The organism is Microbacterium elymi (assembly GCF_021582895.2).
In the GTDB taxonomy this organism is placed as follows: domain Bacteria; phylum Actinomycetota; class Actinomycetes; order Actinomycetales; family Microbacteriaceae; genus Microbacterium; species Microbacterium humicola.
The window spans coordinates 1,032,822-1,090,492 of the sequence record NZ_CP091139.2 but is presented as its reverse complement, the minus strand read 5'-3'; the positions used below and the strand labels follow the sequence as shown (position 1 = coordinate 1,090,492).

The window sequence follows — 57,671 nt, the reverse complement described above, 5'->3', positions numbered from 1 at the left end:
CGGGTCGCCGGCATCGCCGTACGAGCCGACGATCGCATCCTGCCAGGCGGTGATCCCGTAGGAATGCAGATAGCGCTGCCCTGGACCAGCGCCTCCACCAGGCGCGACGGCGGCTCGGCCGGCAGGCGTGTTGACCAGCGTCATCGCCCCCTCGTGCAGCATGCCGGTCGGGACGCCGTCGGCATCCCGCTCGATCCGCCCGTCGGCCGGGTCGGGGGTGTCGCGGTCGATGCCCGCGCGCCGCAGGGCGACCGAGTTCACCCAGGCGCCATGACCGTCGCGGTTCGGCAGGAACGCCGGCCGGTCGGGCACGACGGTGTCGAGGGCGGATGCGGTGGGAGTGCCGCCGGGGAAGGCCGACATCGCCCATCCACCGCCGAGCACCCACCCCTCGTCGGGGTGGGATGCCGCGTACCGGCCGATGGCGTCGAGGTAGTCCGGCGCCGACTCGTACGGCGACAGATCGCACCGCAGCATGTCCAGTCCGCCCCACACCGGATGCACATGGGCGTCCTGAAAGCCGGGCACCAGCATCCGCCCCCGCAGGTCGACCACCTCGGTGCGCGGGCCGACCAGTTCGCCCAGGTCGTGACCGACGGCGACGATCTGCCCGGCGGTGACGGCCACGGCGCTCGCGCGGGAGCGCACCGTGTTCGCGGTGAAGACCGGTCCGCCGGAGAAGACGAGGTCGGCGTAGGGCATGGGGGACTCCTTCGGGGATCTGGTCAGCCGCCGGCCATCGTGCGGGCGATGTCGGCGGCGGAGTCGCCGGCCCGCTTCAGCACGATCGCGACGACGGACAGGGCCAGCAGGGTCACCAGCAGCATGATGGTGGACACGCCGGCGATCTCGGGGCGCAGTCCGCTTGCGCAGCGAGCTGAGCACGTAGACCGGCCACGGCGTGGACCCCGACACCTGCACGAACGCCGAGACGATCGTGTTGTCCAGGCTGAACGTGAACGAGAGCAGGAGCCCGGCCAGCACCGCCGGCATCGCCAGCGGCAGCGTCACCCGGAAGAACGTGCGCAGCGGCGGGGCGAACAGGTCCGCCGAGGCCTCTTCGAGGTTGGCCGGCATGCCCACCAGCCGGGCGCGCACGATGTAGGTGACCACCGCGACCGAGAACAGCGAGTGCCCCACGACCAGCCGCATGGTGCCGTCGTTGAAGATCGACATGCCCAGGTCCTGGCCCAGGAAGACGAGCCACGGAAGCAGCGAGACCGCGTCCACGATCTCGGGCGTGACGGCGACCAGCAAGCATCCCGACGAACCAGTACGTCCACTTGCCGGGCTTGCGCGCCAGCGCGATCCCGGCGAGAGTCCCGAGGACCGAGGCCAGGATCGAGGCGATCGCACCGGTGCGCAGCGACACCATGACGGCATCCGCGATCACCGGCTTGCGGAACAGGGCCAGATAGCCGTCGAAGCCGAAGCTGTCGAATGCGACCAGCAGCCGGCCGTTGTTGAACGAGTAGATGACGATCACGAGGATCGGGGTGAACAGGAAGATGTAGACCAGCACGCTCCACACCGTCAGCAGCCGATCGGTGATCGCGCGGCGCTGCCGGTGCTGGGGCACGTCCTCGTGTCGGTCGGCGCCGGCGCGGAAGACGGGCGTGCCCTCATCGATGTCGACGGCGGCGGCCGGGATGCTGCCCAGACCGGGCTCGACCGATGTCATGCGGCGACCTCCTGGATCGTGACCCGATTGCGCATGCGCATGGGCAGGGCGAGCAGCCAGATGATCCCGGCCATCAGGGCGACCGAGCCCAGGATGATGAGGATCAGCATCACCGCCATCGCCGAGCCGAGCGCCCAGTTCTGCGCCGTCTGGAACTGGGATGCCACGAGCTGGCCGACCATGTTGCCCTTCGCGCCGCCCAGCACGGTCGCCGTGATGTAGTCGCCCATCAGCGGGATGTACACGAGCAGGGCACCCACGATGATGCCGGGCCGTGCCAGCGGGAACGTCACCCGCGCGAACGTGCGCCAGCGGTTGGCGCCGAGGTCCTTGGACGCCTCGCGCACCGACAGCTCGACCCGGTCGAACGCGACGAACAGCGGCAGGATCATCAGCGGCAGATAGTTGTACACGACCCCGAAGAGCACCGCCGGTCTCGTGTAGAGGATGTCCAGCGGCGCCAGCCCGACGGCCTGCAGCGCGTGCGAGATCCACCCCTCGGGCGACAGGATCACCATCCAGCCGATGGTGCGCACGAGGAAGTTCGTCCAGAACGGCACCAGCACCAGGGCGATCAGCAGCCCCTTCATGCGCGCCGGGGCCTTCAGCGCCATCCAATACGCGACCGGCGCCCCGATCAGGAAGCACAGCAGCGTGCCGGCGATCCCGATCCACAGGGTGTTCCAGAACGTGTCGAAGAACGTCGGGGTGAGCACCTCGGCGTACCGGTCCAGCGACAGCTTGTCATTGGCGTGCGTGGCGAACAGCCCGGGCTTGTATCCGAGGCTGTACCAGAACACCACCAGGACGGGCGCGACGAAGAAGGCCAGCAGCCAGAGCCACGCCGGGACGGCGAGGATGAAGCCGGGAAGGCGGACTCTACGCACCGGCAGCGGCCTTCGCCTTGTTGTAGATGTCGACCGTGCGGGTCTGCGCCGAGTTGACCTCGCCGTCCTTCATCGTCGCCAGCTGGTCGGGTGTGAAGAAGACCAGGTCGAGCATCTCGAGGCCGTCCTTGCGGGCGGTCGCCTCGATGTCCTTCGCGCCGGTGTGGTAGCCGATGTAGTCGACGTTCTTGATCTGGTTCTCGGGCGTGAGCACGAAGTTGATGAACGCGTGCGCGGCCTCGGGATGCGGGGCGGACGCGACGATCGCCCAGTTGTCCATCCACAGCTCGGTGGTCGGCGAGCCGAGCACCCACTGCCACTTGTCCGGGTCGTCCGAAGCGAGGATGCCCTGGCGGGCGTCGCCGTTCCACACCTCGATCAGGGTGTGCGCGCTCTGCGGGATGGCCCCGCTGCCCGGGTACGAGTCGAACGCCGCGATGTGCGGGGCGAGCGTTTCCACGATGAACTTCTCGCACTTGTCGATCTCGGCGTCATCGGTCGTGTTCCAGTCGACGCCGTTGGCCCAGTAGTACATGCCCGTGATCTCGGCGGGGTCATCCAGCACGCTCGTCTTGCCGCTGGCCTCCTTCTGCGCGCAGTCCAGGAAGTCGTTCCAGGTCTTCAGCTCACGGGTGATCTTGGACTTGTCGTAGACGAAGCCGGTGGTGCCCCATGCCTTGCAGATGGAGTAGTCGTTGTTCTTGTCCCACCCGCGGCTGAGGTAGGCGGGGTCCATGTACTTCAGGTTGGGGATGAGGTCCTTGTTCAGCTTCATCAGCAGGTTGTTCTGCACCATCTGCGGGATGTACACGCCGGTCGGCACGATGATGTCGTACCCGCCGGTGCCCTTGGCCGCCACGAGCTTCGCGATCAGCTCCTCGTTCGAGCCGAACGAGTCGACGGTCAGCTTCGGCCCGAGCTCCTTCGTGAACGCGGCCAGCACCTCGGGTGCGTCGTAGTCGCCCCACGAGTACATCGACAGCGAGCTCTCCAGCTTGCCGCCGGTGGCCTGCGGGCCGGGCTTGGCGCCGCCGCCCGTCCCGCCTCCGCTGGAGCAGGCGGCCAGCAGGACGGTGCCGCCGACCATGCCGGCGATCGAGAAGAACCCTCGCCGGGTCATGTCGCCCACGAGGCGGTTCGCCGCGGGCTGGTTGGCGAGGATGCGGACGGTGTTGTTCTCGGGCATGGTGTTCCTCTCGGCCGGTCGGGTATCAGCGCGTGCGGACGGTGCCGGTGGTGGGCGGCTGGACGAAGCCGCCGTGGATGGCGGATTCGTCGGTCGGGAAGACCTGGACCGACTCCGGCCGCCAGGTGCACCACACCGTGTCGTTGATGGCCACCCGCGGTGCGTCCGGGGTGGGGCGCCGCGCGATGATCGACATCTCGCGACCGAACTGGATCAGGAACTGCATGGTCTCGCCCAGGTGCGAGACGCCGATGATGCGCCCCTCGGCGATGTTGGCGTCGCCGTCCGGTCGCTCGACCGAGATCTCGACGAACTCGGGCCGGACGGCGGCCAGCGCCGGGATGCCGGGGGAGATGTCGGTGATCCGCGCCGCCGGGCGCAAGCCGGGCGTGCGCGCTGTCGACGCTCGATCCGTCGGCGGCGACGGTGCCGTCGAAGAAGTTCTGCTGGCCGACGAAGGCGGCGACGTACGCCGATGCGGGCGCGCCGTAGATGGTGTCCGAGTCGGCGAGCTGCTCGATCCGTCCGGCGCGCATCACCGCGATCCTGTCGCTCATCGACAGGGCCTCGCCCTGGTCGTGCGTGACGAAGATGAACGTGATGCCCAGCTGTGCCTGGATCAGCTTGAGCTCGAGCTGCATCTCCTCGCGCAGCTTCCGATCCAGCGCCCCGAGCGGCTCGTCCAGCAGGAGCACGGACGGACGATTGACCAGCGCCCGGGCCAGCGCCACGCGCTGCTGCTGACCGCCGGACAGCTGAGCCGGCCGCCGGTCGGCGAACGAGACCATCTGCACCATGCCGAGGGCGGACGCCACGCGCTCGCGCACCTCGGATTTCGGCACCCGCTTCTGCTCGAGCCCGTAGGCGACGTTCTGAGCCACGCTCATGTGCGGGAACAGCGCGTACGCCTGGAACACGGTGTTCACGTTGCGCTTGTACGGCGGCAGGCTCAGGACGGATCGTCCGGAGATCCGGATGTCCCCGGCATCCGGTCGTTCGAACCCCGCGATCATCCGCAGCGTCGTGGTCTTGCCGCAGCCGGATGGCCCGAGCAGGGAGAGGAACTCGCCGGCGCGGATGTCCAGCGACAGGTCGTCCACGGCGGTCTGGTCGCCGTAGCGCTTCGTCACCCGCTCGATCGCAACCGCGCCCGTCGTCTCGTCCGTTTCGGGTTCCGGACGGGCCGGGGTGGTGGTGGTCACGGAGCCTCCCTCTCGGGCGACGTCGCCCCTTGGAACGCGATTCAATCCCGGGACCCGCGCGGGCGCAATACGCGCGGGTCCGAAACGGACGAATCCGCCTGCCGATCGACGTCGGCCAGACACTCTGTCCGGACGATGCACGCGGGTCTGCGGGGGCGGGATGCCGGGGTCAGCGCTGGCAGGAAGGGCACCAGTAGACGAGCCGCTCCCGCGTCGGGTCGGCGCCCAGCGCGCTGCGCCGGATCGGCTGCCGCAGCGCCGGCACGGCTGCCGGTCGCGGCCGTACACCCAGCGTGCGGCGCCGCGTCGGCTGTCGCCGGTGAACGTGCGGATCGTCCGATCGCGGTTGGACTGCAGCATCCGTGCCGCCGTGGCCACCAGCGCGACGCCGTCCACCTGCGATGCGGGGGTGGCGGGCAGGATGCCGCGGACGAACAGCACCTCGTTGACGTACTCGTTGCCGAGCCCGGCGAGGTTGCGCTGATCCTGCAGAGCCACGTGCACGGGACGCGCGTCGCCGGCCAGACGCCGGGCGGCCTCGGCGGGATCCCAGTCCGGCTCGAGCGGGTCGGGGCCGAGGTGTCCGACGAGCGTGGACTCGTCGCGGGTGGGCACGACGGCGACCTCGGCGAGGTCGAACCCGATCGCGTCGCATGCGGCGGTGGACAGGATCGCGCGGGCGGTGTGTGCCGGTCGCGGCCAGCGGGCGCCCGGACCGAGGACCACCCACACGCCCTCCATCTTCAGGTGCGAGTGCAGCGTCCACTCGCCGATCCGGTGCAGGAGGTGCTTGCCGCGCGGCACCACCTCTCGGACGATCTGCCCGGTGAGCTCGACGGTCGCCGCCTGGGGACGCGCAGCTCGAACCGGGTCAGCGTCCGCCCCGCCAGCGCCTCGTGCAACCGGCGCGCGGTCTGCCAGACGGTGTCGCCCTCAGGCACGGGAGGTGACCTTGCGCAAGCGTCAGCCCGCGCGTCGACTCGACGAAGCCGGCTGCGCGCAGGGCGCGACCGACCGGGGTGCCGAACACGAACGCGCCGTTCACCTGCTCGATGGTCAGGGTCTCCAGGCGCCGGGCCCGCGCGGTCTCGGCGAGGCTCCGGCATCCGGCACCCAGCGCGCCGTCATGCTCGCTGAACGCCAGCGCGGTCTTGCCGCCGCGCTCCAGGTACAGCACGAGCTCGCCGTCCACGAGCACGACGAGCGCCCCGGCCTTGCGGCCGGGCCGGTGCGCGCTGCCCTCCAGCGCCGGCCAGCCCAGCGCCGCCCCATACGGATTGGCCGGGTCGGCCGCCGCGAGGGTGCGGGCGGTCAGCGGGGGCGGGTCGGTGAGGCCGGCGAACTCGCGCAGGCGGTCGATGGTGGCGGATGCCGCGAACTGCGCCGCCCCGAGCCGCTCGATCACGTACCCGCGCCGGCAGTGCCCGGCCTCTTCGAATCCGGCGAGGATCCGATACATCTGCGCGAAGCCGCCCGGCACCTGCTCGGCGACCACCGAGCCGCGGGTGACCACGCCGTAGCGGTCCAGCAGCAGGCTGGCCGTCGCGGTGGCCCGCAGCGCGGGGTCGGCCTCGGGCGCGGGCAGCACCGACCACCGGCCGCCGATCGCCGGCGGACGCGGCGGGGCGGATGCCCGGGACGGCGACGCGCCGCGGTACATCCGTGCGCGCGGCGTGCGGCGCGACACCTTGTGCGCCTGCGACCCGCCCGAAAGCAGCGTGCGCAGCGGCGCGAAGGTGTCGTTGGTCACCCGCCCCGCCCAGGTCAGCGACCAGAGCGCCTCGATCACAGACTGCTCGTTCTCGGCATCCGCCAGCGTCCGCAAGCTGACCCGCGAAGTACGCGCCGCCCGCGCCGAGGACATTCAGCAGCCGCTCCTCGAGCGATCCGGGCACGATCTCGCCCACCGGCTCGGCCAGCGTCACCGGCGCCGCATCGGCGGGGTGCAGGGCGACCCAGCCGTCCCGGCCGGGCAGCGCGCCGTGCCCGGACCACACCACTTCGCCGCTCGCGGTGAGCTCGTCGAGCATGCCGGGCGAGTAGTCCCGCACCCGCGAGGCGAGGACGAGCGACTCCCACGCGCTGGCGGGGATCGGCACGCCGGCGAGCTGCTCGACCACGGCCGCGACGCCGTCGATGCCCTCCAGCGGCCGGTCGAGGTGCTGCCGACACCGGCAGGAAGCGCGCGTACGCCTGGGGTGCGACCGGCTCGACGCTGCCGCGGATGGCGGCCAGGCTCCGCATCCGCAGCCGGCGCAGGGCCTCGGCGTCGCACCACTCGGCGTCGTCCGGGCCGGACCCGGCAGAGGCCTCCGGCAGGAAGAATCCGCTGGTGACCCGGCCGGCGGCCTCCAGCCGCTGGAGGGTGAGGCGGGCGACCGCGACGCCGACGCCCAGGCGTTCGGCCGCGGCATCCGCCCGGAACGGCCCGTGCGTGCGGGCGAACCGGGCCACCAGGTCGCCGAGGGGATCGGCGACCGGTTCGAGGAACGCGGTGGGGATGCCGACCGGCAGCGCGGTGCCGAGGGCATCGCGCAGCCGCCCGGCATCCTCGATCGCGGCGACCCGCGGCATCCCGCCGATCGTGACCGGGATCGCGCGATGCGCGGCGACGAGGGCGTCGAGGTGGGTGGATGCCGCGGCCGGCGTCGGTGCCGCGGAAGCGGGCTCGGCTTCCAGCCGTGCGGCGACCTCGGCGGCATCCAGCGGCCCCAGCATCCGCAGCAGATCGGCCACGCCCTCCACGCCGCGCACGTGCCGCTCGGCGTCGAGCCGCTGCACCTCGCGCTCGAACTGGGCGATGATCTCCGGGTCGAGCAGCTCGCGCATCTCGACCTTGCCCAGCAGTTCGCTCAGCAGCGCCGGATCGACCGACAGCGCCGCCGCGCGTCGCTCGGCCAGTGGCGAGTCGCCCTCGTACATGAACGCGCCGACATATCCGAACAGCAGGTCGCGGGCGTACGGCGACGGCTGGGATGTCGAGACCTCGACGAGCCGGATGCGGCGCTCGCCGATGCCGCGGCACAGCTTGGCGAGCGCCGGCAGGTCGTACACGTCCTGCAGCACCTCGCGCAGCGTCTCGAGGATGATCGGGAACGTCGGATGCCGGCGGGCCACCTCCAGCAGCTGCGCGGCCCGCTGCCGCTGCCGCCACAGCGGGCTGCGGCGGCCCGGGTTCAGCCGGGGCATGAGCAGCGCGCGTGCCGCGCATTCGCGGAACCGCGAGGCGAACAGCGCGGACCCGCCGACCTCGTCGGTGACGAGCTGGTCGATCTCATCCGGCTCGAACACGAACAGCTCGGCCCCCGGGGGCTCGGCTTCGGCATCCGGGATCCGGGCGATGATCCCGTCGTCGCTGGCGACCGCCGATCCCTCGACCCCGAGCCGCTCGCGGATGCGGGCGTTCACCGCCAGCGCCCACGGCGCGTGCACTTGCATGCCGTACGGGGAATGAAGGATGACGCGCCAGTCCCCGACCTCGTCGCGCGAGCGCTCGACGGTCAGCGTCCGGTCGGTGGGAAGCGTCCCGGTGGCCTCGCGCTGCTCGGCCAGATAGCCGAGCAGGTTGTCGACGGCGTTCTCGTCGAGCCCGGACTCGACGAGCCGGGCCTGCGCCTTCTCGGGCGCGGAGGCCGCCACCTCGCGCGAGAACCGGCCGAGCGCCTCGCCCAGTTCGGCCGGACGGCCGATGCCGTCCCCGTGCCAGAACGGCACCTTGCCGGGCTGTCCGAACGCCGGCACGACGTTGACCCGGTCGTGCGTGATCTCCACGATCCGCCAGCTGGTGGTGCCGAGGGTGAACACGTCGTTGACGCGCGACTCGTAGACCATCTCCTCGTCCAGCTCGCCGACCCGGGCGCCGACCTTCTCGCCGGCGGCGTACACGCCGAACATGCCGCGGTCGGGGATCGTCCCGCCGCTGGTGACCGCGATCCGCTGCGCGCCGGGGCGGCCGGTGAGCGTGCCCTGGTCGCGGTCCCAGACCACGCGGGGCGCAGCTCGGCGAACTCGTCGGACGGGAACCGGCCGGCGAGCAGATCGAGCGTCGCCTCGTACGCCGAGCGCGGAAGCGTGCGGAACGGGGCGCTGCGCCGCACCGTCACGTACCAGCCCTCGACGTCGACCGGGCCGACGGCGCAGGCGGCCACGGTCTGCTGGGCGAGGATGTCGAGCGGATTCTGCGGCACCGAGAGCGCCTCGATCTGGCCCGACAGCATCCGCTCGGTCACCACCGCCGTGTGCAGCACGTCGCTGCGGTGCTTCGGGAACAGCGCCGCGCGGCTGATCTCGCCGACCTGGTGGCCGGCCCGGCCCACGCGCTGCAGGCCGGATGCCGCGGACGGCGGCGCCTCGACCTGGATGACCAGATCGACCGCGCCCATGTCGATGCCCAGCTCGAGGCTCGAGGTGGCCACCACGCAGCGCAGGATGCCGCGCTTGAGCTCGTCCTCGACCTCGGCCCGCTGCTCCTTGGACACCGAGCCGTGGTGCGCCTTGGCGAGCACGGGCGGCTCGTCGGCGTCCGCATCGGCCGAGAGGCGCTCCGCGTAGATCTCGTTGAGCCGGCCGGTCAGCCGCTCGGCGAGCCGCCGCGAGTTCGCGAACACGATGGTCGACTTGTTCTGCAGCACCCGGTCGACGATGGCCTCTTCCACGTGCGGCCAGATCGAGCCGGTCATCTCGGTGCTCTCCGGGGCGGGGGCATACCACTGGCCGTCAGCCGCATCGCCGTTCGCGGCATCCGCTGCCGCGGCGGAGCCGTCGGAAGCAGGGGATGCGGGAGCCGGGGACTCGGGCGCCGAGGACTCGGGCGCCGGCGGCGGATTGCGCATGTCGTCGACCGGGACCACGACGTTCAGCTCGAACGTCTTCGTCGCCCGCGGGGCGACGATCTCGACCGGCGCCGCGCCGCCGAGGAACCGGGCGACCTCGTCGATCGGCCGCACCGTGGCCGACAGGCCGATGCGCTGGGCGGGCCGGTCCAGCAGCTCGTCCAGCCGCTCCAGGCTCACCGCCAGGTGCGCCCCGCGCTTGGTGGCGGCCACCGCGTGCACCTCGTCGACGATCACGGTGTCCACGCCGCGCAGGGTCTCGGCGGCCTGGCTGGTGAGCATGAGATACAGCGACTCGGGGGTCGTGATGAGGATGTCGGGGGGAGCGGTCACGAGCCTGCGGCGATCGGACGCCGACGTGTCGCCGGAGCGCACGCCGACCGTGACATCCGGGATCGGAACGCCGAGGCGTCGCGCCTGCTGCGCGATCCCGACCAGGGGCGAGCGCAGGTTGCGCTCCACGTCCACGCCCAGCGCCTTCAGCGGAGAGACGTAGAGGACGCGGGTGCGTCGGGCCGCGGTGCTCGGCCCGGGGACGGTGGGGCGGCGCGGATCGGCGGCCGGGCCACCGGCATCCCGCGCGTGGAAGACCCGGTCGATCGCCCAGAGGAACGCCGACAGCGTCTTGCCCGATCCGGTGGGCGCCACCACGAGGGCGTGCTTGCCGGCGGCGATGGCCTCCCACGCGCCGCGCTGCGCGTCGGTCGGGTGCGCGAAAGCGCCGCGGAACCACTCCCGCGTCGCCGCGCCGAAGAGGTCCATCACGTCGCCCACCTCCCCATCTTTGCCGGTATCACCGACATCCGGGCTAAGCTGGAAGTTCTTTGCCACCCCTGAGAACAGTGAGAAGGGAGCCGATCGTGTCGAACGTGACCGGAACGGACACCGTCTGGATGACCCCGGCCGCCCTCGCGGCCCTGCAGAGCGAACTCGACGAGCTCACGGCCATGCCCAGCGACGAGGCCCCGCAGGCGCGGGTGCTCGAGCTGCGCGAGCTGATCCGCCGTGCGGAGGTCGGGACGAAGCCCGACGACGGCGTCGTCGAGCCGGGCATGCGCATCACCGTGAAGTTCCAGGCGGACGGCTCGGTGGAGACCTTCCTGCTCGGCAGCCGCGACCTGGTGCGCACCGACGGCGACATCGAGGTGTATTCGCCCACGTCCCCGCTGGGCTCCGCCATCAACGGACACCGGGTGGGCGAGGCGGTCAGCTTCGCCGCGCCGAACGGCGCGACCCTCGAGGTGTCGATCGTCGCGGTCACCCCGTACGCGTAGCGATCACGTCGCAGTGGTCACTCCCGTACGCGCAGCCGTCACTCCGACGGGATCAGCACCCACAGGAACAGGTACGGCCACAGGCCGACGCCGAAGAACATGAGGCCGGCCGCGGCGAGCACGCGGACGACCAGGACGCGGCAGCCGAAGCGGTGCGCGACGGCGGCGCAGACGCCCGCGAACACGCGGTCCTCGCGCGGACGGATGAGTGTGGCCATGCCGACATCCTCCCACCGCCGCCCCCGCGTTCACAGGGCCCGGAGAATCCGGCCTTCTTCGGACGACCTGGGCGAATTCATCCGAGGTCGGCGCGATCCTCCGAACCCGGTGAGTCGCTCAGCGCCGCTCGGCCAGGCCGTCGGGGGTCAGCTCGAGGGTCGTGTCCACGCCGAGCCGCTGCAGGAACGCGTCGTCGTGACTGACGACCAGCACCGCGCCGCGGTAGGCCGACAGGGCGTCCACGAGCTGATCCACGGTGTCCAGGTCGAGGTTGTTCGTCGGCTCGTCCAGCACCACCAGCTGGGGCGGGGGATCGGCCAGCAGCAGGCGCGCCAGCGCCACCCGGAACCGCTCGCCGCCCGAGAGCGCCGCGACCGGCCGGTCCACGGCATCCCCCCGGATCAGGAATCGCGCGAGGCGATTGCGGATCTCGGCCGGCGGCGTCCCGGGCGCGGCGGCCCGCACGTTCTGCAGCACCGAGGCGGCATCATCCAGCCCGTCCACGCGCTGCGGCAGGTATCCGACGCGGTCGGTGTGGGCCTGGGCGCGTGCAGAACTCCGGAGATGCAGCCCGAATGGGCCGGAATCGGCCCGGGCTGAGGCGGGCGCGTCCGAAACTCCGGAGTTCTGCACGGCCGATGCCACCAGCTCCTCGAGCAGCGTGGTCTTCCCGGCGCCGTTCGGCCCGATCAGGGCCACCCGCTCGGGCCCCGCGACGACCCACTCGCGCGCGTCGTCGGCGAGGGTCGCGATCCGGCGCCCGGCGGGCACGCCCGGGTCGGGCAGGTCGATCAGCACCGCGTCGTCGTCGCGCACACGACGCTCGGCGGCGTCCAGGGCGGCGCGGGCGGCGGACTCCTTCTCGCCCATCTCGGTGCGCAGCCGTCCGGCCGAGACCTGCGCCGCGCGCTTGCGCCCGCCCGCGATGATGCCGGGCACGCGCTTGGAGACCTGGGCCTTGCGCCCCACCGCTGCGCGCCGCGAGAGCTTGGTCTCGGCCTCGATCCGCTGGCGCTTCTCGCGCTTGAGCACCTGCTCGGCGGCGCGCTCGGCCTGTGCGGCCGCGGACTGCTCGGCCTCCCGCCAGTCCCGCCACTGCGAGTACGGTCCGCCGAACACCGACAGCTCGCTGTCGTACAACTCGGCGGTGGCGTCCATCAGCTCGAGCAGGGCGATGTCGTGGCTGACCACGATCAGCGTCCCGCGCCACGCGCGCACCATGTCGTACAGGCGGTGCCGGGCGTCGCGGTCGAGGTTGTTCGTCGGCTCGTCCAGCAGGGTGATCGGCGCCTGTCGCAGCCGGATGCCGGCGACCGCCGCCAGCACCGCCTCGCCGCCGGAGATCTCGCCCACCGTCCGGTCCAGGGCCCCGTCCGGCAGCCCCGCCTCGGCCAGCGCGGCGATCGACCGGGCCTCGATGTCCCAGTCGTCGCCGATCGCGTCGAAGTGCCGCGGGTCGGCGTCGCCGGCCGCGACGGCGCGCACCGCGGCCAGCGTCTCGGCGACGCCGAGCAGCTCGGCCACCGGTCGCTCGGTGCCGAGCGTCAGCTTGCCGGAAGGTACGCGATGTCGGATGCCGCCGTCACATGGCCTCCGGACGGTTCGAGCGCGCCGGCGATCAGGCGGAGCAGCGTCGACTTGCCGGATCCGTTGCGGCCGACCAGCCCGGTGCGACCGGCGCCGAACGCGCCGGACACGTCGCGCAGGGCGATCGAGCCGTCCGGCCAGGCGAACGAGAGCCGATCCAGGACGACGGGAGCGGAGAGAGTGTGTGCAGGCATGGGGCCTCCTCGATGTCGGGGTGCGCCGACATCGATGCCCGAGGCGCTCCCGCAGCGGGAGGGGTGAGATCGACGGTCGGCGCGCGAACGTGCTGCGAGGCAGCGGATTGTCCGGTGACGGCACGACACGTCGAGAAACGACGGATCGGGCAGCGTCAGCGCGCGGCGGCGATCTCGGTCATTCCATTCCTCACGTCGGGGACAGGGCCGAGCCACTTTAGCAGATCGGCCTGCCGGTGTCGGCGGCATCCGGCAGACTGGCGCACATGACGACGCGGTCGGTGAGTGCCCTGGGCGTCCTGGCGACGTGGCTGCTCATCGACCTGTGGCGGGTGTGGACGCCGTCGCTGATCACACTGTTCGGGCGCGCCGCCCAGACGCCGGCCGAGGTGATGGGGGCGTACGCGCTGCTCGTGATGGCGGTTCCGCTCGTGATCGTCGCGTTCCTCCGCCGCCGGCTCGCCCGGTGGGCGGGGTGGATGCTGCTGGCGGCATTCGTGGTGCGGATCGCGCTGGCGATCAACCCCGAGGGCGGCGACATCCAGCTGTACGGCAGTTCGGTCGGGGTCGTGCTGGCCTTCGGCGCGCTGTGCCTGTGCGCGGGGTCGCTCGGTCGCGCGCTGGTGCCGAGCGTGCTCCTGGGCGTCGCGGTGAGCGCGTCCACACATGCGCTGCTGGGCACGTTCGGCGCCGTCTGGCGCCGCGACGGATGGGATGTCGCGCTGCTGATCGTGCAGGCGGTGCTGGTCGTCGTCGCGATGCGGGGCGCGGCACGGGCGCGCGATGCGCCGGTCGCCGCGCGCACCGCGCTGCGCTGCCGCCGGTGCTGCTGATCGTGCTGCTCGGGCTGTCCGACGTCGGGCGGGGCTCGGTGCTGAGCCCGATCTGGGGCACCTTGGCGGTCGTGGTCGGCGTCTGGGCGGCGGTGATCGTCGCGCTCCTGCCGGCTCCGCGTCGACGGCCGTGGTTCTCTGCCGTGCTGTTCCCCGCCGCGGTGCTGGTCGCCGTGCCGCTCGAGGTCACGCGCGGCGGCTTCGAGGGCGTGCTGAGCGTGTGGGCGGCGGCGGGGTTCGTCGTCGGACCGGCAGCTGCCGCCCGGCTGCTGCTGTTCGCCGGGGCGGGTCGCTCGCCGCGGACGGCGTCCGTGGCGGCGGGTGTGGGTGGGGTGATCTGGACGCTGCTGTTCTTCGCGTTCTACGCCGGCTACGACCTGGGGTATCGCGCGGACTGGGTGATCTTCGCCGCGGCGGTGGCACTGGCGGCCTGGGCCGTGTCGTATCGGGCCGGGATTCGGGGTCGCATCGGTCGCGATTCCGGGGCTGCGCCCGGGTCCGGCTCCGCGCGTGGGTCCGGCTCTGCGCGCGGGTCCGGCTCTATGCCCGGGGCCGACTCCGACGCCGCCTTCGATCCCGCCGAGGCGCAGCGCATCGAGGCCGGGGGCGCACGGGCGGTCGCCGCGTCGGCCGTCGCCGCCGTGATCGCGGTGATCGCCGCGCTGGTCGGGCCGGCGCTGACGATCCCGACCCGGCCGGTCGCGGCATCCGCCACCGATCGGCCTCTCACCGTGGCGGCCTACAACCTGCGCATGGGGTACGCACTGGACGGCCGCTTCGTGCCGGGGGCGGTGGCCGAGCAGATCCGCCATGCCGGGGCGCACGTGGTGCTGCTCAGCGAGGTCGACCGCGGCTGGCTGCTCAACGGCGGTCAGGATCAGCTGGCGATCATGGCGCGGATGCTGGGCATGCGATTCGTCTTCGGGCCAGCCGGCGATCAGGTGTGGGGCGACGCGATCCTCACCGACCTGCCGGTGCACGATGCCGACTCACAGCGCTACCCGGCGTTCGACTCGCTCACCGGCGCCGGGATGACCTCGGCCACCATGAAGTGGGGTGACACGGCCGTGCAGGTCATCGCCACCCACCTGCAGCCCGACGGCGACGACCTGAACGCCACGCAGGGCCAGGCGGCGTTCTTCTCGCAGGCGCTGGCCGCAGCCGCCGCCCGCGGACCCGTGATCGGGGGCGGCGACCTGAACACGACACCCGACACGGCGTCCTGGCGGCTGCGCTCGCCTCGGGCGCCCGCGACGCGCTCGCTCCCATCCGGCCCGCCTACACCTCGCCGGCGGAGGCCCCCGACCAGGAGATCGACCACCTGTTCGTCGCCGGGATGACGGTGCACGACGCCGCCGTCGCCGACTCGACGCTGTCCGACCACAGGATGATCACCGTGCAGGTGCAGGTGGACTGACGCCGCGCGGGCCGGGGCTGGGGCACCCGCGCGCCCGCATTCGCGCCCGCGCTCCGGCATCCGCGCCCCGCCGACCGCGCTCCGGCATCCGCGCCGCGCCGACCGCGCGGCGGCACCCGCGCCCCGGCGACCGCGCCCCGGCACCCGCGCCCGCTATCCGTCGGCGTCGAGGGTGGCCAGCCGCTTGTCAAGGAACACCCGGATGTCGGCGACCTCTTCCTCGGACACGCCATGCCCGAGCGTCGGGTAGACCCGTCCGGACAGCTCGCTGTGCGCCGGAAGCCACTGCGTGGTGCGGTCGATCAGCGGCGCCGGGATCACGTCGTCGAGCGCCCCTCGCCCCCAGAACACCGGCGGACGCCGGCGCTGCAGCTCGGCATCGCCCGGCAGCTCGCCGGGGGCGGTGTACCCGGACAGATTCAGCACGAACGCGAACCGCTCGGGGGCCAGCCGCATCGCCTGCAGCGCCACCGAGGCGCCCTGCGAGAAGCCGAGCAGTCCCACGGTGCTCGCGGGGCCGGCCGCCGCATCCAGCCATTCCAAGAACGCGGATGCCGCTGCCGTCACCCGCTCCGGGTCGCGTGCGCGCGGCCCCGACAGGTCGGCGTCGGTGACATCTTCGATCGGATACCAGGAGTGCCCGGGGGAGGGCCACGGCGGGGTCAGCGGCGCGCGCACGGACGCCGTGACGAACGCCTCGGGCAGCGCCGGAGACAGTCCGAACAGGTCGTGCTCATCGGCGCCGTAGCCGTGCAGCAGGACGAGCAGCGGCCGGCCGGCGCGCACGTCGGCCGGGGCCGACCACAGTGCGGCGTCGGGATCGATGCGGGGCGCGTCGAAAGAGCTCATGCGCCCATCCTGCCAGCGTGCACCGACGTCCCGTCCGTCAGTCGGCGGCTGCGCCCAGCCGCCGTGCAGAGTCGATCACGAACTCGACCCCGAGCAGGAACAGCTCGTCGTCCTGCAGATCGACGAGCTCGTTCGCCAGGGCCGCAAAGCGCGGAAACAGCTGGGGGTCAGGGCGAAGCGGCGCATCGAACCAGGGATTGGCGCCGTTCACGCGCGCGGTGCCGGGCTCGCCCTCCCGCTTGCGCGCGTGCGATGCCCGCAGCCCCGGACAGCGAGTGCTGGGCAAGCAGCGCGTAGTGGCGCACGACATCCTGATCGTTCAAGCCGGCGCGGGTGAATGCGTCCAGCATCAGCTCGATCGCCGACAGTTCGCCCGGGCCATGTGTGGTCAGCGTCGTGGCCTCGGCGCCGATCGCCGGGTAGCGGATGAAGGTGCGCAGCGTGTGCGTCGCCAATTCTCGCAACCGCTGCTCCCAGTCCGCGGGCTCTGCCTGCACCGCCGCCACCGACTCGGCGATGACCGCGTCCAGCAGGGCACGCATCACCTCCTCCTTGCTGGAGAAGTGTCGGTAGATCGCCGTCGGATCGGCTCCCAGCCGAGCGCCCAGCTCGCGCACTGACACGGTCGCGCGGCCGCTCGAGGCCGCGAGCTCGAGGCCCGCTGCGACGATCGCCTCGCGGTCGAGTCGGGTCTGCGCTCTTCCCCGGTGATTCGCGGTCGTGTGATTCGCCATTCCCACCCTCGTTCGCCGCCGTTGAGATGGCGGGTGCACCGATGCGCCGCGTGCATCCCCGACGCCCCTGTCAGCCTAACTTGTTCCACGTCCATTGAGTCAACAGTGTTGACAACGACGTTGACTGCATCTAGCCTCGCTCGAAGCAGAACTTCGACGCGGAAGGACGGCCATGACGGCTGATGTGATCTTCACCGGCGGTGCGATCTTCACCGGATCAGGGGCACCGGTGTCCGGACAGTTCGTGGCCGTGACGGATGGTCGCATCGTCGCCGTGGCGCCGGATCCCGAGCTGGTCGCCCATGTCGGTCCCCACACGCGAGTCGTCGATCTGGCGGGCGCCCTGCTGTCGCCAGGTTTCCAGGACGCGCACATCCACCCGATCGGGGGCGGGACCGAACTGCTGCAGTGCGACCTGTCGGGTGCTGAGGATGCCGACGCCGCCATCGCGATCGTTGCGGAATACGCCGCCCGGCAGCCGCCCGGCGCCTGGATCCTCGGTGGCGGCTGGTCGATGGACCACTTCCCCCGCGGCAATCCGACACGTCGTCTGCTGGACGCGGTTGTCGCCGACCGTCCGGTGATGCCTGCTCAGCCGCGACCACCACTCCACCTGGGCCAACACCGCCGCCATCCAGACCGCGGGCCTGGACGCGTCCACGCCCGACCCCGCAGACGGCGTCCTCATCCGCGAGGCGGACGGGTTTCCGGCCGGAACGTTCCACGAAGGCGCCGGGAACCTGTTCGCGCACGTCACGCCCGCCGCCGACCCGGAGCTCGCCTACCGCGGACTGCTGCGCGCGCAGGAGCGTCTGATCGCACTGGGCATCACCGGCTGGCAGGATGCCATGATCGGCGACCTCGCCGGGACGGCCGAGGGCCTGGAGGCCTACCGACGAGCGCTCGCCGAGGGCACACTGCGTGTGCACGTCGACGGTGCACAGTGGTGGGAGCGCGACGGCGGCGCGGAGCAGGTCGCGCAGATGGTCGCGCGGCGCGACGAGATCGCCGCGCTCGGCAGCGACCGGTTGCGCCTGGGCACCACCAAGATCATGGTCGACGGCGTCGCCGAGAATCACACCGCCGCGATGCTCACCCCCTACCGCGACGAGCACGGCCACGACTCCGGCGCCTCTGGACTGACGTTCGTGCCTGCCGGACGACCTGCGCGAATATGTCACCGCCCTCGATGCCGCGGGCATGCAGGTGCACTTCCATGCACTCGGCGACCGCGCCGTGCGGGTGGCCCTGGACGCGCTGGAAGCGGCGCGCGAGGCGAACGGCGCGACCGACGGCCGACATCACCTCGCGCACCTGCAGATGGTCGACGAGGTCGATGTCCCCGCTTCGCGGGATTGGATGCCACGGCCAACATCCAGGCGCTGTGGGCCACGCATGAGGACCAGTTGGACGAGCTGACCCTCCCGTTCCTGCGCGATGGCGCGGAGGCGCGGCACTATCCGTTCGGCGACCTTGCGCGCGCCGGCGCGCGGCTGGCCGGGGGCAGTGACTGGCCGGTCTCGAGTGCGGCGCCGATCGATGCGATCCACGTCGCGGTGAACCGTGCGTATCCCGGGTCGGGACTGCCCTCGCTGGGTGGAGCCGGCCAGTGCCTGGACCTCGCCACCGCGATGGCCGCCTATACGTCGGGCACCGCGTGGATCAACCATCGCGAGCACGAGACCGGGCGGATAGCGCCGGGGTTCGCCGCCGACCTGATCGTGCTCGACCCCGACCCGTTCACGCTGCCCAGCGCAGACATCCACCTCTGTGAGGTCGCCGCGACGTGGATCGGCGGCACGCAGGTCTACACCCGTACCCCCGTCACCACAGGAGAGCACTCATGACAGCTCAGCACCGTCACCGCATCCTGACCGCCGCTGCCGGCATCGTCGCCGCCGCGCTCGTGGTCACCGGATGCGCCGGCTCGACAGCAGCCCGAGACGCCGAAGACGTCCAACAGCCTCACCGCCGACACGCCGGCGCCCTCCGGCGACATCGACAGCATCACCTGGGCCGTCTATGCCGAGCCGTATTCGCTCGACTACGCCTACGCGTTCGACTACCCCGACAACCAGATCCTGGCCAACGTGTGCGAGTCGCTCGCGGCTGAACCCGGACTGGACGCTGTCGCCGAGCCTGGCCGAGTCGTTCAGCAACCCGACCCCGACCACGTGGGTCTACGAACTGCGCAAGGACGTCACATTCCACGACGGAACCAGGATGACCGCCGCAGATGCGGTGGCCTCGATGAAACGCCACATGGACCCGGCTGTCGGGTCGTCGTGGGCCGATGTCTACCAGAACGTGAGATCGATCACGCAGACCGGGCCGTACGAGGTCACCGTCACCACCTCGATCCCCGACTCGCAGTTCAATCTGGCCATGGGCTCATCGGCCGGAGTGGTCGAGTCGGCCAAGACGCTCGCTGAGAAGGGCAAGGACTACGGCAACTCGACCGGGCTGGTCAATTGCACCGGACCGTACAGCGTCGCGTCGTGGGAGTCGGGCGAGTCGATCACACTCGAGCGCTACGACGACTATTGGGACACCGCGCTGAGGGCCAAGAACAAGACCTTCACGTTCGTGTTCATGGGCGATTCCACAGCGCGCGTGAACGCGCTGACCACCGGTGCCGTCGACGGCAGGCTGGATGCTGCCCGCCGAGGCGCTGCCGAAGCTCGCAGCACGGATGCCGGTCACCTGTACCTCGGTGTGAACACCGCGGTCAACAACATCGTGATCTCGAACCTGAAGGGCGCGCTCGGTGACGTGCGCGTGCGCCAAGCGCTGATGATGGCACTGAACAGACCGGAGATGGTCAAGGCCATGACCGGTGGCATCGGTGAGGTCACCAACGCCATGACCACGAAATCGGTGTGGAGCGGCGTCGACGAATCGACCGTGGATGACGCGTTCAACGGATTGAAGGACTACACGTACGACGTCGCGGCTGCGAAGAAGCTGGTCGAAGAGGCCGGCGCCACCGGCAAGGAGGTCGTGTTCGCCACGGCGCCGATCGGCAACGACTTCAACATCGTCTCGCAGGGCACGGCCGCCGCCGCCAACGCCATCGGGCTGAAGGCGAAGATCGTCACCCTCACGCCGGCGCAGTTCAGCGCGCTGTTCTCCGACCCGAGTGCGCGTGAAGGCATCGACATGTTCTACACCAGCTGGTACCTGTCCAGCCCCGACCCGCTGGAGATGTACGCGGTGCTGCGCACCGGCCAGTTCAGCAACTACGGCGAGTGGGACGACAAGGAGTTCAACACGGTCGTGAACGAGGCGATCGGGACCTCCGACGTCAACGCCCGGGCGAAGCTGTCGACCAAGGCGCAGAAGATCGCCAACGAGCAAGCTGCCGTGGCTGCCGCTGTTCGACGCGCCGACGACGGTGTTCCTCGGCAAGCGGATCACCGGCCTGCAGCCGTCGATCGCGTTCCTGTACTACCCGTGGGCGGCCACCCTTGGCAAGCGCTGACCTGCTGCGGGACCCGGTCGACAGTGCCGACGCTTCCGCCTCCGCCGCACGCCGCGGGCGGTCGGGCGCGGTGGTGCGGCTGGTCGTCGGCAAGCTTGCGAGCCTCGTGCTCACGCTGTTCCTCGCGTCACTGCTGGTGTTCTTCTCTCGCTTCATCGTTCCGGGCGACCCCGTACGGTTCCTGCTGCGCGGGCGCAGTCCGAACCCGCAGGCGATCGCCGAGGTCACGAAGCAGTTCGGACTGGACCTGCCCCCATGGCAGCAGTACGTCAACTGGGTGGTCGACATGCTGCACGGCGACTTCGGTCGCTCGCTGCAGTATCGGCAGGATGTGTCCTCGGTGATCGCGGGTCGGCTGCCCACCACGGCGCTGATGGTGGGGATGGCCGCGGTGGCGATCCTCGTGCTCGGGCTCGTCGCCGGCATCGTCGCCGCGGTCTACCGCGGCCGCGCCGCCGACCGGGTCACGCTGATCGGGCTGACCGTGCTCAGCGCGATGCCGTCCTTCGTGGTCGCAATCCTGCTGATCGCAGTGTTCGCGGTCGATCTGGGCTGGTTCCCCACCTTCGGCGCCGGCGAAGGGTTCGGCGACATGGTGTACCACCTCACGCTGCCCGCACTCACGCTGACCATCGTGTTCGTCGTGCTGATCGCCAAGGTGACCCGCTCGGCGATGGTCGAGCAGTTCTCGCGTGAGCACGTCGAGGTGGCCACCAGTCGCGGGGTGCCGGCCGGCGCCGTCGTGCGCCGGCACGTGCTTGCGCAACTCGCTGCGCCCGATCCTCACCGTCGGCGGCCCGCTGATCGCCGGGATGCTGGTGGCCACGACGATCGTCGACGCGGCATTCGGGGTCGCGGGCATCGGTTCGCTCCTGGTGCAGTCCGTCGACCGACTGGACTTTCCCGTGGTGCAGGCCATCGTGCTGCTGGTGGTCACGGTGTTCCTCGTTGTCAACACCGCCGTCGATCTGCTCGAACCACTGCTGGATCTACGCTTGGCCGCCGGGGAAGCCGCACGATGAGCACGACTGCGACCATGACCCTGCGCATTCTGCGCACCACGCGCTTCCCGCGCGCTTCTGCCACCACCTGGGTCGCCGTCATCGTCGTGGTGCTGCTCGTGCTGATGGCAGCATTGGCTCCCGTCATCGCACCGTTCGCACCGGATGCCGTCGACTTCACCGCCATCAACGCCGGCCCCAGCGCCGCGCACTGGCTCGGCACCGACGGCCTCGGGCGCGATCTGCTCAGCCGCACGATGTTCGGCGCGCAGACCGCGCTGCTCGGCCCGCTGGCCGTGGTCGTCGGCTCGACGATCGTGGGCATCCTGCTCGGTCTTGCAGCCGCCTGGCGCGGCGGCTGGCTGGATGCCGTCCTGGGCCGGCTGTTCGATGTGCTGTTCGCGTTTCCGTCGCTGCTTCTGGGCATCATGGCGGTCGCGCTGTTCGGCAAGGGGCTGATCGCACCGGTGATCGCGATGAGCATCGCATACGCGCCGTACGTCGCGCGGCTGACCCGCGCTCTGGTCAGTGCCGAGCGGTCCCGCCCGTACGTGGCCGCCTACCGTGTGCAGGGCTTCTCGGGGCCCTGGATCGCGCTTGCGCCGGGTGCTGCCGAACGTGACCCCGGTCGTCGGCGCGCAGTCGACGCTGAACTTCGGCTACATCCTGGCAGAGCTGGCCGGGCTCTCGTTCCTGGGGCTGGGCGTGCAGCCGCCGACAGCGGACTGGGGCGCGATGATCAACGAGGCGCAGGCCGGCATCGTCGCCGGCGCCTTCCTGCCGGCCCTGGTCCCGGCCGTCGCGGTCGTGCTCGCGGTCGTCGCAGTGAACGTGATCGGCGAGGACATCTCCGATCGCATCGGAGGAGATGTGGCATGACCGATACCGCAATGGCGAGCAGATTGCTCGAGGTCTCGGAGCTCACCCTGACGCTCGCCGACGGCACGCCTCTCCTGCGTGGCGTGACGCTGCACGTGGATGCGGGAGAGACGGTCGGACTGGTGGGCGAGTCCGGCTCCGGCAAGTCGTTGACGGCGCGCGCCGCGCTCGGCCTGACGCCTGCCGCCGCGACGCTCGGCGGGTCGATGCGGGTCACCGGCCGCGAGATGGTCGGCGCCCATCGAAAGGACGTGCTGCGCGTGCGTCGCGAAGGTGCCGCCATGGTCTTCCAAGATCCACGCTCGGGGATCAATCCGATGCGCACCATCGGCGACCACATGACCGAGACGATGCGGCTGGTCGAGCATTGTTCGGCGGCCGATGCCCACACGCGTGCACTGGACCTGCTGGATGCTGTCCGGCTGCCGGATCCCCGGGCGCATCTGCGTCAGCATCCGCACGAGTTCTCCGGCGGCATGCTCCAGCGCGTGATGATCGCCGGAGCGCTGACCTCGTCGCCCAGCTGCTGATCTGCGACGAGCCCACCTCGGCACTGGATGTGACCACCCAGGCCGACATCGTCGCCGTGCTCGAGCATCTGCGGGGCGAGCGTGGGATGGGGATGCTGTTCATCACGCACGATCTCAACTTGGCGGCATCCATCTGCGATCGCGTCTATGTGATGCACGACGGTGTGATTCAGGAGCAGGGCTCGGCGCGCGACGTTTTCGGGAACCCGCAGGCGGCGTACACCCGCCGCCTCGTGGAGGCCACTCCATCGTTGGACCGGACCGCCGGCCCAGCGGCGGCCGGGCTGCGGCACGCGGGTGTTCCGGCCGAGCCCGCGCCGGCGCCCGCAGATGAGCCCATACTGCGGGTGGAGGGACTCGGCAAGAGCTACCACGTGGCGGGTCGAGCGCCCCTGCAGGCCGTGTCGGGCGCTTCGTTCGCACTGGCGCGTGGCGGCGCGCTGGGCGTGGTCGGCGAATCCGGCTCGGGCAAATCCACGCTGGCGCGGATGATCGTGGGGCTCGAACGTCCCGATGTCGGCGACATCCACATTGCCGGCCGTGACCGACTCGGCGCCGCGCACAGCCGCGCCGAGCGGCTTGCGCGGGCCCGTTCTGTGCAGATGGTGTTCCAGGATCCGTACCTGTCGCTGGACCCGCGTGTCCCGGTGGGGCGAGCCATCGAAGACGCGCTCCGGCTGCACACCGGCCGACGCGATGCCGCTCTGCGCCGGCGCGTGGTCGAGCTGCTCACCGCGGTCGGGCTCGAGGAGCGCCACGCATCGGCGCGTCCGCGCACACTGTCGGGCGGGCAACGGCAGCGGGTCGCCATCGCCCGTGCGGTGGCCGTCGATCCCGACGTGCTGGTGATGGACGAGGCCACCAGCGCGCTGGATGTGTCGGTGCAGGCGCAGGTGCTGGACCTGGTCGCCGACATTCGTCGTGACCGAGGACTGACCGTGGTCTTCATCAGCCACGACCTGACCGTCGTGCGCCGCGTATGCGAGACGACGCTGGTCATGCGGCGCGGGCGGATCGTCGAGGAAGGTCCGACTGCTCGACTCCTCGAGGCAGCCGCAGCACCCCTACACGCGCCTGCTGCTGGACTCGATCCCGCGGGTGCCCGCCCACGACTGAGAGCGAGGGCGTTGCGATCAGAATGACCTTACTGTACGGTAATGCATTACCGAAGAGTAAGGAGTTCCCCATGCCCGACATCACGCGCATCCTCGACATCGCCGCCCCGCCCAGCCGCGTGTGGGCGCAGTTCGCGGAGCCCGCGGGCATGCGCTCCTGGCTGGCCGATGATCTCGACATCGATCTGCAGCGGGGCGGGGAGTACCGGATGACCGGGCCCGACGGCACTACCATCACCGGGACAGTGCTGGAGATCGTGCCGGAAGGTCGACTCGTGCTGAGCTGGTGCGAGCAGGATGCCGGGTGGAGGCATCCCGCCCGCCTCGTCTTCCTGCTGGAGGCCGTCACGACGGGCACCCGGGTCACCCTGCGGCACGACGGCTTCGCCGGGATCGGGTCGCCGCGCTGGGCGGCGATCGAGCAGGCGTACGTGCGCGGCCTTGCCGAGCACCTCGTGCTGGAGGCGCTGGCGGCCGCGGTGGGAGCCGATGTCGCCTGATGCCACCGACGAGGTCTTCCGCATCCTCGCCGATCCGACGCGTCGCCGCATCCTCGACCTGCTCGCCGCCCAGGGCGAGCAGTCGGTCGGAGCCCTGGCCGCTGCCTTCCCCGGCCTGGTGGCATCGGGGATCTCCAAACACCTGATGGCGCTGCGGGCGGCCGGCTTGGTGCGCGCCCGCAAGGAGGGGCGCAACCAGCTTTACCGCCTCGACCCGGACGCGCTGCACGCGGCCATGGCCCCGTGGCTGCGCCGGTACGAGGTCTTCTGGACGGATGCACTGCTCCGCCTGCGCGACGTCGTCGAAGAACCTCCGGCCGGCGGGCGATCCGACATCCGGCAACCACCGGAGTGACGGATGCGTGGGGTATACAGGAGACATGCCCGTCCGCACGCCTGACCCCGATCCCGAGCCGGACCCGGAGGAGTCGACCCCGGGCGGCGAGCCGTTCATCCCCGGCTCGCTCGAGGGCTTCGGCACCGGTGCGGGGAGCGTGAACCCCGGCTGGCTGACCGACGTCGAACTCGCGCAGGCGCGGCGCCGCCTGCCCATCCTCTACGTCGAGGCCGTCCCGGTGCGCACCGACGGCGTCGGCGTCGTCACCGAGGTGGGCCTGCTGCGCGCGACGCCGCTGGGCGAGATGACCCGCACGATCGTGTCGGGCCGGGTGCGATACGGCGAGACCGTCCGCGACGCGCTGTTCCGCCATCTGGAGAACGACCTCGGCCCGATGGCGTTCCCGCTGCTCCCACTGCAACCGACGCCGTTCACGGTGGCCGAGTACTTCCCGATGCCGGGGCTGGGCGCGTTCCACGACGACCGACAGCATGCCGTCTCGCTCGCGTTCGTGGTGCCGGTCACCGGCACCTGCGATCCTCGTCAGGATGCGCTCGAGGTGACGTGGCTCGGGCCCGAGGAAGCAGCATCCGATGCCGTCGCGGCCGACATGGAGGGCGGCCGCGGCACGCTGCTGCGGATGGCGCTGGCCAGCGTCGGCGCGCTCCGCTGAATGCCGGCGGCATCGGCCGCGCGCGGGCATTGAGGACACTCAGGCAGGGGCGGTAGTGTTCACCGTGTCCGCACGCAGAGCATCTGCGCCACTGCCCCCCGGTGTCGTAGGCAGCGTCCGCTGACCCGCCATCGGCCGCGCGCGGCGAGGCGGTTCCGGCGTCGCGCTGTCTCGCGCTGAACCCCACTTCCGAGAGCCGAGACACACCCATGTCCGACCAGCCGCCGCAGACCGACGCCGAGTCCGCCGAGACGCCGTTCGACACCCTGCTGGCCGCCACCGCGGCCGATGCGGGCTTCAACACCGCGTTCCGCGGGTACGACAAGGACGAGGTCGATGCCGCGATCTCGCAGCTGAAGACGCGCCTGCGCACCTCGGGTGACGAGGCCGCCCGGCTCAAGGATGAGCGCCACCGCGCCACGACGTCGCTTGCGCAGCTTGCAGAGCCGGGTCGAAGAGCTGGAGGATGCCGCCACCGCCGCCCGCTCGCAGGACAGCGACGCGCTGGCCGCGCTGAAGGCGAAGCTGAAGGATGCCGCAAGCCCAGCGCCGCAAAGAGGTCGAGCAGGTCCGTTCGGACGAGGCTGCCGAACGTGCCCGGCTGGAGGAGGCGCATGCCCAGCTGAAGGCCGACCTCGCCGCCGCGCACGCGCAGACGACCGAGGCGCAGAAGCACGTGCAGGCGCTGAGCGAGGAACTCAGCGGGTCCCCGACCGAGTCGCCGAACCGGCGCCAGTTCGAGGAGATCCTGCGGGTCGCCGAGGAGCAGGCGTCCACCCTCATCCGCAACGCGAGCGTGCAGGGCGACCGGTTGCTGGAGGCCGCGCGCGAAGAGGTGGACAGTCGGCGCGCGGACGCGCAGGCGCAGGCCGAGGGGATCATCGCCCAGGCACAGCACGAGGCGCAGCAGGCGCGCCTGCGAATCGACACCGAGCTGACCGCGCACCAGGCGCTGCTCGAGCGCGAAGCCGCGCACGCTGCCGAGAAGGTGGAGCAGGCGGACCGCGAGGCGGCCGCCATCCGCTCCGAGGCGGAGAAGGGCGCGGCGGCGCTGCGCTCGATGGTGGCACGCGAGACCAGCCGCGACCGCGCCGAGGCCGAGGAGGCGGTCCGCGAGCTTGCGCGTGCGCACGCTCGAGTTCGAGGCATCCCTCACCCGGCGCCAGGACGACGCGCACCAGGAGTTCCTGGTGCTGCGACAACCAGGCCGTCGCCCACGCCGAGCGGATCACCACCGACGCGAACGAGCAGGTCGCCGCCTCGCTGGAGCACGCGAAGCGCGTCACCGCGAAGGCGGACGACTTCGAGAAGCTCGCCCGCGCACAGGGCAGCAGATCGAGGCCGACGCGCAGCTGCGCGCCGCCGAGCATCTGGAGCACGCCCGCACCAAGGCGCAGAAGATCATGGACCTGGTCACCGCGAACGCGCAGGACGTGCTGCGCGACGCCGAGGACCGCGCACGCCAGCTTGCGCTGGCAGCAGCATCAGCTCACGAGCTTCCTCGCCGAGGTGAAGGAGCTCATCCGGCCGTCCTCGACTCTGCCGGCCGCCGAGGGCGCGCCGGTGTCGCCTGCCGAGGACGACGCGGCGGATGCCGCGACCGACGCGGCGGCGGATGCTGATGCCGACGCGGACGCCGACGGGGAAGCGACGGACGCCGACGGGGAGAGCTCGGTCATCGAGGAAGCCGAGCGCATCGTCGAAGACGCGGACAACTGAGCCTGGGAGTGCCGGTCAGCCGGAGGTGGTCTCGCGCGCGATCGCGGCGAGGAACGCGTCGATGTCGTCCTCAGTGGTGTCGAACGAGCACATCCACCGCACCTCGTTGCGCGCAGCATCCTCCCCACGTCCACTCGGATCATCGCTGACGCGCTGATCCGAGCCTCCGGACGCGGGGCCCCAGTCATAGAACCGGAATGACTCCCGCAGCCGGTCGGCGACGCCGGCCGGCAGCGTCGCGAACACGCCGTTGGCCTGCGTCGCCTGGGTGAACCCGACGCCGCTGATGGAGCCGTCGGCGAGGCCCGCCTCGATGCCGGTCCGCAGACGCTGCGCCATCGCGTTGGCGTGCCGCGCGTTGCGCAGCCACAGATCGCCCTCCAGCAGCGCCACCAGCTTGCGCCGAGACGAACCGCATCTTCGAGGCGAGCTGCATGTTCATCTTGCGCAGATAGACGAGGCCGGCGGATGCCTCCGGGTTGAGCACGACGATCGCCTCGGCGCCCAGCGCGCCGTTCTTGGTGCCGCCGACGCTGACCACGTCGATGCCGACGTCGCGGGTGAAGGCGCGCAGCGGCAGGTCGAGGGATGCCGCCGCGTTCGCGAGGCGCGCGCCGTCCATGTGCACGCGCATGCCGACCCCGTGCGCGTGATCGGCGATGGCCCGCAGCTCGTCGGGCGTATACAGCGTGCCCAGCTCGGTGGACTGCGTCAGCGACACCACGAGCGGCTGCGCGCGGTGCTCGTCGCCCCAGCCCCAGGCCTGAAGGTCGATCAGCTCGGGGGTGAGCTTGCCGTCGTCGGTCGGGACGGTCAGCAGCTTCATCCCGCCGATGCGCTCGGGGGCGCCCTGCTCGTCGACGTTGATGTGCGCGGTGGATGCCGCCACGACCGCACCCCACCGCGGCAGCATCGACTGCAGCGCGGTGACGTTCGCGCCGGTGCCGTTGAACACCGGGAACGCCTCGACCCCCTCGCCGAAGTGGTCGGACATGACCTCTTGCAGGCGGGCGGTGTAGGCATCCTCGCCGTAGGAGATCTGGTGCCCGCCGTTGGCGGCGGCGATGGCGGCCAGCACTTCGGGATGGATGCCGGAGTAGTTGTCGCTGGCGAAGCCGCGCAGGTTCGCATCATGCAGAGGGGTCACAGGTATCCAATCTAGTTCGTGTGCGGGGCACTCGCCGGTGGCAGCGGCAGGCCGGATCGGCGCAGAGGCGCCGCGGACCGTCTCCGAGACTCGATCCGGCCTGCCGTTGTCACCCGATCACGTCGTGAGGTCTATCACCGTGTCATTCACATCGGCGGCGTCGGTGTCCCAGAGGGCGGCGAACCGATCGGCGAGGGTCTGCTCGAGGCCCTGGAGAGCCTTCACCCGGAACACGACGGACGCCGCGGCAAGCGGGTGATCGGCATCCCTGGCCGCCTTCGCGAAGCCCTGCGCGACTGCGCGCATCCAGGCCTCGCTGGCCGCCTTGACCGCGGCATAGTTCGCTCCGCCGGCCAGCGGCCGGGCGACCGAGACCGACGAGACCATGGCCAGGCGGCCCGCATCCGATGCCTTCAGATCGTCGTCGAACGCCCGGCTCACGTGCCGCAGCGCGGTGAGCGACCCCTCGAGGAAGCGGAAGTCCTCATCGGTCTGTCCGGCCAGGCCTCCGCCGCCGCGCCATCCGCCCACCAGATGCAGCAGGCCGTCGACGCGGGTGTCATCGCCGCGCAGACGCTCGGCGAGCCCGAACACCGCCTGCTCGTCGGCGAGGTCGCACGCCTCGGTCACCCACGGTGCGCCGGTGTCCGTCGCGTCGATCTGCTCGGCGAGCGCCTCGAGCTTCACCGGGTCGTGTCCGACAGCGACCACGAAGGCGCCGGCATCCACCAGCGTCTGCACGGCGATGCGGCCGCTCGCACTCGTCGCTCCGGCCACCAGCACCGTCCGACCGGTCAGGTCCGTCATCGGGGCATCCTCTCCCGGGGCCTTGGGCCCGCGTCATCCACGGGCCTTGGTCCCGCGTCATCCCGGGGCCTTGGGCCCGCGTCATCCACTGCACATCATCTTCGCGACTGCACATCAAATCTGGCCCAGTTTCATGTGCACCCGGCCAAATCGTACGATTTCGAGAAGAATGCAGGGGGTCAGTCGGTGCCGCGGATGCCGGCGGTCGACGCGATCACGTCGCGCATCTTCTTCTCCAGGGCCTCGTAGAACATCGAGTGGGGGAACTCGTCGTCCAGCACGGCATCCGTGTACCACTTCGGCGGACCGGCGAGCACGTCGTCGGGCAGGCCGCGCGCCCACGCCGACGCCGGGTGCGGCGTCACCACGCCGCTCACCAGCTCGTACGCGGCCAGCCAGTGCGCGATCTTCGGACGATCGATCGACTTCCAGTACAGCTCGTCGATCGCATCCCCGAGCGCGACCACGGCGGCCGGGACGTCGCCCTCCCCGCGCTCACTCGAGCCATCGCCGGCGCGCTGACCCGAGCCTCCGAGCGTGGGGCCCCAATCGAACGCGAGTGCGGTGTCGGTCCAGTGCAGCACGCCCCGCTGGTGCAGCCACGCGAAGGCAGCTGGCCGCCCAGCCCGTCGTAGTTGCGCACCCGCGACCCGGTGATCGCGAACCGGAAGATCCGGTCGAAGATCACCGCGTACTGCACCAGCCGAGCGTGCTCCAGGATCTGCTCCTCGACGGGGGTGCGCTCGTCCTGCGCCTGAAGCCGCGCCTGGATCGCCACCGACTCGCGGAACGCGGTCATATCGCAGCGCATCTCCTCCAGCGAATACAGGAAGTACGGCATCCGCTGCTTGATCATGAACGGATCGAACGGCAGATCGCCGCGCATGTGCGTGCGATCGTGGATGATGTCCCACATCACGAACACCTCTTCGGCGAGCTTCTGGTCCTCCAGCATGCGCGCCGCCTCCGCGGGCAGGTCGAGCTTCGTGATCTCGGATGCCGCCCGCACCACTCGGCGGTAGCGCGCCGCCTCGCGGTCCTGGAAGATCGCGCCCCAGGTGAACGTCGGGATCTCGCGCATCGCCACCGTCTCGGGGAACAGCACGGCCGAGTTCGTGTTGTAGCCGGGGGTGAAATCGATCAGCCGCAGCGACACGAACAGCTTGTTGCCGTAGTCGCCGGCCTCCAGCGCGGCGATGAACTCGGGCCAGATGACCTCGACGATCAGCGCTTCGACGTGCCGGTTGCGCGACCCGTTCTGCGTATACATCGGGAACACGACCAGGTGCCGCAGGCCGTCCACGCGATGCTGCTCCGGATGGAACGCGACCAGCGAGTCGTAGAAGTCCGGGATGCCGAAGCCCTCGTCCGCCCAGCGGCGGAAGTCCACGACGGATGCCGCGAGGTACGCCTCGTCGTGCGGGAACAGCGGCGCGAGCTCGGCGATCGAGGCGACGATTGTCTCGACCAGTTCGGCGGCCCGAGTCTTCTCGTCGGGCACGGAGCCGTCCTGGACCTGGATCGTCTGCAGGGCGGTCGCGGCATCCTTCAGCGCCGACCACGCGGAGCCGTTCTCGACGCCCCGTACGTCTTCGACGACCCCTTCGTCTCGCTCCGCTCGCTCAGTGCGGTGCTCGGGTTCGCCGACGACGGTCTTCTGCGCGCGCTCGGCGTGGACCTGACTCATGGACATGGGAACCTCCGATCTTCGAATGACACGAAATCTTCCGGCTGAATCGCCGTCTTACCGATAATATTACGGTCATGAGCGATTCGCCATCGGATGCTGCACTGGACGCGGTCGACACCCGCATCGTCGCCGAGATCTCCGCCGATGCGCGCACCACGCTGGCACAGCTGGCTCCGCGCGTCGGTCTGTCGGTGTCGGCCGTGCAGGCGCGGCTGCGGCGACTCGAGTCGCGCGGGGTGATCACCGGCTACCGGCCGATCCTCGCGGCCGAGGCAGTGGGCAAGCCGCTGGCGGCGTTCATCGAGATCTCGCCCCTGGACCCGGCCCAGCCCGACGACGCCCCCGAGCTGCTCGAGCATCTGACCGAGATCGAGGCGTGCCACTCGATCGCGGGGGAGGCCTCGTACATGCTGTTCGTCCGGGTCGCCTCGCCGCGCGACCTCGAACGGCTGATCGGCGACATCCGACGTGCCGCCTCGGTGAGCACACGCACGACGGTGGTGCTGCAGACCTTCTACGAGCAGCGCCCGCTCGTGCCCCTCCCGCCCGCCGCGGACTGATCACCGGCGGCCCGGCCTGATCGGCCCGGCCCCCGGCGGCCCGGCCCGGCGACGGCCCGGCGACGGCCCGGCCCCGCGACGGCCCGGCCCCCGGCGGCCCGGCCCCCGATCGGCGAGACAAGGGATTCTCGTCGAAACCGGGGGCCTCCGCCTGGGTTTCGCGGAGGATCCCTGGTTTCGGCGATTCTGCGGGTCGGGCTGCGGTCGGGTCGGGCTGCGGCCGCACCGCGGCGCGGTCGCACCGCGTCCGCGCCGCAACCCCGGCCAGCGGCACCACCCCCAGCCGGCACGGCCCACAGCCCCGCGGAACGGGGCATGATGGGGAGAGGCGTCGCCGGTGTCGTCTGCACACCGCCGCTCGTGCTGGGAGGGGTTATCGATGTCGAACAGCTTCGGAGCGAAGGACACGCTCACCGTCGGAGACAAGCAGTACGAGATCTTCCGACTGGACAGCGTCCCGAACGCCGGCCGGCTGCCGTACAGCCTGAAGGTCCTGCTGGAGAACCTGCTGCGCAACGAGGACGGCGTGACCGTCACCGCCGAGCAGGTCACCGCGCTGGCGAACTGGAATGCGAAGGATGTCGGAGGCACCGAGATCCAATTCACGCCGGCCCGGGTGCTGCTCCAGGACTTCACCGGCGTTCCCTGTGTGGTCGATCTGGTCGCGATGCGCGACGCGATGGACGAGCTGGGCGGAGACCCACAGCAGGTCAACCCGCTGATCCCCGTCGAACTCGTCATCGACCACTCGGTCATCGCCGACAGCTTCGGCCGGCCCGAGTCATCCCGCATCAACGCCGACCTCGAGTTCGAGCGCAACCGCGAGCGGTACCAGCGTGCGATGGGCCCAGCATGCGTTCGACGACTTCGTCGTCGTGCCGCCCGACACCGGCATCTGCCACCAGGTCAACCTGGAATACCTCGCCCGGGTCGTGTTCGGGGCGGACGACAAGGGCGACGGGATGCCGCAGGCCTACCCCGACACCCTGGTCGGCACCGACTCGCATACGCCGATGGTCAACGGGCTCGGCGTCGTCGGCTGGGGCGTGGGCGGGATCGAGGCCGAGGCGGCGATGCTCGGCCAGCCGGTGTCGATGCTGCTGCCCGAGGTGATCGGGCTCAAGCTCACCGGCGAGCTGCGCGAGGGCGTGACCGCCACCGACATGGTGCTGACCGTGGCAGAGCCTGCGGCAGACCGGGGTGGTCGGCAAGTTCGTCGAGATCTTCGGCCCGGGGGTGGCGAACGTGCCGCTGGCCAATCGCGCCACGATCGGGAACATGAGCCCCGAGTACGGCTCGACGATCACCATCTTCCCGATCGACGACGAGACCCTGGACTACCTGCGCTTCACCGGCCGCAGCCCCGAGCGGGTGGCGCTGGTCGAGGCGTACGCGAAGGAGCAGGGGCTGTGGCACGACCCCGAGCACGAGCCGGAGTACTCGCACGTGGTCGAGCTCGACCTCGGCTCGATCGAGCCGTCGATCGCCGGGCCGAAGCGCCCGCAGGACCGGATCCCGCTGGCTGTGGCCCATCGCACCGTCGAGCGGCTGCTGGCCGACCCGACCGCGGACGTGAAGCGGCTGACTGCGCTGGACGATGCGATCGACGACACGTTCCCGGCCTCGGATCCGTTCCTCGGCGAGCCGGACATGTTCGAGCCCGCCGCGGCCGTGACGGTGGCCGAGGACGACGGGGGCGCGATCGATTGGCCGTCCAACCCGGCAACGCTGACCGTCGGCGGCGACAGCTCGCAGCTGGACAACGGCGATGTCGTCATCGCGGCGATCACATCCTGCACGAACACCTCCAACCCGTCGGTCATGATCGGGGCGGCGCTGCTCGCGCGCAACGCGGTGCAGAAGGGGCTGAAGAGCAAGCCGTGGGTGAAGACCTCGCTCGCCCCCGGCTCCCGCGTGGTCACCGACTACTTCGAGCGCTCCGGCCTCACGCCGTACCTCGACGAGTTGGGCTTCAACCTCGTCGGATACGGGTGCACGACCTGCATCGGCAACTCGGGGCCGCTCATCGAAGAGGTGGGACAGGCGGTGGATGCCGGCGATCTGACCGTGGCATCCGTCCTCAGCGGGAACCGCAACTTCGAGGGCCGGATCCATTCCCAGACGCGCATGAACTTCCTCGCGTCGCCCCCGCTGGTGGTCGCCTACGCGCTCGCCGGATCGATGCACGTGGATCTGAACCGCGACCCGCTGGGCGACGGCGACGACGGGCAGCCGGTGTTCCTCAAGGACATCTGGCCGTCCACGCACGAGATCAAGGAGGTCGTGGACTCGTGCGTGGAGGCGCGCATGTTCACCGAGGGCTACTCCGACGTGTACGCCGGCGACGAGAACTGGAACAGTCTGCCGGTGCCCGAGGGCGACCGGTTCGACTGGCAGGATGACTCGACCTACGTGCGCCGTCCGCCGTACTTCGACGGCATGCACGCCGTGCCGGACCTGCTGCGCGACATCACCGGGGCGCGGGTGCTGGCCAAGCTCGGCGACTCGGTGACCACCGACCACATCTCGCCGGCCGGGACGATCAAGCGCGACTCTCCGGCGGGCGAGTACCTGACCGAGCACGGCGTGGAGCCGCGCCAGTTCAACTCGTACGGCTCGCGCCGCGGCAACCACGAGGTGATGATCCGCGGCACGTTCGCCAACATCCGACTGCGCAACGAGCTGGTGGACGCGGAAGGCGGCTTCACCCGCCTGCTGCCGGAGGGGGAGCAGACCTCGATCTTCGCGGCATCCGAGAAATATGCCGAGCAGGGCATACCTCTGATCGTGCTCGCCGGCAAGGAGTACGGCTCGGGCTCGTCGCGCGACTGGGCGGCCAAGGGCACCCTGCTGCGGGGCCCAGGCGGTGCTCGCCGAGTCGTTCGAGCGGATCCACCGGTCCAACCTCATCGGCATGGGGGTGCTGCCGCTGCAGTTCCGTGAGGGCGAGACCGCCGCTTTGCTCGGGCTGGACGGCACCGAGACCTATTCGATCATCGGACTCGAGGGGCAGGATGCCGTTCCGACCGAGGTGACCGTGCGGGTCGAGCCCGACGACGGCGAGGCCCGGGAGTTCACCGCCACCGTCCGCATCGATACTCCGACCGAGCGCGAGTACTACCGGCACGGCGGCATCCTGCAGTACGTGCTGCGCCAGCGGCTCGAGGCCTGAGGGGGAGGCGGCGAATACATCGGACGATGGATGCCGCGGTCCGCGCGCTCCCGTAGCGTGAAGACCGTGTTCCGCCGTCTCACGCCGACCCAGCTCACGGTCGACATCGTCGTCGCGGCGCTGTTCGCGCTGGCGGCGCTGCCGGCCGAGCTGGTGGTCGGGGCGCACGGCTCGTTCCGCCCGCTGATCGACGTCGTCGCCTCGGTGCTGCTGTGCACGATCTTCGGCGCCGCCGTCGCGGTGCGGCGGCTGTCGCCGACGCTCGCCCTGGGGCTGGCCTGGGCCGGCGCCCTCGTGCAGATGGGGTTCGGGCGCTCCCCGAACCTGAGCGATCTGGCCGTGTTCGCGGTGCTCTACACGGCGGCGGCCTACGGCACCCGGGTCGTGTTCTGGGTCGGGTTCGGCTCGGCGCTCGGGGGAGCGTTCGTCGCGACGGCCTACATCTTCCTGGTGATGGGCGCCGCCTCTCTGACCCTCGAGACGCTCACCCTGGCGTCCGCGGTGCTGATCGCGATCGCGTTCGCGCTCCTGCTGTCGTGGACCGTCGGGGCGCTGACGCGCACCGCGCATCGCGCCAAGGCGAACCGTCTGGCCCAGCAGCGCGCCGAGGCGGACGCGGTCGCCGAGCAGGAGCGGGCGCGGATCGCGCGGGATATGCACGACGTGGTGGCGCACTCGCTGGCGGTGGTCATCGCCCAGGCCGACGGCGCGCGTTATGCCGCGGCATCCGACCCTTCGGCCCAGGGGCAGGCACTCGGCACGATCTCGGCGACCGCGCGCGCCGCACTCGCCGACGTCCGGGTGCTGCTGGCCCAGCTGCGGCATCGTCAGGAGGACGGTCCGCAGCCCACCGTGGCGGATCTGGAGGCGCTGTTCGGCCAGCTGCGCGCCGCCGGGGTCGACCTGCGGGTCACGATCGACCCCGCGCCGCGCACGGACCCGCCGACCGCCGTGCAGCTGGCCGTCTACCGCATCCTGCAGGAGGCCCTGACCAACGCACTGCGGCACGGTGCCGGCGGACCGGTGGACGTGAGCCTGGCATGGCATGCCGACCGGGTCGAGGCGGCGGTCCGCAACGCGATCGGCGCGGTGCCGGCCGCGCCGGCTCAGACCCGCGGCCACGGTCTGATCGGCATGCGCGAGCGTGCGGTACTGGCCGGCGGCACGCTGGATGCCGGGGTCGACGGCGACGCGTTCGTCGTGCGCGCGCAGATCCCGATCGGACCGAGCGCGTGACCCGCTCACCGCGCAGGCGCGCGTGTCCGGGACGGCTGCCCGGTCGCGCTATCGTTTTCCGGGTGCGCGCCCGAGATTTACGGGCGCGTCTGCAGATTTCGACAGCGCGACCGGTGGCGCCTGCGACACCGGGCGGAGGAGCCGAATGATCCGGGTGGTGCTGGCCGACGACCAGGCGCTGTTCCGCGCCGGCATCCGCATGGTGATCGATTCGCAGCCCGATCTGCAGGTCGTGGGCGAGGCCTCCGACGGACGCGAGGCCATCCACATCGTGCGCGCGACCCACCCGGACGTCGTGCTGATGGACATCCGGATGCCGGTGATGGACGGGCTGGCCGCCACCGCGGAAGCTGCTGACGGATGCCGATGCTCCGCGCATCGTGATGCTGACCACGTTCGACCTCGACGAGGCCGCCGCCCGCGCGATCCGGCAGGGCGCCAGCGGGTTCCTGCTCAAGGACGCCGACCCCGAGTTCCTGCTGGCGGCGATCCGCACCGTGCACGCCGGGTCGGCCGTGATCGCGGCATCCGCCACCCGTGACCTGTTCGCGCACACGATGGATGCCGCACCCGCCCCGATCCCGGATTCGTACGGCACGCTCACCGAGCGCGAGCGCGAGATCTTCGCCCTGGCGGCGCGGGGGCTGTCCAACGCCGAGATCGCCGCACGCGAGTACCTGTCCGAGGCGACCGTGAAGACGCACATCAGCCGGATCCTCGCCAAGCTCGCCCTGCGTGACCGGGTGCAAGCTGGTCGTGTTCGCGTTCGAGCACGGCCTGGGGCCGCAGCCCGGCCGGGGTCACGCCTGAACCAGCACCGGGCTCACGCCCGAACCGGCACCGCCGCGCCGATCAGCTCCCACGTGACCAGGCGCGGGTCCGCCCCGGTCACGTCGTGCGCCGGGCCGGTGATCGCGACCACCGCCCGCGGCGTCGCGGCTCCGGGCACGCCCGGCGCGACGGGCTGGCGGCGGGCATCGGAACCGGCGCCGAAGCCGCCGTCGTCCCGGCTGGTCGCGGCCGAGGCCGCGGCGTGCGCGCCGACCCACACCTGCACGTCCCCGGGCTCGACGATCCGGACCATCCGCCGGTCGCTGAACGCGAAGCGGGTGCTCGGCACCCGGAAGCGCACGCGCGCCGAGGCGCCCGCCTCCAGGTGCACCCGGGCGTAGCCCAGCAGCTGGGCGACCGGGCGGGTCACCGAGGCGTGCACGTCGTGCCCGTACAGCTTGCACGACGTCGGTGCCGGCCGTGCGGCCGGTGTTGGTCACGGTGACCTCGGCGTCGAACGCCGCGCCCGCCGCACACATGCCGTCGACCGACAGGTCGGTGTAGTCGAACGTCGTGTACGACAGCCCGAACCCGAACGGGCGCACCGGCGTGGAGCGCGAGGCCGTGACATCCGAATCGCCGCCGAGGATGGGATGCAGGTAGGTATAGGGCTGCGCGCCCGTCGACCGGGGGAGCGAGACGGGCAGGCGCCCCGACGGCACCGCGCGGCCGGTCAGGATGTCGGCGATCGCCGTGCCGCCCTCTTCACCGGGGAAGAACGCCTGCAGCACGGCACCCGGACGCGGCCCTGCAGCATCCAGCGCCCAGTCCAGCACGTACGGGCGACCCGTCAGCAGCACCATCACGACCGGGGTTCCGGTCTCGAGCACCGCCTCGACCAGCGCCCGCTGGACGCCCGGGAGCGCAAGCGACTCGGCGTCGTTGCCCTCGCCGACGGTGCCTCGGCCGAACAGCCCCGCCTGGTCGCCGACGACCACGACCGCGACATCCGCGCCGCGCGCGGCGGCGACGGCCTCGGCGAACCCGGACTCGTCATCGCCGTCCACCGCGCAGCCGCGGGTGACGGTGAGCTCGCGACCGGCATCGCGCAGCGCCTCGGCGACGGTCGGGATGCGCACGTCGGACGAGACGCCGGGATGATGGGCCAGCACGTGGTTCGTGAACGAATAGCAGCCTGCAGCGCCTCGGGCAGGTCGCCGTTCGGGCCGATGACCGCGATCCGCGCCGCGGGCTGCAGCGGCAGGATGCCGTCATCGGCCAGCAGCACGACCGACTCCTGCGCGAGCCGTCGCGCGAGTTCGCGGTGCCGCGGCGAATCGAGGTCGATCTGCGCGGGCGGCTCGTCCTCGTAGACATCGGCGTCCAGCAGGCCCAGCTGCTCCTTCTGGCGCAGGCGCGCGCAGCACGGCGCGGTCGACGTATCGCTCGTCGACCTCTCCGGAGCGCACGAGCTCGGCCAGCGGCTGCAGGTAGGCATCGCCGGTGGGCAGCTCGACATCGATGCCCGCCTCGAGGGCGAGCGCGCCGGCATGACCGCGATCGGCGGCGACGGCCTGCATCACCTCGAGGAATGCGACCGAGAAGTAGTCGGCCACCACGACCCCGTCGAATCCCAGCCGCTCGCGCAGCAGCGTGGTCAGGTACTCCGGGTCGGCGCCCATCGGCACGCCGTCCAGCGCCGTGTACGCGTTCATCACCGACGCGGCGCCGCCGTCGCGCACCGCCATCTCGAACGGCGGCACGAAGACGTCGGCGATCTCGCGCGGACCGGCGTGCACCGGCGCATGGTTGCGGCCGGCCTGCGAGGCCGAGTAGCCCACGAAGTGCTTCAGCGTGGCGTGCACGCCGGCGTCCTGCAGACCCTGCACGTACGCCGTGCCGACCGTGCCGACCAGGTACGGGTCCTCGCCGATGCACTCGTCCACCCGGCCCCAGCGCGGATCCTGGATCACGTCGAGCACGGGCGCGAGGCCCTGATGCACGCCGAGCTCGCGCATCGACCCGCCGATCGCCTGTGCGGTCTCGCGCACCAGCTCCGGGTCGAATGACGCGCCCCAGGCCAGCGGCGTCGGGAACACCGCGGCCTGCCAGGCGGCCAGCCCCGTCAGGCACTCCTCGTGCACGATCGCGGGGATGCCCAGGCGGGTCTCGCGCTTGAGCCGGCGCTGCTCGCGCCACAGCCACTGCGCGCGCTCGACCGGGGGGACCGGCCGGGTCCCGTACACCCGCGTGTAGTGGCCGATGCCGTGCTCGGTCACCTCGGCCAAGGCCCCGGCATCCTTCTGCCCGGCGGCCATCTCGCTCTGCATCGGGGCGACGGTGCCGTTCTGGTCGAGCCAATAGCCCACCAGCTGGGCGAGCTTCTCGTCAAGGGTCATCCGGGCGTGCAGTGCTCGCACACGGTCGGAGACATCGGGGAAGGCGGGGATGTCGTGCATCGGCGGTCCTGTCGTGGGAAAGTGAGCGAGGCGTCAGCCCTTGACCGCGCCGGTCAAGCCGCCGACGATGCGGCGCTGGAAGACGAGGAAGAACATCAGTGCGGGCAGGCATCGCCAGCGAGGTGAAGGCCAGGACGCGGGCCGTGTCGACCGAGTACTGCGACGAGAACGCCTGCACGCCCAGGGGCAGCGTGTAGGTGGCCTGGTCGTTCAGGATGAACAGCGGCAGCAGGTAGCTGTTCCAGCTGCCGATGAAGGCGAGGATGCCGACGGTGACCACTCCGGGGACGGCCAGGCGCAGCACCATCCGGAAGAAGAAGCCGAGGCGTCCGGCCCCGTCGATCGCCGCCGCCTCTTCGATCTCATCCGGGATCGCGCGCAGGAACGGCACGAGGATGATCACGGTGACCGGCAGGGCGAACGCGATCTGCGGCAGGATGACGCCGGCGAGGCTGTTCATCAGGCCCAGGTCCTTGACCAGGATGTACAGCGGGGTGATCGCGACGGTGATGGGGAACATGAGCCCGGCGGCGAACAGCGAGTACATCACGCCGCGTCCGTGGAACGTGTAGCGGGCCAGCACGTAGCTGACCATGAGTCCGAGCGCGACGACGCCGATCGTGGTGATGCCGGCGGCGATCAGCGAATTGCCCACCTCGAGCCAGAACGTCTCGCTGGTCAGCACGTCGATGTAGTTCTGGATCACCCAGGGGTTGGGCAGACCCGCCGGGTCGGTGGTGATCTGCGCGTTGGTGCGGAACCCGCCCACCACGATGTAGAGCACCGGGGCGATGCACACCGCGACCAGCACGAGTGCGATGAAGTAGACGACGGGGCTTCCCCACCGCAGCCGTTCCCTCTCGGGGCGGGCCGGCGGGGCGAGGTGCGGGGCGACGGCCGTCATCGCGTCTGCCTTTCGGTGAGAGCGCCGGCGGTGTCGCGACGCAGGACGAAGCGCTGGTAGATCAGCGCGATGATCATGGAGATGAAGAAGATCACGACGGCCACGGCGTTGCCGTAGCCGAAGTTGCCGGCGTCACGGCCGTTGGTGACCATGTAGGTGGCCATCGTCGAGGTGCCGGCGACGCCGGCGACGTACTGCCCCCACACGATGTAGACCAGGTCGAACAGCTCGAGCGATCCGATGATCGACAGGAACGCCCAGATGCGGATGGTGGGGCCCAGGCAACGGCAGCGTGATCCGGCGCTGGATCTGCCAGTACGACGCGCCGTCGATCGCGGCCGCCTCGAACAGCTCGGTGGGAACGCCCTGCAGGCCGGCGAGGAACAGGATGACGGCGAAGCCGATGTACTTCCAGGTCAGGATGAGCATCAGCGTCCAGATCGCGACGCTCGGGTCGGAGAGCCAGTCGGCCTGCAGGAAGCCCAGGCCGATGCTCTTGAGCAGGTCGTTGACGGCTCCGTCGGTCTGCAGCATCAGGCTGAAGCCGGTGCCGACGATGACCTCCGAGATCACGTACGGAACGAAGATCAGCACGCGGATGGCGGTGCGCCCGCGCATCTTCTGGTTCAGCAGGAGCGCGAGCAGGATCGCCACCGGCCCCTGCATGACCAGCGATAGGACGACGATGATGCCGTTGTGCATCAGCGCTTCGTGGAACGTCGGATCCGTGAGGATGATGGCGTAGTTCTTCAGACCGACGAAGTCCGTCGCGGGGCCGTAGCCCTTCCAGTCGAAGAAGCCGTAGTAGGCCGCCATCACGACCGGGAAGATCACGAATCCGAGGAACACGATGATCGCGGGCCCGGCCAGCAGCGTGATCTCCAGCCGCGTGGTCCAGGCGGCTCGCCGTCTGCCGCGGCGGCGTCCGGTCGAGAGCACCGCCGCGTGTGCGGTGCTCTCGACCGATGTGCGCTCCTGAGCAGGAAGCGTCCCGGCCTTCTCGCCCAGGGTCTTGCTCATCGCTTCGACTATCCCTTGGCCGCAGCCTGGTTGACCGACGTGATGATGTCGGGGACGCTGCCCTTGCCCGCGAGCAGGTTCACCACCGCGACGTTCAGCGCGTTGCCGACGTTCTGGCCGTAGAGCGTGTCCAGGTACTGCGACACGTACGGGGCCTTGTTGTAGGCGGCCAGCAGGTCCTTCAGATAGGGCTCGGTGACGATCTTCTGCGCCGCGGTGTTGACCGGCGGCGAGTTGAACGCCTTGTAGTAGGCCTCCTGCTGCGGCTGGGTGACCAGGAAGTTCAGGAACGCGGCGCATTCCTTCTTCGGGGCCTGGGCCGAGCACGAGTACCCGTCGACGCCGCCCATGATCGCGGCCGGATCACCCGCGCCACCGCTGACGGTGGGGAAGGGGAACCAGGCGAGGTCGGGCAGCGGCTTCGTGTCGGGGGTCAGCGACGCGATCACGCCCGGGTCCCATCCGCCCATGAGCTCCATCGACGCCTTGTGGTTGGCGACCAGGCCTGCCGAGCTGCCGGCGCCCTGCTGTGCCGAGGTGGTCAGGAAGCCGGGCTGGAACGGCTTGGTGTCGGCGAACTTCTTCAGCTCGTTGCCGGCGGCCGTCCAGCAGGGGTCGGTGAACTTCAGCGACTTGGCGGTGTCGTTGAGCGTCTGCTCGCTGCACAGGCGCAGGGCGAAGTTGTAATACCAGTGCGCGGCGGGCCAGGCATCCTTCGCCCCGACGGCCACCGGGATCACACCGGACTTCTTCAGCGCGCTCACGTCGCTGTTGAACTCGTCCATGCTGGTCGGCGGCTGGGTGATGCCGGCCTTGGAGAACAGGTCCTTGCTGTAGAACAGGCCCTCGGGCAGCACGTCCAGCGGCATCGCGTAGACCTTGCCGTCGATCGATTCGGCCTTGATCGCGCCCTCACCGACCGACTGCTTCGTCTCGGCGGTGATCGAGTCGGTGAGGTCCATGACCTGACCGGCCTCGACCATCGCGGCCATCTTGCCGCCGCCGCGCTGCAGGAACACGTCCGGCGGGTTGCCGGAGTTCAGCGCCGTCTGCAGCTTGCCGTCCAGCTGCTCGTTCTGGATCGACTGCACCTTGACGGTGACATTCGGGTTGTCCTTGTGGAACGCCTTCGCCGCATCGATCCAGTACTGCTGGCCGGGGCCGGTGGTGCTGTTCTGCCACAGGGTGAGCGTGACCCCGCCGTTCGAGCCGTCGCCTCCTCCGGTGCCGCCGGAACAGCCGGCTGCCACCAGGGCGACGCCCGCGGCAAGCGCGACGAGCGTCGCGCCGCGAACTTTCCTCTTCATCGTGGAAACTCCTTCATTTCGTGGGCGCGGCGTTGCGGTCTGCCGCATCAGCGAGATTGGCATGCTCGATCAGCCGATGTCAAACGTTTTCGATATCGTTTTCGATATCGTTATCGTTTTGACCGTCAGTTTTCCCTCCGTGAGGTAGCGTGAGCGTCGTGACCGCCGATTCCGTCCGCCCCGCCATGCCTGCTCGCGTGACGATCCACGACGTGGCGCGTGCCGCCGGGGTCTCGGTCGCGACGGTCTCGAAGGTCGCCAACGGGCGGTACGGCGTCGCACAGCGCACGATCGAGAAGGTCTCGGGCGTGATCGAAGAGCTCGGGTACGAGACATCCCTCGTCGCGCGGAGCCTGCGCAGCCACCGCACCAACGTCATCGGCATCCTCGTCGCGGGCTTCGAGCCGTTCTCGGCCGAGCTGCTCAAGGGCATCTCGGCGGCCGCGGTCGAGTCCGGCTACGAGCTGCTCGCCTACGCCGGCGCGCTCACCGACGACACGTTCGTGGGCTGGGAGCGCCGGTCGCTGTCGCGCCTGGCCGGGACGCTGATGGATGCCGCCATCATCGTCACCCCGACGGTGCGGCTGCCCGGCGTCTCGATCCCCGTGGTCGCCATCGACCCGCACGCGGGCAACGGGGACGTGCCCGCGGTCGACACCGACAACGTCGAGGGCGCCCGCATCGCGATGCGGCACCTGATCTCGCTCGGGCACCGGCGGATCGCCCATGTGCGCGGGCGCGGCGATCTGCAGTCCGCGGTGCTGCGTGAGCAGGGGTATCGCGAGTCGCTGGCCGAGGCGGGCATCCCGTTCGATCCGGAGCTGGTGCGCGAGGGCGCGTATTGGGGCAAGTCGACCACCCGTGCCGCGCAGGAGCTGCTGAGCCTGCCGGAGCGGCCCACCGCGATCTTCGCCGCGAACGATCTGTCCGCCGTGCGGGTGCTCGACGTCGCGCAGGAGATGGGCATCCGGGTGCCCGAGGACCTCTCGATCGTCGGCTTCGACAATGTGCCCGAGGCGGCCGCCACCACCCCGCAAGCTGACCACGGTCGCCCAGCCGCTGCACGACATGGGCGCGCAGGCACTGCGGATGGTGCTGGAGATGCTGCGTCGCGGCGAGCCCGAGCAGCAGTACGTGCACCTGCCGGCGCACCTCGTGGTGCGCCAGAGCACCGGCCCGGTCCCCGTGCCCCCGGCTCACGATCGCGCGCGGTGAACCCCGCCCCGGCCACCGGGGGACGAGCGCTCGCCGCCCGCAGACTCTCGCTTCCGCCCGCCGCATCAGAGGCGGGCGGCGAGCCAGCGGGTCTGACGCAGCCACTGCTCGGTCTGGCCTCCCTCGTGCCCGTTGAACTCGTACACCTCGATCGCCTTGTCGGGCGAGGCGCAGTGGTTGAACGCGGCGAACACGCTCGAGGGCATGACGATGCCGTCCATCAGCGCGACCGAGAAGCAGACGGGAGCGCCGAGCCGCCGGGCGAAGTTGACGCCGTCGAAGTACGACAGCGTCGTGAACACCTGGTCGACGGCGGTGCGGTGCACGGCGAGGTACTGCTCGACCTCGCCGAACGGGTTGCCGGGCGTCAGCTCCACCGAACGGCGGAAGTGGCACAGGAACGGCACGTCCGGCATCGCGGCGAACACCCCTGGGTGCAGCGCGGCCGCGGCGAGGGTGATGCCCCCGCCCTGGCTGCCGCCGGTCACGCTGATGCGCGTCCGGTCGACGAACGGCAGGGCCGCCGCCGTGTCGACGAGCCGCACCGCGTCGGTGAAGACCCGCCGGTAGAAGTAGCTGTCGGGGTGTCGGATGCCGCGGGTCATGAATCCCGGAACGGCGCCGTCCGAGCCGTGCGGGTCGGGGGTCTCGCCGCCGGTGCCCCACCCGCTGCCCTGGCCGCGCGTGTCCATCAGGATGTGCACGTAGCCGGCCGCCGCCCACTGCAGGCGCTCGCCGGGGATGCCGCGTCCGCCGTTGTAGCCGATGAACTCGATCACCGCCGGCAGCGGTGTGTCGCTGCGCGGACGGGTGACCCACGCGCGGATCGGCTCGCCGCCGAATCCCGCGAACGTGAGGTCCTCGATGACCAGCTGGCTGATCGGGGTGTCGGCGGCCATGAGCAGGGGATCGGTCGCCGCGGCGCGCGACTCGTCCAGCGTGCGGCGCCAGAAGTCGTCGAAGTCCGCCGGCTCGGCCACCTCGGGGCGATAGTCGCGGAGCTCGTCGAGGGTGAGGTCTGTCAGCGGCACGCCACATACCGTACACGCTCGGGTCACCCGTGCCTGCGCGGGCGGCCCCCGCCGACAGCGCACGCGGCCGCTCGGGATTCCTTTAGCCTGAATCGAAGTGCTCCGACTCGGGGCGCGCCGGGTGGCGCGACGCCACACTCGACCGAGGGAGTGCCCGTGGGCATGGATTCGCCGCCCCTGGACCGCAGCACGGACTTCCGAGACAGCGGACTTCGGTTCCCTCCGGGCTTCACGTTCGGCTCGGCGACCGCGGCCTACCAGGTCGAGGGCGCCGCGCACGAGGACGGGCGCACTCCGTCGATCTGGGACACCTTCAGCCGCACGCCGGGTGCGGTGTGGAACGGCGACACCGGTGACGTCGCGTGCGACCATTACCACCGCTGGGAGCAGGACCTCGACCTCATGGCCGAGCTGGGGCTGGACGCGTACCGGTTCTCCCTCTCGTGGCCGCGGATCATCCCGATCGGCCGCGGCGCTGTGAACCAGGCCGGCATCGACTTCTACTCGCGCCTCGTCGACGGACTCCTGACCCGCGGCATCCGCCCCGTCGCGACGCTGTACCACTGGGACCTGCCGCAGGTGCTGGAGGATGCCGGCGGCTGGCCGGTGCGCGGGACGGTCGACGCGTTCGAGGAGTACGCGGCTGTCCTCGGCACGGCGCTCGGCGACCGCGTGCACACCTGGACCACGCTCAACGAGCCCTGGTGCACGGCCTACCTGGGCTATGGCCAGGGCGGCCACGCGCCCGGCCGACGCGAGCCCGCCGCCGCCCTCGCCGCCGTCCACCACCTCAATCTCGCGCACGGCCGGGCGGTCGAGGCGCTGCGCGCCACCTCCACCGGCACCCCGGAATACTCCGTCACCCTCAACCTGCACGTGGCCCGGGGCGATGCCGACGCCGTCCGGCGCATCGACGCACTCGGCAACCGGGCGTTCACCGGCCCGATGCTGCGCGGGGTCTACGACGACGACCTGCTCGCCGACACCGCGGCGGTCACCGATTGGGGGTTCGTGCAGGACGGCGACCTGCGCCGCATCCAGCAGCCGATCGACGTGCTCGGCGTGAACTACTACTCGACCGTGACGGTCCGCACCTGGGACGGCGTCTCGCCGCGGCAGAGCAACGACGGCCACAAGCCGACCGTCGGCGGCACGGCCTGGCCGGGCAGCGACGAGGCGGTCGAGTTCCTTCCGCAGCCCGGGCCGCACACCGCGATGGGATGGAACATCGCCCCCGACGGGCTGCTCGACCTGCTCCACTCGCTGCGCGACGAGTTCCCCGATCAGCCGCTGATGATCACCGAGAACGGTGCCGCGTTCGACGACGTCGTCGCCGCGGACGGGGCCGTCCACGATGTCGACCGCGTCGACTATCTGCGTCGCCATCTCACCGCCGCCCATCGCGCGATCGAGGACGGCGTCGACCTGCGCGGCTACTTCGTGTGGTCGCTGCTGGACAACTTCGAGTGGGGGTACGGCTACGCCAAGCGCTTCGGCATCGTTCGCGTCGACTTCGACGACCAGCGGCGCATCCCCAAGGACTCCGCCCGGTGGTTCCGCGAGCTGGCGACCACCAGGGTCATCCCCGGCTGAGCCGCCGCCCTCCCGCGCGGCTCAGCGCCCGACGACGGCGAGGACGAGACCGGTGGGGACGCTGACGGCCAGCACGACCACGAGGGCCCGGAATCCCCACAGCAGCACGGGATGCGCCGGCGCACCCCGGCGGGTCGCGGCGATGATCACCGCCAGCGCGGCCACCAGCAGCCCCCGCCGACGAACGTGAGCGGGACCAGTCCCGACAGCTGGCCGCCCAGGACCCCGAGATTGCCGACGGTGAACAGGACGAAGCCGGTCCAGGTCAGCACCGCCCCGGCCCGCTGCGCGAGCCAGCCCATGGCGGCGCCGAGCCCGGCCTGTGCGACGCCGCCGACGAGCACCAGGTAGGCCGTCGCCCACGCCGTCTTCTGCGTCGTCGTGTACGCCGTGGCCGCGGCCAGCATCCCGCCCGCCACCACGAACACGAGTGCGGCGACGAAGAACGGGAGCGCCCGGCGCAAGGCCCCGGGCGCCCCCGTCGGCGGGGTCGTCACACCAGGATCCGCAGCGGCTCGGCCAGCAGATCGGTCAGATCCCGCAGGAATGCGGCGGCGGATGCGCCGTCGAGCACGCGGTGGTCGACCGTCAGCGTCAGCCGGGTGCGAGGACGCACCTGCACTTCACCGTCCACGACGACCGGCTCGTCCACGGTCGACCCGACCGCCAGGATCGCCGCCTCGGGCGGGTTGATCACGGCGGTGAACGCGTCGATGCCGAACATGCCGAGGTTCGAGACCGAGAACGTGCCCCCGCTCATCTCGTCGAGCTTCAGGCGCCCGGCGCGGGCCCGCGCGGCGAGGTCCTTGACCTCGGCGCCGATCGCCGAGACCGACTTGCGGTCGGCATCCTTGACCACGGGCACGACCAGGCCGTCTTCCAGCGCCACGGCCACACCGACGTTCACGTGCTTGTGCCGCAGGATCGCGTCGCCGCCGAACGAGGCGTTCACCTCGGGGTGGGCGGCCAGGGCCACGGCCACCGCGCGCACGATCAGGTCGTTCACGCTGATCTTCACGCCGGAGTCGGCCAGCCGGGTGTTGATGTCGCGGCGCAGCTCGGTCATCCGCGAGGCATCCAGCACGGTCGTCAGCTGGAACACCGGCACCAGCGCCGCCTCGGTGAGCCGGCGTGCGGTCACCTTGCGGATCTGCGACATCGGGATGCGCTCGTCGTCGTCGCCCGCGGTCGCCACCGGCGCCGCTTGCGGCGGGTGCCGCCTGCGGCGGGGTGGGGGCGGATGCCGCGGCCTGCGGTGCCGGCGCGGCCTCGGCGCCCTGCGGCGCGTTCAGCAGCTGCTCCACGTCGGCGCGGACGATCCGGCCGCCGGGGCCGGTCCCGGTCACCGTGGTCAGGTCGATCCCGTGGGTGCGGGCGAGGGACCGCACGAGCGGGGTCGCCTTCACCTTCGAGCCGGAGGATGCCGGAGCCTCGGACTCATCGGCCGGCGTGCGCGCGACATCCGCGGCCTCCGCTGCCTCGTCCTTCGACCCGGCGCCGGTCTGCGGCGCGGCCTCGTCCCTCACCTGGGCGTCCTGCGCGGACTCGTCGGCACGTTCGGACGGCGGCTCCTGGCCGGTGTCGGCCTGGGACGCGCCCTTCGCCGTCTCGGCCGGCTCCTCGGCCGCCGTCTCGGATGCGGCATCCGCCCCACCCGAGCCGGACGATCCGGAGCCGTCGCCGATCACGGCGATCGGGGCGCCGATATCGACCGACTCGCCGGGCTGGACCAGGATCTTCTCCAGGACGCCGCCCTCGTAGGCCTCCAGATCCATCACGGCCTTGTCGGTCTCGATCTCGGCCAGCACGTCGCCGCGCTCGACGGTGTCGCCCTCGGCCTTGAGCCACTGCGCTATCGCGCCTTCGGTCATGGTGTCCGAAAGTCGCGGCATGAACACATCAGGCATCGTTCACGGTCCCCTCTTCTAGCGCGCGAACCGCGTCGCATCCAGCTGTTCGTTGATGACCCGGATCAGCGCATCGGCGTCCGGCAGGGCGATCTTCTCCAGCGACTTCGCGTACGGCAGCGGGATCTCGGCCGCCGCCACGCGCCGCACCGGGGCATCCAGGTAGTCGAACGCGCCCTCGCCGATCGTCGCGGCGATCTCGGCGCCGATCCCGTAGGTGAGCCAGTCGTCTTCGAGGATCACCGCCTTGCCGGTCTTGCGCACCGAACGGCAGATGGTCTCGCGGTCCAGCGGTCGCAGGCTGCACAGGTCGACGACCTCGATCGACACACCCTGCTCGGCCATCCGGTGCGCGACATCCTTCGCGATCACGGCCGAGCGGGAGTAGCCGACCACGGTCAGATCGGTGCCTTCGACGGTCACCTTCGCCTTGCCGAACTCGGCGACGTGCTCGCCCTCGGGGACCGGGCCCTTGGTGTTGTACAGCGACAGGTTCTCCAGCAGGAGCACCGGGTCGTCGTCGCGGATCGCGGCGGTCAGCATGGCCTTGGCCTCGGCCGGGGTCGACGGGGCGAGCACCTTCAGTCCGGGGACGTGCGCGTACCAGACCTCGAGGTTCTGCGAGTGCGTCGCGGCCAGCCGCTGCCCGCCGCCGCCCGGGGTGCGGATCACCATCGGCACGGCGGTCTGCCCGCCGAACATGCCGTAGATCTTCGCCGCATGGTTCACGATCTGGTCGATCGCGATCAGCGAGAAGTTGATCGTCATGATCTCCACGACCGGGCGCATGCCGAGCATCGCGGCGCCGATCGCGGCTCCGACGAAGCCCTCCTCGGCGATCGGGGTGTCGCGCACCCGCTCGGGCCCGAACTCGTCCAGCAGCCCGGCGGTGATCTTGTACGAGCCCTCGAAGATCCCGATCTCCTCGCCCAGGAGGATGACCTTCTCGTCTCGGGTCATCTCCTCCCGCAGCGCGTCGTTCAGCGCCTGACGGTAGGTGATCTCCGGGGCGGATGCTGCGGGCTGGTCTGTCTTGTCGGCCATCGCCGTCATGCCTCCTGCTTGTCGTCGGCCCGGTCCCAGCCGGCCGCGAGCACCGGGTCGCCGGGCATCAGACGCGGCGCGTTGGGCACATCGGTCGCGTACGTGTAGTCGAACAGCTTCTCGGCGCCGGGCTCGGGGCTGGCGTCGGCGAACGCGATCGCCGCGGCGACCTCGCTGACGGCATCGGCCTGGATCTGATCGGCCTGCTTCGCATCGAGCACGCCGTCGGCGATGAGGCGCGCGCGGTACTCGGGGAGCGGGTCGAGCTCTTTCAGGTGAGCCGTCTCCTCCTTGCTCCGGTACCGGGCCGGGTCGACCACGGAGTGGCCGCGCAGGCGATACGACATGACCTCGAGCAGGCCGGGCCGACGCTGCTCGCGCGCGACCGTGAGCATCTCCTCGGCCGCCTGGCGCACCACCTCGGGGTCGCCGCCGTCGACGCGGCGGCCCTCGATCCGGTACGAGGCCCCGCGCTTGTACAGCAGCGGCTCACCGGACGCGTGCTCGACCGTCGTGGCCATGCCGAGGCCGTTGTTGATGACGACGTAGACGATCGGCAGGTTCCAGATCGCCGCCAGATTCAGCGACTCGTGGAACGCGCCGATGTTGGTGGTGCCGTCGCCCATCTGGCACATCACGGCCTCGGCGTCCGGGCCCGGCTTGCCCCGGTACGTGAGGGCGAGGGCCGCGCCGGTGGCCGGCGGCAGCTGACCGCCGACGATCCCGTAGCCGCCCAGCATCCGCTTCTCGGCGTCGAACATGTGCATCGAGCCGCCCAGACCCCGTGCGACGCCGTCGCTGCGGCCGAACAGCTCGGCCATCACGCGGTCGGTGCCCAGGCCCCGGGCCAGGGCGTAGCCGTGGTCGCGGTAGTTCGTGAACAGATAGTCGGTGGGCCGCAGCGCCGCCATCAGGCCGACCACCGACGGCTCCTCGCCGAGGTTCAGGTGGCAGTACCCGCCGATCTTGGCGCGCGTGTACATCTCGGCCGCGCGCTGCTCGAACTCGCGGATGAGCTCCATCTCGCGGTAGTACGCGAGTTGGGTCTCGGCATCCGCGCCCTTCGTGCGGGATGCTGCGGCCTTCCCCTTGGCGGCGGATGCCGCGGTCTTGCTCTTGGCGGCGGATGCTGCGGTCTTGCCCTTGGGGGCGGATGCCGCGGTCTTGCTCTTGGCGGCGGTCGCCGCCGGGCCCTTCGCTCGTGCTCCCGCGGATCTCGCGGGGGCTTTCCTACGTGTTGACGCTGTCGCACTGTCCGTGGGCGCACTGCCGCCGGGGGCGGTCTTGTCGCGCTGCGGATCCTGCGTTCGTCCGGCCATTTGTCGAATCCCTCTCACCGAACAACGCGGCTTGTGGCCGCCTGTCTCGTCACGGTCCGGGTGGCTGCTCCTCCAGCGTGAACCGGTCCTCGCTTCCTCCGCATTTCGGGCACACCAGCGGCGGGTGCGCGCCGCGGACGGTTTCGCCGCAGACGCCGCACGCCCATTCCACCATCCGGCCGACCAGGTCGTGCCGGCTGAGTATTCCGACCAGGCGGCCGGAGGACAGCACCGGGACGCGCCGGATCTGCGAGTCCACCAGGATGCGCCGCACCTGCTCGATGTCGGTGTCGCTGGTGACGCTGATCACGGCGGTGGTCATGACATCCCGCGCCGTCCGGCCGGTGCGCGCCAGCAGGTCGAGTTCGCTGACCAGGCCGAGCACCGTGCCGGAGGCATCCACCACCGGGACCGCGCTGATCCGCCGTGAGGTGAGCGCCTCGGCGATGTGGGCCACGGTCGCATCCGGGCCGACGGTGATCACGGGTGCGGTCATGACCTGACCGGCGGTGATCCCCGTTGCCGAACCCGATTGTGACGCCATCGCATCCCCCTGTCCCTGCATCGCAGATTATCAGCCCGGCCGGCTCGGTGGGCCGCCGCGGGCCGTGACAATGCCGGTGCCGGGCGTGTTCGCGGCCCTGGCGGGTGGCGGTGCGTGACCGCGGCGACGGTGTGGCGTCAGGGAACCTCCGGACGTCGGACCGGAAGGCAGGCGGCCACGACCTCGACGATCGCGGCCGGCAGGTAGAAGACGCCGATGCTGAGGGCCCCGACGAGCGCGAACACGCCGAGGAGGACGGCGGCCACGATCGAGGAGACCCTCCAGGCGCGCCCGCGCAGGAGCAGCGGCACCGCGGCGATCAGGACGGGGATGACCAGAACCAGCAGATATGCGCTCCCCTGCATCTGGAGGAGGGTCTGCGTCCGGGTCGCCTGGTGGCCGTCGGAGTCGGAGGTGACGCTCTGGAAGGCGGGCAGGAAGCAGAGCGCGACGCCGGCGGCCAGAGTCAGGGCGAAGCCGATGATCTGCAGGACGCGCGCGGCGTTCACCGCGCACGCGGAGGGTGGGCCATGGCGCCAGACTAGGCTGTTCCGGCCTCCGCGCGCGGGTGCGGGATCATCCCAGCGATGTAGGCGAGAGTCGACCGCAGACCGATGCGGGGCGGGGTGCGGCATCCGTAGCGTCGAGGGCATGGAGATCACAACGACCGAACTCGGGCTGGCCGCCCGGGTCCACCAGCTGACCAAGACCTATGGCGCCGGCGCCGGCGAGGTGCGCGCGCTGGACGGCGTGACCGTCGGAATCCGCCGCGGCGAGTTCACCGCGATCATGGGGCCGTCCGGTTCGGGCAAGTCCACCCTGATGCACATCATGGCGGGGCTGGATGCCCCCACCGGCGGGCGCGCCTGGATCGGCGACACCGAGATCACCGGGTTGGACGACCTCGAGCTGACCATCCTGCGTCGGCGTCGGGTGGGCTTCGTGTTCCAGTCGTTCAACCTGGTGCCCACGCTGGATGTCCTGGGCAATGTGCGACTGCCGTTCGACCTGGACGGGCGCAAGCCGTCCGCGCTGGAGCACGCCCGCATCGACTCGCTGCTGGAGACGCTCGGCCTGACCGGGCGGCTGCGGCACCGACCGCACGAGCTCAGCGGCGGACAGCAGAGCGCGTCGCGATCGCGCGGGCGCTGGCGACGGCCCCCGACCTGGTGTTCGCGGATGAGCCGACCGGCAACCTCGACTCCCGCTCCGGGCGCGAGGTACTCGCGCTGCTGCGCGCCGCCAGCGCCGAGCACGGCCAGTCGATCGCGATGGTCACGCACGATCCGGTGGCCGCGTCGCACGCCGACCGGGTGGTGTTCCTCGGCGACGGGCGGATCGTCGCTGACAAGCCGCGGCAGTCCGCCGAGGAGATCTCGGCCTACATGCTGGCCACCGAGCTCGGCGCGACGACCTCCGAAGCGGTGTCGGCATGAGCGGCACAGGGGGCGGTATCGGCGAGACCCACTGGCTGCGCGACCGGGGGATGGGCGCCAGCATCCTCGTCTCGGCCATCTCCGCCGCGTTCGGCGTGATCCTGATCTCGGCGACCGGCTACCTCGCGGCCATGCTGCGGGCGAATCCGTACATCGGCGAGAGCGGGACGCTGGCCGTCGTGCTCGGGGTGGTCGGCGTCATCCTCGTCGGCCTGGCCGTGTACGTCGCGGCGATCGTGACGGCGAACACGTTCTCGACCGTGGTCGCCGGACGCACCCGGCAGATCGCCCTCCTGCGGCTGATCGGCGCGTCGGCGCGTGCGCAGCGCGCGGACGTCGCGCGCCAAGGCCTGGTGGTCGGCGTCATCGGCGCGATCGTGGGCCTGGCCGTCGGCATCCTGGTGTCGTTCGCGGGGATCGCGATCGTCGCGCGTGTGCTGGACATCACCGGGGTCGACTACGAGGTGCTGCGTGCAGCGCTGCCTGCCGACGGCGATCGTGGCGCTGACCACGTGGGCCGCCGCCTGGACGGGTTCGCGCCGCGTGCTGGCGGTCACGCCGCTGCAGGCGCTGGGGGCGTCCACCGAGGCGCGCCGCGAAGAGGTCGCGCGGCGCACGGGCCGCAACGTCACCGCGGTCATCCTGGTGGGGGTCGGGATGCTGCTGCTGACCGCCGGCGTCGCCCTGGGGTTGCTCAACCCGTCCGGAGTCCTGGTGGCCTTCGTCGGAGGGCTGCTCTCGTTCACCGGGATCGCGCTCGGCGCGACGGTCTTCATGCCGCCGTCGCTGCGCCTCACCGGCCGGATGTTCGGCCGCTCGGCCGTGGCGCGGCTGGCCGCGGAGAACGCGCTGCGCTACCCGGAGCGCTCGAGCCGGATGGCGATCGGCGTCGTGATCGGCGTGACGCTGGTGACGATGTTCTCGGTCGCGATGGAATCGGCCAAGGCGGTCATGGCCGCCGCGGCCGGGGGACGCTCCCGCCCGAGCTGAGCACCGTGCTCGACACGTTCGCGGGCATCATGATGGGACTCGTCGGGGTCTCGGCGGTCATCGCCGCGGTCGGCCTGGTCAACCTGCTCACGCTCGGCGTGGTGCAGCGGCGGCACGAGCTCGGGCTGCTGCGCGCGCTGGGCCTGTCGACCGGCCAGGTGCGGCGGGTGGTGCTGCTGGAAGCCGCGCACATCGCGATCACCGCCGTGATCACCGGCGTCGTGCTCGGGATCGCGTACGGCTGGGCGGGGGCGCAGTCCCTGCTCGGCGCGGTCGCGGCCAACCCGAACGGCGAGCAGGCGGGCATGGTGTGGCCGGCGATCCCGGTGCCGGTGGTGGTGGGCATCGTCGTGACCACCGCACTGCTGACCCTCGTCGCGGCCGTGGTCCCCACGCGCCTGGCCACCCAGGTCACCCCGGTCGAGGCGCTCGCCGCCTGACCCTCGCCCCTGCCCGACCCCGCCCCTGCTCGACCCTCGCCCCTGTCGAAATCGTACGATTCGGCCGAGTGCACATCATCCTGGGCCCAGATTGATGTGCACTCGGCCGGATCGTACGATCTCGAGGTGAAAGCGCAGGGGTCAGGCGGGCTCGGGGTCGTGGGCCCAGGTGCGGGCGAGGGCGCGGATGCGCGCCGCACGCCACTGCCACACCGCCCACAGCGCCGGCCACAGGGCGGGCGCCGCGCGGCCGCCGATCACGAGGCGCTCGCGCCACAGCGTGCGTGCCGGGTCGCCCGGGGCCGGGCTCACCGCCATCTGGTGGTCCCAGACATCCAGCGCCGCCAGCGGCCCCGACAGCGGGATGCCGCTGTCCCGCAGGATCCGCACCCGCTGTCCGTCCATCACCCGCTCGACATCGCTCACGTCGATCAGCTGCCGCCCAGCGGCAGCGGGCCGAGCGACAGGTCGACGGTCGCGTCATCGCCCGGCGACCACGACGGCGGCAGGTGCTCGAGCGAACGGAGTGTCACGAAGGGGCCGTCCAGCTCGGCGATCGCCCGCGGCGAGTGCAGCGCCCGCCACGCGGCATCCGCATCGCAGTCGATCACGAGCTTGAGCAGGATGCGCATGCCTCAGTCTCGCACCCTAGGCTTTCGGACGTGTTCGATCAGTCCTTCTTCCAGGTCCGCCTCGACTGGGGTCTCGCCGGCCTGGCCCGCCTGGCTCCCGCCGATGTGGTCGTGGTCGTGGACGTGCTGCGGTTCACGACGACGGCGACGGATGCCGCGGCCCGCGGCGCGTCCTTCCAGCTGACCGGCAGCGGGTCGATCAACGGCGCACCGATCGCGGCGCAGGCCGCCGCATCCGGTGCCGTCGTGCTGGCCGGCAGCCTGCGCAACGCCGGTGCCGTGGCCCGCTGGATCACCGACGAGCAGCACCGCCGCGGCACCCGGGTCGGCGTCGCCGTGGTGCCGGCGGGGGAGCGCGACGGGTCCGGCGAGATGCGGTTCGCGATCGAGGACCAGTTGGGTGCCGGGGCGGTCGTCGACGCGCTCGCGGCACGCGGGATCGATCATTCGTCACCCGAGGCCGCGGTGGTGTGCGAGGCGTTCCGCGGACTGCGCGGCGCAGTGCGGCACCTGCTGCTCGCGAGCGGCTCGGGGCAGGAACTGGTCGAGCGCGGCCTGCGCGACGACGTCCTTCGCGCCGCCGAACTCGACGCGGCCGACGTCGTGCCGATCCTGCGGGACGGCGTCTTCGCCGCGGGCTGAGAACGGACGGCGCGCGTCCGACCCGCCACTTCTGCAGCGGGTTCGTGTCCTTGCCGTCGAGCCGCAGCGTGTCCGACACGTCGCCGTGCGGACCGCAGGAATGGAAGGCCATGTGGTCTCCTGCTCTTCGCCCGTCCTGGCGGGCACCGTGCGGTGCTGCCGTCGGGACAGCTCTGTCAGCGCGGCGTCATGGCCGCCAGCCGCGCGGCCGGCGCGATCTCGCGGCGCGTCCAGCGGAACAGGAACCGTTCGTCGTAGCGCGGCGCGCACTTCACACAGGACGTGGGACGGGTGGGACGCCGGTGCCGATACGCCACGTGGCCGGCCGGGCAGACCCCGACCCACGGCGCCAGCTCGGTGGCCGTCTCGCCGTCATGCGTGGTGCCGCCGACGTACCCGAGTCGTCGCGCGACCCGCTTCCACTCCGCGCCGTGGCCGGCGGCCGGCCCGGCGACGGCGTGCGCGACCTCGTGCAGCAGCGTCTGGTGGTTCGTGTCGTCGTCGTATCGGGCGGCCAGGTACCGCGACACGCTGATGCGCTTGTGCGTGTAGTTGCACAGGCCCGCGCGGCGTTTCGCGTTGTCGAACGCGAACGACCAGGAGGGATCGAGATGGAGCGAGATGAGTGCGTCGGCCCAGGCGCGCACCCGATGCAGTTCAGACATGCGAAGACATTAGAACGTACCTGCGACATCGGGTCAGACGGCGATGGATGCCTCTGCCCGCCGCCGTTCGGTCGTGTCGATCGCCATCAGCGTGGACTCCAGCTGATCCTCGGGCGCCTCCGATTCCTGCCGCAGGAACAGGGCGCGCTTGAAGTCGGCGCGCGCGGAGTCGTAATCCCCGGCGTCGAAGTGCGCCTTGCCGCGGTGCTCGAGCGCGAACGCCGCGATGCTCGACCAGCCCTGGCCCTCGGCCTCGGCCGCGCAGGTGGTCATCTCCGCGATCGCCGCCGCATACGAGCCGCGGAACTGCAGGACCGTCGCGTGCAGGATCCGCGCGCGCAGCAGGTCGCGGCGGGTGCCCGCCATCCGGGCCTGCCGGACGGCGGCGTCGGCGACGGTGAGCGCCTCATCGAGGTCGTCGAGCACCTTCAGCAGCCAGACCCGCTCCAGCATCGCGGGGAGGTTGCGCTGCCCGCCGATCTCATCCAGCCGCTCCCGGCAGCGATGCGGGTCGACGATCTCGCGGAGGGTGTCGGGGTCGTACCCCTGGATGTAGCTCACCGTGAACTCCCTTCGCGACCGGTGCTTCCAGTGTGCCTGACGAGGCCGGGGCGGTCGGGCATCGACGCCGCGTGTCCCCGGGCTCGAGGCATCCCACCCGCCCCGGCGGGCGCGGGTCGGACACGTCCGTGCTCCCGTCCACGAGGTGATGGCCACGGCATCCGGCCGGTGCTTCTCGATCGCCCGCCGCGCCGGCGCGCTCCGCCGCCCCGCCGGGCGCATCCCGCCCTCCGGCCGCCCCGTGCAACGGCCCGAGACGCCGTCGGAGCGATGACTAGGCTCGGCCTGTGAACAGTGTGCGTGCGGCGATCCTTGGGCCGGTCACGGTCGAGGCCGCGGACGCCCGCGTCGAGCTGAGCGGGCCGAACGCCCGCGCCCTGGTGGCCTCGCTCGTACTCGCGACCGGAACCACCCGCAGCACCGATGCGCTCGTGGACGACATCTGGGGCGACGACCCGCCGCAGAACCCGCGGGCGGCCCTCCAGACGCTGGTCTCGCGGGTGCGCGCGGTCGCCGGAGCGGATGCGGTGCGCAGCGCGCCCGGCGGCTACGCGCTGGGCGACGTCGAGATCGACATCGATACGGCTCGCGGCCTGCTCGAGCGGTCCGACCGCCTGCCCGCCGACGACCCCGAACGGCTGTCGCTGCTGGATGCGGCCCTCACGCTGTGGCGCGGTGAACCCGGCGCCGATCTTGAGGGCCACCCGGTCTCAGACGCGGTGCGGGATGCCGCGGCCGCCCTGCGCGCCCGGGCCGAGGCATCCCGTGCCGATGCGCTGAGCACGGGCGGCCGGCCCGATGACGCTGCCGCGGCGCTCGCCGCGCTCGCCGTCGCCCGCCCGTACGACGAGGCCCTGCACGCGCGCTGGATGCGGGCGCTCGCCGACGCCGGCCGCGTGCCCGAGGCGCTCGCCGTGTTCGCGGCGCTCGCGCACCCGGCTGCGCGACGAACTGGGCAGCTCGCCCGGCGCCGAGCTGACCGAGCTGAACACCCGGCTGCTGCGGGCGGATCCGCCGGCCCGCAGCGCGCGGGTGCGCCTCGGGCTCGCAGGCGGCCCCGAACGAGCTGGTCGGGCGCGACGGCGACCTGCAGGCTCTGGCCGGGCTGCTCGCGCACGCCCGGCTGGTCACGATCCTGGGCACCGGCGGCCTCGGCAAGACGCGCGCGGCGCAGGCGGTGGCCGCGGCATCCGATGCGCCGACCGTGGTCGTGGTGTCGCTGGCGGGGGTCCGCTCGGACGACGATGTGCCGCTGGCCATCGCGGCCGCGCTCGGCATCAATGAGGCCACGCCCGGGGGCGCCTCGCCGACACCCGCACCCGGCCCGACCTGCGGGTGCGGGTCGTCTCGCTGCCGGGAGCAGCCCACCCTGCTGGTGCTCGACAACTGCGAGCAGGTCATCGACGGCGTCGCCGGCTGGGTCGCCGACATCTTGGCGGCCGTCCCGAC

General features: G+C 71.3%; 43 protein-coding genes and 17 pseudogenes (2 of these 60 cut by a window edge). 29 read left to right on the top strand and 31 right to left on the bottom strand.

Annotated elements, in window-relative coordinates; all coding sequences use genetic code 11:
• From L2X98_RS05830 to L2X98_RS05800, 6 genes and pseudogenes are all read right to left on the bottom strand, one after another.
• A protein-coding gene (locus L2X98_RS05830) for an amidohydrolase family protein (protein ID WP_259612616.1) crosses the window boundary here: on the bottom strand, positions 1–1,176 show its 5' portion. 942 nt of this gene lie to the left of the window's left edge; 1,176 of the gene's 2,118 nt are visible here — the first part of the coding sequence; its start codon is at positions 1,174–1,176; its stop codon lies off the left edge, out of view.
• Between the two features lie 501 nt (positions 1,177–1,677).
• Complete coding sequence (locus tag L2X98_RS05825; RefSeq protein WP_259612615.1) at positions 1,678–2,568, bottom strand: ABC transporter permease; 891 nt, start codon at positions 2,566–2,568, stop codon at positions 1,678–1,680.
• The gene (locus L2X98_RS05820) at positions 2,561–3,754 is read right to left on the bottom strand and encodes a polyamine ABC transporter substrate-binding protein (protein WP_259612614.1); all 1,194 of its coding nucleotides are present in this window, start codon (positions 3,752–3,754) and stop codon (positions 2,561–2,563) included. The genes L2X98_RS05825 and L2X98_RS05820 overlap by 8 nt, the downstream gene beginning before the upstream one ends.
• A 25-nt stretch (positions 3,755–3,779) precedes the next feature.
• Positions 3,780–4,136 carry a TOBE domain-containing protein gene (locus L2X98_RS05815; RefSeq protein WP_259613210.1) on the bottom strand — a complete coding sequence of 119 codons (357 nt, stop codon included), beginning with the start codon at positions 4,134–4,136 and terminating at the stop codon, positions 3,780–3,782.
• Positions 4,137–4,485: 349 nt separating this feature from the next.
• Positions 4,486–5,775 (bottom strand): annotated as a pseudogene (locus L2X98_RS20180) (ATP-binding cassette domain-containing protein); the annotation flags it as partial.
• A 52-nt stretch (positions 5,776–5,827) separates the two neighbouring features.
• Positions 5,828–10,550 (bottom strand): annotated as a pseudogene (locus L2X98_RS05800) (Lhr family ATP-dependent helicase).
• A gap of 98 nt (positions 10,551–10,648) precedes the next feature.
• Between L2X98_RS05800 and L2X98_RS05795 the strand changes: the two are divergent.
• Complete coding sequence (locus L2X98_RS05795) at positions 10,649–11,062, top strand: GreA/GreB family elongation factor (RefSeq protein ID WP_259612613.1); 414 nt, start codon at positions 10,649–10,651, stop codon at positions 11,060–11,062.
• A 38-nt stretch (positions 11,063–11,100) separates the two neighbouring features.
• Here L2X98_RS05795 and L2X98_RS05790 read toward each other — a convergent pair whose 3' ends face one another.
• Positions 11,101–11,280, bottom strand: a complete 180-nt coding sequence (locus L2X98_RS05790) for a PspC domain-containing protein (protein WP_259612612.1) — start codon at positions 11,278–11,280, stop codon at positions 11,101–11,103.
• Between the two features lie 118 nt (positions 11,281–11,398).
• Positions 11,399–13,062, bottom strand: a pseudogene (locus tag L2X98_RS05785) (ABC-F family ATP-binding cassette domain-containing protein).
• A 266-nt stretch (positions 13,063–13,328) separates the two neighbouring features.
• Here L2X98_RS05785 and L2X98_RS05780 point away from each other — a divergent pair.
• Both L2X98_RS05780 and L2X98_RS05775 read left to right on the top strand, forming a co-directional pair.
• Positions 13,329–13,895, top strand: a complete 567-nt coding sequence (locus L2X98_RS05780) for a hypothetical protein (protein ID WP_259612611.1) — start codon at positions 13,329–13,331, stop codon at positions 13,893–13,895.
• Positions 13,886–15,235: an endonuclease/exonuclease/phosphatase family protein gene (locus L2X98_RS05775; protein WP_259612610.1), complete on the top strand. Its 1,350-nt coding sequence runs from the start codon at positions 13,886–13,888 to the stop codon at positions 15,233–15,235. The genes L2X98_RS05780 and L2X98_RS05775 overlap by 10 nt, the downstream gene beginning before the upstream one ends.
• A gap of 230 nt (positions 15,236–15,465) precedes the next feature.
• Here L2X98_RS05775 and L2X98_RS05770 read toward each other — a convergent pair whose 3' ends face one another.
• The 3 genes from L2X98_RS05770 to L2X98_RS05760 are packed head-to-tail and all read right to left on the bottom strand — an operon-like array spanning position 15,466 to position 16,895.
• Positions 15,466–16,161, bottom strand: a complete 696-nt coding sequence (locus L2X98_RS05770) for an alpha/beta hydrolase (protein WP_259612609.1) — start codon at positions 16,159–16,161, stop codon at positions 15,466–15,468.
• Between the two features lie 37 nt (positions 16,162–16,198).
• Entirely contained in the window at positions 16,199–16,372 is a 174-nt protein-coding gene (locus tag L2X98_RS05765) for a hypothetical protein (RefSeq protein ID WP_259612608.1), read from the bottom strand.
• Positions 16,329–16,895, bottom strand: coding sequence for a TetR/AcrR family transcriptional regulator (locus L2X98_RS05760; protein ID WP_259612607.1), 567 nt, complete (start codon positions 16,893–16,895; stop codon positions 16,329–16,331). Before L2X98_RS05760 ends, L2X98_RS05765 begins: the two co-directional genes overlap by 44 nt.
• A gap of 172 nt (positions 16,896–17,067) precedes the next feature.
• On the opposite strand from L2X98_RS05760, the pseudogene L2X98_RS20175 reads away from it, so the two are divergent.
• The 11 genes and pseudogenes from L2X98_RS20175 to L2X98_RS05695 all read left to right on the top strand — a co-directional run.
• A pseudogene (locus L2X98_RS20175) lies at positions 17,068–17,421 on the top strand (amidohydrolase family protein); the annotation flags it as partial.
• Positions 17,422–17,482: 61 nt separating this feature from the next.
• Positions 17,483–18,742 (top strand): amidohydrolase, encoded by a 1,260-nt coding sequence (locus L2X98_RS22135; RefSeq protein WP_435526270.1) that lies wholly within the window; start codon positions 17,483–17,485, stop codon positions 18,740–18,742.
• Between the two features lie 70 nt (positions 18,743–18,812).
• Positions 18,813–20,063: pseudogene (locus tag L2X98_RS05750) on the top strand (ABC transporter substrate-binding protein); the annotation flags it as partial.
• 386 nt (positions 20,064–20,449) lie between these two features.
• Complete coding sequence (locus tag L2X98_RS22130; protein ID WP_435526252.1) at positions 20,450–22,786, top strand: ABC transporter permease subunit; 2,337 nt, start codon at positions 20,450–20,452, stop codon at positions 22,784–22,786.
• A gap of 29 nt (positions 22,787–22,815) precedes the next feature.
• A complete protein-coding gene (locus tag L2X98_RS05725; protein ID WP_259612606.1) occupies positions 22,816–23,928 on the top strand; it encodes an ABC transporter ATP-binding protein in 1,113 nt (370 codons plus the stop codon).
• A 44-nt stretch (positions 23,929–23,972) separates the two neighbouring features.
• Positions 23,973–24,401, top strand: a complete 429-nt coding sequence (locus L2X98_RS05720) for an SRPBCC family protein (protein WP_259612605.1) — start codon at positions 23,973–23,975, stop codon at positions 24,399–24,401.
• Positions 24,391–24,756 (top strand): ArsR/SmtB family transcription factor, encoded by a 366-nt coding sequence (locus tag L2X98_RS05715; RefSeq protein WP_259612604.1) that lies wholly within the window; start codon positions 24,391–24,393, stop codon positions 24,754–24,756. Before L2X98_RS05720 ends, L2X98_RS05715 begins: the two co-directional genes overlap by 11 nt.
• Positions 24,757–24,781: 25 nt before the next feature.
• Positions 24,782–25,411, top strand: coding sequence for an NUDIX hydrolase family protein (locus L2X98_RS05710; RefSeq protein WP_259612603.1), 630 nt, complete (start codon positions 24,782–24,784; stop codon positions 25,409–25,411).
• A gap of 209 nt (positions 25,412–25,620) precedes the next feature.
• Entirely contained in the window at positions 25,621–26,037 is a 417-nt protein-coding gene (locus L2X98_RS05705; protein WP_259612602.1) for a DivIVA domain-containing protein, read from the top strand.
• On the top strand, positions 25,944–26,924 hold the full coding sequence (locus L2X98_RS05700; RefSeq protein WP_259612601.1) for a transforming acidic coiled-coil-containing protein: 981 nt from the start codon (positions 25,944–25,946) through the stop codon (positions 26,922–26,924). The genes L2X98_RS05705 and L2X98_RS05700 overlap by 94 nt, the downstream gene beginning before the upstream one ends.
• Positions 26,879–27,130 (top strand): hypothetical protein, encoded by a 252-nt coding sequence (locus tag L2X98_RS05695; RefSeq protein WP_259612600.1) that lies wholly within the window; start codon positions 26,879–26,881, stop codon positions 27,128–27,130. The genes L2X98_RS05700 and L2X98_RS05695 overlap by 46 nt, the downstream gene beginning before the upstream one ends.
• A gap of 15 nt (positions 27,131–27,145) precedes the next feature.
• Here L2X98_RS05695 and L2X98_RS05690 read toward each other — a convergent pair.
• The 3 genes and pseudogenes from L2X98_RS05690 to L2X98_RS05680 form a co-directional block, all read right to left on the bottom strand.
• Positions 27,146–28,277 (bottom strand): annotated as a pseudogene (locus L2X98_RS05690) (threonine aldolase family protein).
• A 117-nt stretch (positions 28,278–28,394) separates the two neighbouring features.
• A complete protein-coding gene (locus L2X98_RS05685; protein WP_259612599.1) occupies positions 28,395–29,084 on the bottom strand; it encodes an SDR family NAD(P)-dependent oxidoreductase in 690 nt (229 codons plus the stop codon).
• A gap of 179 nt (positions 29,085–29,263) precedes the next feature.
• Positions 29,264–30,777, bottom strand: a pseudogene (locus L2X98_RS05680) (DUF6421 family protein).
• 71 nt (positions 30,778–30,848) lie between these two features.
• Between L2X98_RS05680 and L2X98_RS05675 the strand changes: the two are divergent.
• From L2X98_RS05675 to L2X98_RS05650, 5 genes and pseudogenes are all read left to right on the top strand, one after another.
• Positions 30,849–31,334, top strand: a complete 486-nt coding sequence (locus tag L2X98_RS05675; RefSeq protein ID WP_259612598.1) for an Lrp/AsnC family transcriptional regulator — start codon at positions 30,849–30,851, stop codon at positions 31,332–31,334.
• A gap of 379 nt (positions 31,335–31,713) precedes the next feature.
• Positions 31,714–34,218 (top strand): annotated as a pseudogene (locus tag L2X98_RS05670) (aconitate hydratase); the annotation flags it as partial.
• A gap of 30 nt (positions 34,219–34,248) precedes the next feature.
• Positions 34,249–34,506, top strand: a complete 258-nt coding sequence (locus L2X98_RS05660; RefSeq protein WP_259612597.1) for a hypothetical protein — start codon at positions 34,249–34,251, stop codon at positions 34,504–34,506.
• 66 nt (positions 34,507–34,572) lie between these two features.
• On the top strand, positions 34,573–35,742 hold the full coding sequence (locus L2X98_RS05655; RefSeq protein WP_259612596.1) for a sensor histidine kinase: 1,170 nt from the start codon (positions 34,573–34,575) through the stop codon (positions 35,740–35,742).
• 145 nt (positions 35,743–35,887) lie between these two features.
• Positions 35,888–36,552, top strand: a pseudogene (locus L2X98_RS05650) (response regulator).
• Positions 36,553–36,565: 13 nt separating this feature from the next.
• Here the strand turns inward: L2X98_RS05650 and L2X98_RS05645 are convergent.
• From L2X98_RS05645 to L2X98_RS05630, 4 genes and pseudogenes are all read right to left on the bottom strand, one after another.
• Positions 36,566–38,972: pseudogene (locus L2X98_RS05645) on the bottom strand (beta-xylosidase/alpha-l-arabinosidase).
• Positions 38,973–39,005: 33 nt separating this feature from the next.
• Positions 39,006–39,876: pseudogene (locus tag L2X98_RS05640) on the bottom strand (carbohydrate ABC transporter permease).
• A pseudogene (locus tag L2X98_RS05635) lies at positions 39,873–40,896 on the bottom strand (carbohydrate ABC transporter permease). The pseudogenes L2X98_RS05640 and L2X98_RS05635 overlap by 4 nt, the downstream one beginning before the upstream one ends.
• A gap of 8 nt (positions 40,897–40,904) precedes the next feature.
• Positions 40,905–42,203, bottom strand: a complete 1,299-nt coding sequence (locus L2X98_RS05630) for an ABC transporter substrate-binding protein (protein ID WP_259612595.1) — start codon at positions 42,201–42,203, stop codon at positions 40,905–40,907.
• Positions 42,204–42,388: 185 nt separating this feature from the next.
• On the opposite strand from L2X98_RS05630, the pseudogene L2X98_RS05625 reads away from it, so the two are divergent.
• Positions 42,389–43,183 (top strand): annotated as a pseudogene (locus L2X98_RS05625) (LacI family DNA-binding transcriptional regulator); the annotation flags it as partial.
• Between the two features lie 25 nt (positions 43,184–43,208).
• Positions 43,209–43,418, top strand: a complete 210-nt coding sequence (locus tag L2X98_RS20145; RefSeq protein ID WP_354002999.1) for a substrate-binding domain-containing protein — start codon at positions 43,209–43,211, stop codon at positions 43,416–43,418.
• A 65-nt stretch (positions 43,419–43,483) separates the two neighbouring features.
• Here the strand turns inward: L2X98_RS20145 and L2X98_RS05615 are convergent, their stop codons facing one another.
• Complete coding sequence (locus L2X98_RS05615) at positions 43,484–44,449, bottom strand: acetylxylan esterase (protein WP_259613205.1); 966 nt, start codon at positions 44,447–44,449, stop codon at positions 43,484–43,486.
• 162 nt (positions 44,450–44,611) lie between these two features.
• Here L2X98_RS05615 and L2X98_RS05610 point away from each other — a divergent pair, with 162 nt between their 5' ends.
• Entirely contained in the window at positions 44,612–46,042 is a 1,431-nt protein-coding gene (locus L2X98_RS05610; protein WP_259613204.1) for a GH1 family beta-glucosidase, read from the top strand.
• Between the two features lie 21 nt (positions 46,043–46,063).
• On the opposite strand, the gene L2X98_RS05605 is transcribed toward L2X98_RS05610, so the two are convergent.
• From L2X98_RS05605 to L2X98_RS05570, 8 genes and pseudogenes are all read right to left on the bottom strand, one after another.
• Positions 46,064–46,207, bottom strand: coding sequence for a hypothetical protein (locus L2X98_RS05605; RefSeq protein WP_259612594.1), 144 nt, complete (start codon positions 46,205–46,207; stop codon positions 46,064–46,066).
• The gene (locus L2X98_RS05600) at positions 46,189–46,506 is read right to left on the bottom strand and encodes a hypothetical protein (RefSeq protein WP_259612593.1); all 318 of its coding nucleotides are present in this window, start codon (positions 46,504–46,506) and stop codon (positions 46,189–46,191) included. Before L2X98_RS05600 ends, L2X98_RS05605 begins: the two co-directional genes overlap by 19 nt.
• A gap of 29 nt (positions 46,507–46,535) precedes the next feature.
• Entirely contained in the window at positions 46,536–47,237 is a 702-nt protein-coding gene (locus L2X98_RS05595) for a dihydrolipoamide acetyltransferase family protein (protein WP_259612592.1), read from the bottom strand.
• 154 nt (positions 47,238–47,391) lie between these two features.
• Positions 47,392–47,913 (bottom strand): annotated as a pseudogene (locus L2X98_RS05590) (biotin/lipoyl-containing protein); the annotation flags it as partial.
• 54 nt (positions 47,914–47,967) lie between these two features.
• Positions 47,968–48,993: an alpha-ketoacid dehydrogenase subunit beta gene (locus tag L2X98_RS05585; RefSeq protein WP_259612591.1), complete on the bottom strand. Its 1,026-nt coding sequence runs from the start codon at positions 48,991–48,993 to the stop codon at positions 47,968–47,970.
• 5 nt (positions 48,994–48,998) lie between these two features.
• Positions 48,999–50,312 (bottom strand): thiamine pyrophosphate-dependent enzyme, encoded by a 1,314-nt coding sequence (locus L2X98_RS05580; protein ID WP_259612590.1) that lies wholly within the window; start codon positions 50,310–50,312, stop codon positions 48,999–49,001.
• 49 nt (positions 50,313–50,361) lie between these two features.
• Entirely contained in the window at positions 50,362–50,808 is a 447-nt protein-coding gene (locus L2X98_RS05575) for a CBS domain-containing protein (RefSeq protein WP_259612589.1), read from the bottom strand.
• Between the two features lie 185 nt (positions 50,809–50,993).
• Positions 50,994–51,365, bottom strand: coding sequence for a hypothetical protein (locus L2X98_RS05570; RefSeq protein WP_259612588.1), 372 nt, complete (start codon positions 51,363–51,365; stop codon positions 50,994–50,996).
• A 142-nt stretch (positions 51,366–51,507) separates the two neighbouring features.
• On the opposite strand from L2X98_RS05570, the pseudogene L2X98_RS05565 reads away from it, so the two are divergent.
• The 4 genes and pseudogenes from L2X98_RS05565 to L2X98_RS20130 all read left to right on the top strand — a co-directional run bounded on the left by L2X98_RS05565 (position 51,508) and on the right by L2X98_RS20130 (position 53,722).
• A pseudogene (locus L2X98_RS05565) lies at positions 51,508–52,292 on the top strand (ABC transporter ATP-binding protein).
• Positions 52,289–52,639: pseudogene (locus L2X98_RS20140) on the top strand (ABC transporter permease); the annotation flags it as partial. The pseudogenes L2X98_RS05565 and L2X98_RS20140, both read left to right, overlap by 4 nt.
• A 124-nt stretch (positions 52,640–52,763) precedes the next feature.
• Positions 52,764–53,282, top strand: a complete 519-nt coding sequence (locus L2X98_RS20135; RefSeq protein WP_354003096.1) for a hypothetical protein — start codon at positions 52,764–52,766, stop codon at positions 53,280–53,282.
• A gap of 5 nt (positions 53,283–53,287) precedes the next feature.
• Positions 53,288–53,722: an ABC transporter permease gene (locus L2X98_RS20130; protein ID WP_354002998.1), complete on the top strand. Its 435-nt coding sequence runs from the start codon at positions 53,288–53,290 to the stop codon at positions 53,720–53,722.
• 141 nt (positions 53,723–53,863) lie between these two features.
• Here L2X98_RS20130 and L2X98_RS05555 read toward each other — a convergent pair whose 3' ends face one another.
• Together L2X98_RS05555 and L2X98_RS05550 are read right to left on the bottom strand one after the other, a co-directional pair.
• The gene (locus L2X98_RS05555) at positions 53,864–54,148 is read right to left on the bottom strand and encodes a hypothetical protein (protein ID WP_259612587.1); all 285 of its coding nucleotides are present in this window, start codon (positions 54,146–54,148) and stop codon (positions 53,864–53,866) included.
• Between the two features lie 5 nt (positions 54,149–54,153).
• Positions 54,154–54,354, bottom strand: coding sequence for a hypothetical protein (locus L2X98_RS05550; protein WP_259612586.1), 201 nt, complete (start codon positions 54,352–54,354; stop codon positions 54,154–54,156).
• A 30-nt stretch (positions 54,355–54,384) separates the two neighbouring features.
• Between L2X98_RS05550 and L2X98_RS05545 the strand changes: the two genes are divergently transcribed.
• The gene (locus L2X98_RS05545; protein ID WP_259612585.1) at positions 54,385–54,996 is read left to right on the top strand and encodes a 2-phosphosulfolactate phosphatase; all 612 of its coding nucleotides are present in this window, start codon (positions 54,385–54,387) and stop codon (positions 54,994–54,996) included.
• 176 nt (positions 54,997–55,172) lie between these two features.
• Here L2X98_RS05545 and L2X98_RS05540 read toward each other — a convergent pair whose 3' ends face one another.
• Positions 55,173–55,661: a SprT-like domain-containing protein gene (locus L2X98_RS05540; RefSeq protein ID WP_259612584.1), complete on the bottom strand. Its 489-nt coding sequence runs from the start codon at positions 55,659–55,661 to the stop codon at positions 55,173–55,175.
• Positions 55,662–55,694: 33 nt separating this feature from the next.
• Positions 55,695–56,222: a hypothetical protein gene (locus L2X98_RS05535; RefSeq protein WP_259612583.1), complete on the bottom strand. Its 528-nt coding sequence runs from the start codon at positions 56,220–56,222 to the stop codon at positions 55,695–55,697.
• Positions 56,223–56,509: 287 nt separating this feature from the next.
• Here L2X98_RS05535 and L2X98_RS20125 point away from each other — a divergent pair.
• Both L2X98_RS20125 and L2X98_RS05525 read left to right on the top strand, forming a co-directional pair.
• Positions 56,510–57,094 (top strand): annotated as a pseudogene (locus L2X98_RS20125) (AfsR/SARP family transcriptional regulator); the annotation flags it as partial.
• A 305-nt stretch (positions 57,095–57,399) separates the two neighbouring features.
• Positions 57,400–57,671, top strand: partial view of an ATP-binding protein gene (locus L2X98_RS05525; protein ID WP_259612581.1) — the 5' end (the start) only. It continues 1,345 nt past the right edge of the window; only the first 272 of its 1,617 coding nucleotides appear in the window; the start codon lies at positions 57,400–57,402; its stop codon lies beyond the right edge, outside the window.

Excerpts from the sequence above, each read along its gene's own strand:
- L2X98_RS05820 (WP_259612614.1), bottom strand. The coding sequence starts at position 3,754 with ATGCCCGAGAACAACACCGTCCGCATCCTCGCCAACCAGCCCGCGGCG.
- L2X98_RS05790 (WP_259612612.1), bottom strand. The coding sequence starts at position 11,280 with ATGGCCACACTCATCCGTCCGCGCGAGGACCGCGTGTTCGCGGGCGTC.
- L2X98_RS05780 (WP_259612611.1), top strand. The coding sequence starts at position 13,329 with ATGACGACGCGGTCGGTGAGTGCCCTGGGCGTCCTGGCGACGTGGCTG.
- L2X98_RS05770 (WP_259612609.1), bottom strand. The coding sequence starts at position 16,161 with ATGAGCTCTTTCGACGCGCCCCGCATCGATCCCGACGCCGCACTGTGG.
- L2X98_RS05760 (WP_259612607.1), bottom strand. The coding sequence starts at position 16,895 with ATGGCGAATCACACGACCGCGAATCACCGGGGAAGAGCGCAGACCCGA.
- L2X98_RS05720 (WP_259612605.1), top strand. The coding sequence starts at position 23,973 with ATGCCCGACATCACGCGCATCCTCGACATCGCCGCCCCGCCCAGCCGC.
- L2X98_RS05715 (WP_259612604.1), top strand. The coding sequence starts at position 24,391 with ATGTCGCCTGATGCCACCGACGAGGTCTTCCGCATCCTCGCCGATCCG.
- L2X98_RS05710 (WP_259612603.1), top strand. The coding sequence starts at position 24,782 with ATGCCCGTCCGCACGCCTGACCCCGATCCCGAGCCGGACCCGGAGGAG.
- L2X98_RS05705 (WP_259612602.1), top strand. The coding sequence starts at position 25,621 with ATGTCCGACCAGCCGCCGCAGACCGACGCCGAGTCCGCCGAGACGCCG.
- L2X98_RS05700 (WP_259612601.1), top strand. The coding sequence starts at position 25,944 with ATGCCGCAAGCCCAGCGCCGCAAAGAGGTCGAGCAGGTCCGTTCGGAC.
- L2X98_RS05685 (WP_259612599.1), bottom strand. The coding sequence starts at position 29,084 with ATGACGGACCTGACCGGTCGGACGGTGCTGGTGGCCGGAGCGACGAGT.
- L2X98_RS05675 (WP_259612598.1), top strand. The coding sequence starts at position 30,849 with ATGAGCGATTCGCCATCGGATGCTGCACTGGACGCGGTCGACACCCGC.
- L2X98_RS05660 (WP_259612597.1), top strand. The coding sequence starts at position 34,249 with ATGGGGGTGCTGCCGCTGCAGTTCCGTGAGGGCGAGACCGCCGCTTTG.
- L2X98_RS05630 (WP_259612595.1), bottom strand. The coding sequence starts at position 42,203 with ATGAAGAGGAAAGTTCGCGGCGCGACGCTCGTCGCGCTTGCCGCGGGC.
- L2X98_RS20145 (WP_354002999.1), top strand. The coding sequence starts at position 43,209 with ATGTGCCCGAGGCGGCCGCCACCACCCCGCAAGCTGACCACGGTCGCC.
- L2X98_RS05610 (WP_259613204.1), top strand. The coding sequence starts at position 44,612 with ATGGATTCGCCGCCCCTGGACCGCAGCACGGACTTCCGAGACAGCGGA.
- L2X98_RS05585 (WP_259612591.1), bottom strand. The coding sequence starts at position 48,993 with ATGGCCGACAAGACAGACCAGCCCGCAGCATCCGCCCCGGAGATCACC.
- L2X98_RS05580 (WP_259612590.1), bottom strand. The coding sequence starts at position 50,312 with ATGGCCGGACGAACGCAGGATCCGCAGCGCGACAAGACCGCCCCCGGC.
- L2X98_RS05575 (WP_259612589.1), bottom strand. The coding sequence starts at position 50,808 with ATGACCGCACCCGTGATCACCGTCGGCCCGGATGCGACCGTGGCCCAC.
- L2X98_RS05550 (WP_259612586.1), bottom strand. The coding sequence starts at position 54,354 with ATGCGCATCCTGCTCAAGCTCGTGATCGACTGCGATGCGGATGCCGCG.
- L2X98_RS05540 (WP_259612584.1), bottom strand. The coding sequence starts at position 55,661 with ATGTCTGAACTGCATCGGGTGCGCGCCTGGGCCGACGCACTCATCTCG.